Here is a 55,995-nt window from a genome sequence, read left to right as displayed (position 1 = left end):
CTGCTCCGAGGATGTGGGCGGAAGCGGACTGCGTCGACTCGATGGAGTGCGGATCTTCGAGCAGCTCGCCTACGCCGACCCTGCGGTCGCCGCATTCCTCTCCATCCACAACATGTGCACGTGGATGGTCGACAGCTACGGCACCGATGAGCAACGCGCGCACTGGGTTCCACGCCTGGCGAGCATGGAGACCATCACGAGCTACTGTCTGACAGAGCCGGGTGCAGGCTCCGACGCCGCGGCGCTGTCGACCCGCGCGGAGAAGGTCGGTGACCACTATGTGTTGTCCGGCGTCAAGCAGTTCATCTCCGGAGCCGGGTCGTCGGATCTGTATGTCGTCATGGCGCGCACGGGTGGCGACGGACCGAAGGGCATCTCGACGTTCCTCGTCGAAAAAGGCTCCGACGGGCTGAGTTTCGGCGCACAGGAACACAAGATGGGGTGGCACGCGCAGCCTACCGCGCAGGTCATCCTCGACGAGGTGCGTGTCCCCGCCACCAACCTGCTCGGTGAGCAGGAGGGCATCGGCTTCGGGATCGCGATGAACGGGCTCAATGGGGGAAGACTCAACATCGCGGCGTCGTCTCTCGGTGGTGCCCAGGCTGCCTTCGACAAAGCGGCGTCGTACGTCGCGTCGCGAAAGGCGTTCGGGAACAACCTGATCGACGAGCCGACGATCCGCTTCACCCTTGCCGACATGGCCACCTCGCTGCAGACCTCGCGCCTGATGCTGTGGCACGCGGCGTCGTCTCTCGACGCGAATGCGCTCGACAAGGTGGAGCAGTGCGCAATGGCGAAGCGATATGTCACCGACGCCTGTTACACCGTCGCCGACCAGGCGCTGCAGCTCCACGGCGGCTACGGCTACCTCACCGAGTACGGCATCGAGAAAATCGTCCGCGATCTGCGCGTGCACCGCATACTTGAGGGGACCAACGAGATCATGCGCGTCGTCGTGGGTCGGTCGGTGGCTGCACGGTTCCGCGAGTCCTGACCAACTCCACCTGACCACACACACTTCAACACAGGGAGAATCGACAATGACGACGATCGCCTTTCTCGGACTCGGCAACATGGGCGGCCCCATGGCCGCCAACCTCGTCAAGGCCGGACACACCGTGCACGGGTACGACCCCGTTCCCGAAGCGGTCAAAACCGCCGAAGCCGCAGGCGTGCAGACCTTTCCGACGGCGGTCGAAGCGGTCGCCATCGCCGAGGTCGTGATCACGATGCTCCCGAGCGGAGCCATCGTCAAGAAGCTCTACGACGAGATCCTGCCCGCCACGGCCACGGGCGCGCTACTCATCGACAGCTCGACGATCTCCGTCGCCGACGCACGCGAGATCAATTCGCGCGCAGCAGATCACGGTTTCGCACAGGTCGACGCCCCGGTCTCAGGCGGCGTGAAGGGCGCGGTCGCCGGCACGCTGGCGTTCATGGTCGGCGGCACCGAGGAAGCGTTCGTCGCCGCACGGCCGACGCTGGAACCGATGGCGGGCAAGATCATTCACTGCGGCGACTCCGGAGCGGGTCAGGCGGCCAAGGTGTGCAACAACATGCTGCTCGCCGTCCAGCAGATCGCGGTCGGCGAGGCGTTCGTGCTGGCCGAGAAGCTCGGCTTGTCCGACGACGCGCTCTACGACGTGGTCACCGGCGCGACCGGAAACTGCTGGGCCATCGAGACGAACTGTCCGGTCCCGGGCCCGCAGCCGACGTCGCCCGCGAACAACGACTTCAAGCCGGGATTCGCCACCGCGCTGATGAACAAGGACCTCGGCCTCGCGCTCGACGCCATCGCCGACACCGGGTCGCGCGCACCCCTGGGCGAGCACGCCGCCGCGCTGTACCGCACCTTCGCCGAACAGCACTCCGACCTGGACTTCTCGGCGATCATCACGACATTGCGCTGAATCTGTTCGGGCTTTGTGCCGGAATCCGGCACAAAGCCCGAACTGATGGCTGGACACGAGTTCATCGGAACCCACGACGGGCCCGAGACGTCAAAGGCCGCATGGACATCAACGAAGCCATCGTGCGCCACGACGGGGTCATCACGACGGAGCTGGCTCTGCAGTGCGGTGTGACGCGGTCCGCGATAGCGCGTCACGTCAAGGCAGCGCGGTGGACGCGGGTCGCCCGCGGCGTGTTCCTGGTCGCGGGACACTTCCGGTCAGACCGAGCGCAGGCGAGGATTGCGGTGCATTCTATTGGTCCCGACGCCGTCCTCGCCGGGGTGGCCGCGGCCTGGTGGCACGGAATCGAGGCATCGCCACCAACCAAGCAACTCGTCCTGACCGGCCATCGCGGAACACACACACGACGGTCGTCGACGGCCATGCCGCGGTTCCGACGACTCGACGACGTGGACGTCGTGAGTAAAGACGGCCTCCGGGCTACGTCGGTCGAGCTGTCACTGGTTGATGCTGCCATCGAGCGAGGTATCGACGTGCTCGATCGAGGGTTACTCACGAAACGGGTCACACTGCAGGGTTTGCGCGACGCGCATGGTCGCTACCCGAAACGGCATGGCGGCGCGGTCGTCAGCACCTACCTCGATCTGCTCGGAGACGGTACCCGGTCAGCGGCCGAGCGCATCCTCGCTCCGCTGCTCGAACAAGTCGGCGTTGCCTGGGTGGCGGGCCTGGCCGAGGGCGACTACGAGATCGACTTCGCCTTTCCTGCAGCGATGCTTGCCGTCGAGGTCGACGGCTTCGCTTTCCACCGGGACGCCAAGGCTTTCCAGCACGATCGGACTCGCCGCAACGCCCTGATCGCCAAGGGGTGGACGGTGCTGAACTTCACGTGGACCGACCTGATCGAGCGGCCCGAACACGTACTCGAGTCGATCATGGCCGAACTGCAAAAAGCTGCCGCGTGATCCGTACGGCTTTTGTGCCGGAATCCGGTCGATAACCCGAACGGATGGTCGGCCCGTCATTGCGCTCAGAAGTCACCCGCGTTGTGGCGCAGTTCGTGGATCGCGTCGACGAGTCCTGCGATGTGTTCGGGGGGCATGCCGACGTCGGCGAACACCTCGCGGTTGAGAGTCGACGTCGCGTCCTCGACCGTCGAGCGGCCCAGGTCGGTGATCTCGACGAGCGTGGTGCGACCGTCGGTGGGGTGGGGGAGACGTCGAACGAGTTGCGCCTCCTCGAGGCGTCGAATCGCATGGGTGACGCTGGTGACGTGCACCTGCAGGCGGTCGCTGGCTTTGGTGATGGGGAGCGCACCGTTGCGTGAAAAAGCAAGCAGCCGAAGCAATTCGTAGCGCGAGAAGGTGAGATCGTATGGGCGGAGCGCTGATTCGACGCGGGCCAGCAGAATCTGGTGGGCTCGCATCACCGACGTCACCGCGACCATCCCCTCGGCGACGTCGCCCCACCCGGCCGAGGTCCAATTGGCCTTCGCCTCGGCGATCGGGTCGAACTGCATGCTGTGGCCGGCCATGGACGTCAGCCTATCGGTCGTCCCCACCCTCTGGTGACGTCCCGGGCGTTGCTCGCCAACCGTCGAGTGTTGCAAGGGCAGCCCGGGCCGGGTCGGCGTCGGGTGGGACCAGGCCTGCCAGCAGCAGTTGGGCGAGTCCGTGCACACTCGACCACAGCGATACGACGATCGTCGACGGTTCGCCCGGTTTGTACCGGCCCGAGTCGACGGCACGCTGCACGGCGTCGGCCAGGGGAGTCATCGCGCGCGCGGCGCTCTGCTCGAACTCCGGTGTGGGTGTCAGTCCCGAGGCGGTGGGGGAGAACATGACCTCGAAGAGCCGCGGATTATCCAGTGCCCATTGCACATACATGATGCCGAGGCCTGCGATGTCGTGGTCGGGATCGGCCGACGATCCGACCGACTCCTGCGCCGACGCGAAGCTCTCGAACGCGCGAATGACTACGCCCAGTTGCAGGTCCGCCATGCTGCCGAACAGTGAGTAGACCGCGGTGGTCGACGTCCCGGCAGCCTGCGCGACGGTCCGGACGGTCAACGCGCCGAATCCGTCGGACGTGGTGATGGCCACGGCGACGTCGAGGAGTCGTCTGCGCAGATCTGCGGTGTGCACTTTGGGTCTTGCCATGCCGCTCATTGTTTCATAACATCGTTTCGTAACACCGTTACGAAACAGGGGACGACCATGCCGAAGACTCACAAGATCTCGCGAATGACCAACATGCCGCCGCCGGAGGGTACTTCGCTGTTCCTCATCGGCATGCGCGTGAACCATCCACTGAGGCTCAAGTCGTGGTTGTACGTCTTCTTCGCGATGCCCCGGATGTTGCTCTACCTGAGTAGACGCCGAGATTCTGGAATGCTGCTCTATCGGTTGTATCTCGGACCCTCGCCGATGGTGCTGTCCTACTGGCGGTCTCCCGAAGCGTTGCAGGCTTTCGCCGCCGATGCTGCTGCCCCGCATCTACCGGCGTGGCGGTGGTTCAATTCCACTGTCCGTGGACGAGACGACGTCGGAATCTGGCACGAGACCTACGTCATCGGTGATCACGAGACGATCAGCTACGCGATGCCGCCGTGGGGTCTGGCCAAGGCCATCGGCGGCAGACCGATTGATGGTCCGCACGCGAGTGCGCGGGGCCGGCTCGCCGAGAATGCGCGTCGACCCAACACATGCCCACGATCGTGAACTTCAGGCGCGGCTCCCGTGGGTGAGCAGCATCTCGATCGCGCCTACGATCGTGAACTTCAGGCGCGGCTCCTGTGCGTGAGCGGCATGTCGATCGCGCCCGCGATCGTGAACTTCAGGCGCCGCTTCGGTGCGTGAGCGGCATGTCGATCGCGCCCACGGTCGTGAACTTCAGGCGCCGCTTCGGTGCGTGAGCAGCATCTCGATCGCGCCTACGATCGTGTCGACGAGGTCGGCGGCGGTGCGGCCGTCGAGTTCGTCGCGCTGTTCGTCGGAGCGGAGCATGATCATCGATTCGACGAGGCGGAAGGGGAGCAGGCTGCGAGTGTCTGAGGGGTCGTCGAGCACGGCGGCGGCAAGTGTTTCGTAGGCGGAGGCGAGTTCGCTTCGCGCTGTGCGGAATTGGGCGTAGCGGTCGTCGCCCACCTCCGGAAGTAGGTACAGCGAACCGAGGTTCCAGCGCTCGTCGACGAGTTGTGCGGCGTCGAACCGGGCGAGGTCGAGGAGTCGGTCGAGGGGGGCGCGGTCGTCGTCGAGCAGTTCTCTCGCGCGCTCGAGCGATCCGACGACGGTGGCGTCGAGCAGCGCGGCGAGGATGTCGTCCTTGTTCTTGAAGTAGTGATACATCGATGCCTGGCGGATGCCGACGGCCTCGGCGATCATGCGCGTCGACGTCCCCGTGTAACCGTGGCGGCAGAAGAGTTCGGCTGCGGCGTCGAGGATTTCCTCACGCGCGGTGGCTCCCCGTCTGCGTTGTTCGACGAGGCGCGGTCGGCCGGGGCCTGCCGCCACTCGGCCCGACCGGGACGCAGTGCTCATTCGGAAGCTCTTCCATTCGTGCTGGGGCGTGGGTTGCGGCAAGTTCGTCATCGAGTCTAGTCCGCCCAAATCACGGGAATCTCGCGGTCAAACGCGGTCCGCTCTGCGCGGAAGTGAAGTGACCTGGGCCGCGTAACACGCTCGTAGCGTGAGTTTCCATCCCGGCAACATATCTGTCACTCGATAGAAAAAGCGCAGGCGTTATCTATCAACTGGCAGATAAACCCGCTCAATGTGGAGCCTCACCGCAAAGGACTGGATCGATGACCTCCACCGCACAACCGCCCGCGGATTCGACATTCACAGTGGCTCCCACCCCGACATCAGGCGCCGACGCCGACGATCTCTCAGAGTTCGGCTACGACCAACAACTGCACCGTTCGCTCGGCAAGTTCGCCTCGTTCGCGGCGGGGTTCTCCTTCGTCTCGATCCTGACGACGATCTTCCAGCTCTTCGGACTCGGTTTCGGCTTCGGCGGCCCCGCCTTCTTCTGGACCTGGCCGATCGTCTACGCGGGTCAGTTCCTCGTTGCGCTCTGCTTTGCTGAGATCGCTGCGCGGTATCCGATCTCCGGGGCGATCTATCAGTGGTCGCGCAGGATGGGCGGCGAGGTCATCGGCTGGTTCGGTGGCTGGTTCATGATGATCGCTCAGATTGTCACCGCCTCGGCTGCGGCCATTGCGCTGCAGGTGGTGCTGCCCAGTGTGTGGAGCGGCTTCCAGATCCTCGGCGACGACCCCACCCTCACCTCCACGTCGGGCGCGGCGAACGCCGTCCTGCTCGGCTCGGTCCTGTTGATCGCTGTGACCGCGATCAACTGCATCGGCGTCAGGTGGATGAGCCGGGTCAACAGCATCGGTGTCACCTGTGAACTGGTGGGTGTCGTCGCGGTGGTGCTCGCCTTGTTCACTCACGCCAAGCGTGGGCCGGGAGTCGTCTTCGACACCGGCGCGCCGGGACAGCAACCGGGTTACATCTGGGCGTTCATCGTTTCCGGTCTCATGGCTGCCTACGTGATGGTCGGATTCGGCTCGGCGGGCGAACTTGCCGAGGAAACCCGCAACCCGCGCCGCGTCGCGCCGCGCACCATCCGAATGGCACTGACCGTGTCGGCGATCGGCGGCGGACTCATGCTTCTCGGTGCGTTGATGGCCGCGCCGACACTCGACGACGAACTCGCGACGGGCGGTCTGCCGTACGTACTCGACTCGGTCCTCGGCGGTTTCTGGGGCAAGGTGCTGTTGTGCGACGTCGCGGTGGCCATCTTCATCTGCACCCTTGCCATCCAGACGGCGTGCTCGCGGCTGATGTTCTCGATGGCGCGTGACGGACGACTTCCGTTCTCGGCCAGACTCGCTTATGTCAACAGCCGAACCGGGACACCGATTCTGCCGTCGATCCTCATCGGTGTGCTGTGCATCGCTATCCTGGTCGTCAACGTCGGCAACTCGGCAATCTTCGCCACACTCGCGAGTGTCTGCATCATCCTGATCTACCTCGCGTACCTCGCGGTGACCGCCCCGATGCTCTACCGCCGCTTCAAGGGCTGGCCCTCCGGAGGCGTGCAGGTCGACGCCGAGGGCAAGAAGCTGTTCGGGCTCGGACCGTTTGGCATCGTGGTCAACCTGCTCGCCGTCGCCTATGGGTCGCTCATGGTGATCAATCTGGCGTGGCCGCGCGCCGAGGTCTTCGACCCGACCGGGGAGATGCCGATCCTGCGGTGGGCCGGCCCCATCTGCATCGTGGCCACGGTTCTGGTGGGCATCGCGTGCTACCCGCGCGGCAAAGCGCATCCCAAGCCGGTTACCGCACCCGTGTGATCGCTTCTTGCGACGGCACATTCATCGACACATTCCCGGAAGGGGTCATCATGACCAACTCGACAACTACCTCGACTGCCTCGACCGCAGGCGCCAAAGCCCACGCGCGCTCGCAGGCCGGCGCTATCACCGACTCCATGCCCGTGGTGCCCGCCACCGACTGGCCGACGACGATCACCGACGTTGATTCGTCGACGCTCACCTGGGCAGAGACGGTTCCCGGCGGCAGGTACACCACCAAGGTGCTCGCCCGCGGGACCCGAATCCGATTGCGCGACATCACCGGTGACGCGTGCGCACACCTGCTCCTGTGGCGCGTCGACGCCCCGTGGGAACGCCTCAACGTCGCCGACACCGTCAAGGTGCCCTGGCAGGCCTACCTCACCACCGGCCACCCCCTGCTGAGCGATCAGGGCAGGGTGCTCGCCACCATCGTCGACGACACCAGTGGGCACCACGACGCGCTCACGGGCACAACCACACTCGCCGACAATGCCGCCAAATACGGCCACGGAGAGGCATATTCGACGACTCCCGCGGGGCGTGAGCTTCTCAAGCTGGCCGCGGCCAAGAACGGCTTGACGCCCACCGATGTGGCGCCGTCGCTCTCGCTCTTCGAGGGAGTGAAGGTCGACGACGAGGGATCGTTCGAGTTCCAGGGGAGCGCGGGCGCTGACAAGAGCGTCGACCTGCTTCTGCACCTGCCGTGCATCGTGGCGATCGCCAACACCGCACACCCGCTCGACCCAAGCGCGGACTTCCGCTCGGGGCCCCTCGAGGTGCTCGCGTGGCGTGCCACCGACGACCTCGATGCTCTGCTCGCCGGCGTGGCCGACCGCGACCCCGAATACCAGCGCGCCGTGGCCAACAGCGAAGACGTCTACGGCGCAGCGCGCTTCTGACGGCGAGTGGTTTCGACTCGGGTGCTCGCTGCGCTCGCGCCCGGCTCAACCAGCGGATGCCAGTGGTTTCGACTCGGGTGCTCGCTGCGCTCGCGCCCGGCTCAACCAGCGGAAGGTGCTCGCGCCCGGCTCAACCAGCGGAACCGTTGAGCAGCCACGAGGAACGAGCCGTTTCTCGCTGGTTGAGCAGCCGCGAGGAACGAGCGGCGTGTCGAAACCACCACCCATCCCCGAACTACACACATCCGAACGCAAGGACCACTGATGACCACCACGATCAACCCCACCACCGCCCCGGCGGCCGACCTCGCGCTCGTGCCCGGCGACGTCATCTACGACGGCATCGTCGCTGAGCGCGCTCCCTGGTCGGAAGTCGTTGCCGCGGGCGATGTTGCGACCATCGTCGACCTCCACGGCAACCAGGCCGTCGACACGCTGTTCTTCGGCGGCCACGACCACTCGGTCCGCTACTCGGCGCAGACAACCATTGCCGCGCAGGGGAACATCTTCCTGACCACCGGCACGGTGATCCGCGACCAGGAGTCGCAGCCGATGATGACGATCGTCGCCGACGAGGTCGGCAATCACGACACCCTCGGCGGCGCGTGCTCGCAGGAGTCCAACACGCTGCGCTACGGCCATCACACCAAGCACCAGCACGCGTGCGTCGAGAACTTCCTCATCGGTGGCTCACGACACGGCCTCGGCAAGCGGGATCTCGTCGGCAACGTCAACTTCTTCATGAACGTGCCCGTCGACCCCGACGGCGCACTCGGGATCGTCGACGGCCTGTCCGCGCCCGGCAAGCGCCTCGCGCTGCGCGCCGAAGTCGACACTCTCGTGCTCGTGTCCAACTGCCCCCAGATCAACAACCCCTGCAACGGATTCGACCCGACTGCCGTCCGCGTGATCGTCACGCGGCCGCGGGGCTGACCGAGTACCGACCGCCAGGAGACGAGATGAACAGCCAGACAACACAGTTCGACGGCATCGAGGTGCTGCGCGCCGGACCCATGACCACCATCCAGGATTGGCCTGGCCGCGTCGGCTACTGGAAGGTCGGTGTCCCGCCGTCGGGTCCGATGGACGACCTGTCCTTCAGGTTGGCCAACATGGCCGTCGGAAATCCGGTCGATGCCGCGGGACTCGAGGTGACGATGCTCGGACCACGCCTGCGTTTCTCGACGTCGGCAACTGTTGCCGTGACCGGCGCCCCGGTCCAGTTGACTCTCGACGGAGTCGTTGTGCCCCAATGGGTCCCACTCACGGTGCCCGCGGGCGGCGTGCTCGACATCGGAGCCGTGGGTTCCCTCGGACTGCGCGTGTACATCGCGATCTCCGAGGGTGTCGAGGCGGAGGAGTATTTGGGCAGCCGTTCGACGTTCACGATGGGCAAGTTCGGCGGACTCGACGGTCGCGTCCTTTCCGACGGTGACATTCTGGCGCGGGCGGGTCTCCCGACCGTGAACTCGACGCGGATTCTCACCGAGGAGCAGCCGGCGTTCACGAACGCATGGCAGCTCGGGGTGACGGTCGGACCGCACTCGGCCCCGGAGTTCTTCACTCCTACCGACATCGCCGAGATCATGGGCACCGACTATCAGGTGCACTTCAACTCCGACCGCACGGGGATTCGCCTGGTCGGCCCCAAACCGCAGTGGGCACGGACCGACGGCGGCGAGGCGGGGCTGCATCCGTCGAATATCCACGACAACGCGTATTCGGTTGGAGCACTGGACTTCACCGGCGACACCCCGATCCTGCTCGGCCCCGACGGACCGAGTCTCGGCGGGTTCGTCTGTCCGGTGACGGTGACGGCGGCGGAGCGATGGAAGCTGGGGCAGCTCAAGCCCGGTGACACGGTGCGGTTCGTCGCGGTCAAGGCGGCAGAGGCGGCGTCGCCCGCAGAACTGGGTCTCGCACGCAGAGCGAGCTTCGTCGATGTCCTTTCTCGCGGAGGCGATCCCGACAGCGGAATTCTGGGAACCACGACGACGGCCGACGGCACCACATCGGTGACCTACCGCCGCAGCGGCGACGACAACATCCTCGTCGAGTACGGCGAGATGCGCCTCGACCTCGCGCTTCGTGCCCGCGTGCATGCGCTCGCCGAGCGGATTGAAGCGGAGAACCCCGCGGGCCTTGTCGACCTGACACCCGGAATCAGATCGCTTCAGGTGAAAGCAGATCCGACGAAGTGGTCGCAGCACGCCATGCGGGACTGGCTCATCGAGTGTGAGAGTCAGCTCCCGGCGGCGTCGGAACTCGTAGTACCCAGCCGCACAGTGCATCTGCCGCTGTCGTGGGATGATCCGGCCACGCGTGAGGCGATCGAACGGTACATGCTCGGCGTCCGCTCCGATGCTCCCTGGTGTCCGTGGAACATCGAGTTCATCCGACGGATGAATGGTCTCGACTCGGTCGACGACGTACACCGGATCGTGTTCGACGCCGACTACCTCGTTCTCGGTCTCGGAGACGTGTACCTCGGTGCGCCCGTGGCGGTTCCGCTCGATCCGCGGCATCGACTGGTCACGACGAAGTACAACCCGGCACGTACCTGGACCCCCGAGAACGCTGTCGGCATCGGGGGTGCCTACCTCTGCATCTACGGTATGGAGGGGCCCGGCGGCTACCAGTTCGTCGGCCGCACGACGCAGGTCTGGAACCATCGCTATCCGCAGCAGGCTCCGGGATTCGATCCCGAACATCCCTGGCTGCTGCGCTTCTTCGACCGCATCAAGTGGTACCCGGTCGGCGCTGACGAACTGCTGGACATGCGGGCCGACGTCGCGGCGGGCCGCGGCGACAGCGTGCGCATCACCGAAGGCACCTTCTCGCTGGCAGAGCACGAGCGTTTCCTCGCCGACAACGCCGACGCCATCGCCGCATCCCGCACGACGATGGAGTACGCGCGAGCCGAAGAGCGTGAACGATGGTCTCTGGCAGGAGAGTTCACGACGACCGAGCAGAACCAGACCGGCAACTCGGATCCCAAGGGGAAGGTCGCATGACGAAAATCGACGATATCTACGCCGCGATCCGCGACGCCGACCGGCCGGAAGTGTTCATCACCCTTCGTCCGCAGGCCGACGTCGCACGCGACTACCAGCAGTCTCTGGCGAGCGGTGGACCACTGGCCGGAGTGACTCTCGCCGTCAAGGACAACGTCGACGTCGCGGGATTGCCCACGACGGCAGCGTGTCCCGGCTACGCCTACGTGCCCGACGCGGATGCGCCCACGGTTGCCGCGCTGCGCAAGGCAGGCGCTGTCGTCATCGGAAAGACCAACCTCGACCAGTTCGCCACCGGCCTCGTCGGAACCCGCAGTCCCTATGGCGCCGTGCGTGATTCGCGGCGAGCTGATCGAATCTCCGGCGGGTCGAGTTCCGGGTCGGCGGTTGCCGTCGCGCTCGGTTTCGCCGACATCGCGATCGGTACCGACACCGCCGGGTCGGGTCGTGTCCCGGCGGGTCTGCAGGGGATCGTCGGCGTGAAGCCGACCGTGGGGGCGCTCTCCACCGTCGGAGTCGTGCCCGCGTGTGCCGACTACGACGTCCCGACTATCTTTGCCGCCGACCTCGACCTTGCGAACCTCGCCACCGGAGTGATGGCAGAGGAAACTGGTGAGCGACCATTCGACAGAGCGACCCGATTCGCGGCACCCGAGGCCCCGGTCATCGCGGTGCCCGCCGAACTCCCCGAACTCGACGATCGCTGGCGTGGCGCCTTCAGTGACGCGGTGGCCGCGGCCGAGGCTGCCGGCTTCACGATCAAGACCGTCGACCTCACGCCCTTCCTCGCCGCGGCACGACTGCTCTACGACGACGCTCTCGTCTCTGAACGATACGACGCTGTCGGTGAGTTCATCGACAGCGCAGCAGATTCCGACGACGTCGGTCTCGATCCCGTTGTGGCGCAGATCGTGTCGAAGGCATCCGGTTACACCGCGGTGGATCTGCTCCGTGCTCGACGTCGACTCGCAGAACTCAGGGCGCTGGCGATGGACCAGTGGGGTGATGCGACAGCACTGATGGTGCCGACGGCGCCGTTTCATCCACGAATCGACGAGGTCGTCGCAGACCCGATCGGCGTCAACAGTCGGATGGGTACCTACACCAACTTTTGCAATCTGTTCGATCTGTGCGGGTTGGCGGTCCCGGCAGGCGTCGTCGACGAGGCCGACGGAACCCGATCCCAGTTCGGCATCACGCTCCTCGCGGGTGCACACGAGGACGCCGTTCTCATCGATCTTGCTCGGCGACTGCGGGTTTCGCCGACCAACTCCCGTGATAGCGCATCCTTGACCATGCCGACGTGGCCCGAACGTGTCGCGCCATCGGTCGAGTTGGCCGTATTCGGTGCACATATGGCGGGTGGACCGCTGACGCACGAGCTCAGCGGTCGTGGCGCGCGCTGGGGTAGGGAAGTACGCACAGCGCCGTCGTATCGCCTTGTCGCACTGGACACGACGCCGCCCAAGCCGGGATTGATCCGCGACGTCGGTGCGGGTTGTGTCATCGAGGGGGAGAGCTGGGTGCTGTCGCCGGCCGCTCTCGGGGAGTTCCTCGCCGCACTGCCGCAGCCGATGATGCTCGGCAAGGTCGAGCTCGCCGACGGCGACTGGGTGGTCGGATTCGGATGTGACGCGCAGGCCGGGGAGTCGGGCCGCCCGCTCGAGCGCACGCGGTGGTGAGCCGCCGACGAGCAGACGTTTGCGGCGCTAAATTGTGAACGGTCGTGCGCTGAAAGATGTTCTCTCCCGGCGCATTCTGGCAAGTCGTTGAACGGACTCCTCAACGCAGTCAGCATTCGAGCGTTTTCCTGAAATCGTCCGCTCTGGGTGAACTGTGGTGATTCAATCCTCCTAGCTCGGGGACAGTACTCGGGCGGATGTCTCGGAGGGGTAAGCCACATGGCTCAATCGGCGGTGAACGGTGCGCGGCGCGGTGGAGTTCGTCGAGCGGAGAAACAGGATCGACGCCGCAAGCGCAAGGCCGGTCAGCGCGCCGCGGCAGGCGCCGTGGCGGTCGCAGCCGCAACCACGCTCGGCTTCGGGCAGACGGTCGGGGCGGGGCACGCGGAGGCGTCGATCCTCGACGACGTGAACGCCGTGAAGTCCATCAACAGCAGCCCGTCAACTGTCCTCGGCTCCGTGATCGGCTCCGTGGTCAACAACCCTGCGATCCAGACGACTTTGGACGAGTGGCGCATCAAAGGCTGCGCGACCGGCGGCACCAGCGGCGGAGCTGACTGCTCCGCATCGACGGGCACGGGGGTTGCCATAGTCGTACCGACATCCGTCGACCTCGTGCCACGAGTGATTTATGTGCCGATTCAGGGAGCAGTCAACAACGATGTCGTCAAGCAGCTGCTGCAACTCATCGGTGTGTCTGCCTCCATTCCCGATGCCCCCGAAGCGATCGGTTCGGCACGGGTGGTCGGCGACGGCTTCCAATTTGCCTACGCCTCCGGCGGAGGAGGGGCCACTGCGATCTCGTACCTCCCCGTGAGCCTGGCGACCGCGGGTGCGAGTGACGGTCGGAAGGCGTACGCGTTCGCTGTCGTCGGTATGGCCAACGCCTGGACGACCAGCGACGTCCCGATCACGATCCTCGGACTCGGCACCGGGCTGAAGATCCCAGGGATCAAATCCGTCAGCTGTTACGGCGGCGTGACTGCTGCTTATGCCGAGTCGGTCGGTGGCTGCGTGAACATCGCCGGTACGTTTGACACCAGACTTGATCTGCAACAATCGGTTCCGGAGTTCCAGTCGGCCTTGACCGACCCTTCCGCGGTCCTCTTCGATCCGGGGTCTGTGTTCGGGCAGGTGGTCGCCGCGTTGCTGAACGGTCAGCCGCTTTCCCTCAGCAAGGACTTCGCACGGCTGACGGTCGGGGGCGACCGGACGGATGCGTACGGTCTGCCCGTGTTGTTCACGCTCACAAGCGATTACGGCACGCAGGCGCCCATCGTGGTGCACTGGCTAGGCTCGTCGGTGACGTTCAATCCGAAGGTGACGGTCAACGGCAAGGTCAAGCCGAACCATCTGGGACTTCCCGTGGTCACCCTCGCCGACGTCGACACCGCGCAGTTGCTCCCGACCGTCGACATCCCCAAAATCACGTTCCCGTTCGGGGTGCCGTCGTTGGGTCCGTTCGACGGGTCTACCAGCGCCGTCAGCAGGTCGACGGCCTCATCGTCGGTGAGCGCTCTGCGTGCCAACGCCAGCGAGACCATCGCTCCCGCGGACACCGACACCGACACGACCGCGGCGTCGAGCACCGCTGACGCACCGACGGCAACGACCGAAACCGACACGGCGACAAAACAAGTCGACGCTCCTTCAGTACCGAAATCGACAGCCGTTGCCGCGCAGAGAGATTCGCGCGATTCCAGCGCATCAGGGTACCTGGGCAGGCACCGCTCGCTTGATGACTACGTCGGTAAGCATCGTTCGACGGATGGCACAGGGAGCCCAGCCGGCACGGCGTCGAACGGCGTCGCGAGTACCGAGGGCGCAACCGACACCACCGATACCCACACACACGACACCGGGACGTCGTCGGAGTCAGCGCACTCGACCGCTAACGCCGCGAGCAGTCAGTAGTACCGGCCCGCCTCCGCGCCACGAGATCGGTCTGTTCCTTCCGCACGAACTGCGGCGTTTGTTACAACGGAAGAGGCCGATCACTCGACGCGAGGAGACGACAATGAGCGAACCGATCTCAGGCGAAGACCTGCCCGACGGCGTCGTCGACCCCGAAGCGCCACTCGACGACGAGCCGGGCGAATCGCTTGCCGACGATGCGCCGCTCGACGAATTCGTCGACCCGCTCGCGGGCGTCGAACCACCACAATCCGACGACGTTCCGAGCGCGGACTACGTCGACCAGCACCTCGACGTCGACGAGGTGGAACCACCCAGGCGCGACGACTGAACCCAGAACCACCGCGGGCCCGAAGAGCCGGGGGCGGCCCGGAAATGCGGCGCCCAGAATTGCTGCGCGTTGACCCTGAAACGCCGATAGCCCCCAGAGCCCGATTGGCTACAGTGGAGCCACCGACGCAGGTTCGCCCCAATGGTGTCGCCGACCGCTCTCTCATCGGAGTCCAGCGGCCGACGGCGGCGCGCGCTAGGAGGAAGTCATGGCGATCGATCCCGCAAAGAGCAAGGCAGTCTCACAGGTGGTGCGCGAGCATCCGGGGATGAGCCTCGTGGCGATCTCGCCAGGCATCGTGGTCTTCCTCCTGGTGGGGTTCTTCGCCAATTGGTTTCTGGCGATCGTGCTCGGCGTCGTCATGGTGGCGGGCGGGTACTACATGCTGACGCGACAGAAGTGAGCAGGGCATAAACCGGTGCGAGAACGACTGCGGACGGGTGACGTTCACTCGTGGGCAACGAGGCCCCGACGTTGAGCGCACGCGTCGACGCCTATATCTGGGCCATCCGGCTCACAAAAACACGTTCGGCTGCGGGTGACGCATGCCGAGGTGGCCACGTTCGGGTCAACGGAGCGACCGCGAAGCCCGCACAGCACGTCAGCATCGGCGACGAGGTGCGGCTGAGGTTGGGTGGTCGAGAACGCATCGTCGAGGTGACCCAGGTGATCACCAAGCGAGTCTCGCCCGCCGCGGCGTCGGCCTGCTACATCGACAAGAGTCCACCGCCGCCGGCCAAGGAGATCCTGGCGAGTCAGCCACGACGCGATCGTGGTGCCGGTCGGCCGACGAAACGCGAGCGACGCGAGATCGACAAGCTGATGCGCGGGGGCTTCCTCGTGTCGTTGGCGGTGGTGATCGCGCTGATCGGTAGTGCGTGCTCATCGGATTCCGACGATTCGGGAGGCAACAGCAACGGCAACGCTGCGGCGCCGCCGGCCAAGGCGGGGTCGGGTCCGTTCTTCGGTGAATGCGGAGGCGTGACCACGGAGGAGGTCAACAGCCTCGCAAAGCTGGGAACGCTGACCAACACGGTGAACAATTCGTCGGTGTGTGAGTGGTCGTCGAGCGTCGATCGCACCGGGCCGGTGGCATCGTTCAACTGGTATCGCGGATCACCGATCGGACGTGAGCGCGCCACCGAGCAACTCTCCCGCGAGTCGACCAAAGACATAGAGATCAACGGCCACAAGGGATTCATCGCCTCCGACACGGGCATCTGCGAGATCGGCATCGCTTTCGGCGCCGACTTCTTCGAGTGGTCGGTGAGCGCCGGGACGTCGTCACTGAACGCGCAGGGTCCCGACACCGAACAGATCTGCGACGCCACGCGCCAACTGTCCACGATGTCGATCGAGCGTGCATCATGAGGCGCCTGCGACGCGTCGTCGTGCCACTGCTTGTCGCTCTGGCACTGCTTGTCGGAGCGCTGTCGGGCTGCACCATCGACGGTCAGGCGGTGTCGTCCGAGCAGGCCAACGCCGATCAACCAGGCAACGTCGACACCGACCGGTTCGACAAGCTGACCCTCGAATGCCAGGTGCTCTCAACCGCCCAGCTCGCCAAGGCGGTCGGCGGGACATCGGCACGGGGCACCTTCAACGGCGCAATCTGCCGGTGGATCGTCGACGGGTCGGTCACCGCGAATGTCACGTTCAACTGGTTCGAATGGGGCGACTTCAACGTCGAGAAGGACACCGCCAAGCGGCTCGGCTACACCACCGAGAACGTCCGGATCGTGAGTCAGGCGGCGTTCACACAACGCGACCCCAAGCGCCCGGCTGTGTGCGGTGTGACCACCCGCGCGCCGACCCGCGGCGTCTACACGTTCTGGGTCGAACCGATCGGCGGCGCCGCAGCGGCAGACCCGTGCACCGCTCCGACAAAGCTGATGGAGCTACTCCTCAACGGTGGCCAATAGTCGCTGCCGCGACGGTAGGGATTGGTCGCTGCCGCGACGGTGGCCAATAGTCGCTGCCGCGACGGTGGCCAATAGTCGCTGCCGGGCACTACAGCGCGCGCCGGGGCATGATCTATGCCCATGGGACACTCCGGGTTTCGAATCCTCCGTGCGGTATGCGTTCCAGCGCTGGCGGCGCTTGCGATCGTAGGGGTCGGGTCGGTTGCCGACGCGGCCCCGAGCAACCGATGCGCCGGCGCGACAGTCACCACCAGGACTGCCTCGCCGTCTCCGACGGGGTGGGCTGAGAACCTCACGTTCGATCACTCGGGCAACCTGTGGGTCTCGCGTCTCTACGGGAATTCGGTGGAGCGCTACGACCGGTCCGGCCGACGCACCGCGACCGTTCCGGTGCGGGCGCCGGGCGCGCTGCGCATGAGTCCTGGCGGCGACCTGTATGTGAACTCCGGCGACCAATCGTCGTTCGGCGCCGAACGCAACGGCGTAGTCGTGAAGTTTGATCCGCTTGCGCCGCAACCGAATCCGACGGTCTACGCACGAGGGTTCGCGATGCCCAACGGTCTGGCTTTCGATGCGCGCGGGTTCGGATATGTCGTCGACAGTGTGCGCGGCGTGGTTAGGATCGCGCCGGGTGGCGCCATCGACCAGCAATGGACGGATAGAGCCCGCGCCGCGCTCACCGCGTCGCCGGCTGTCAATGGGATCAGCCCCAATGGCGCGGTGGCCATCGGCAACGACCTCTACCTGACCTTCACGGCGAGCCGGACGGGCCGCGTCGTCGCACTACCGCTCGACGATCCCGGCTCGATTCGGGTCGTCGCCGACCTCACGGCTCCACTGCCCGGCTTGCTCGATGACCTCACCGCACTGGATCCGCACACGGTGGCCGTCACGTCGACGCTCGGCTCGCTCGCCCTCGTCGATGTGCGGACGGGCGCGCGGTGCACCATCGCACTCGGCGCGCCGGCGACGGCCGTCGCTGTGCAACCCTCGGATACGCGTGCGCTGGTGGTCGCGTCGGAGACCGGCGCCCTGCTTGACGTACACCTCGCCGGGTGAACACAAGGCAAACGTATGTTCGACTATCGCCCGAATCGTGGCTAGGGTGAGTCCATGACTCTCTCGGTAGCCATGATCACGGTCGACACGCTCGATCCAACCACGCTCGCCAATTGGTGGGCGACCAATCTCGGCGGCACGATCGTCGCGGAGAATGACGGATTCTTCGTCGTCGTCGCACTTCGCGACGGCGGGCCCGCGATCGGTTTTCAGAAAGTCGACGACCCGACGCCCGGCAAGAATCGCATCCACCTCGACCTCGCGTCGCCCGACTATCCGGCCATCGTCGACACTCTCGTCGCGAACGGAGCCACCAAGCTCGGCGACCGAGAGATCCCTGGTGGCGGGTTCGGGTGGACCACGCTGACCGATCCCGCGGGTAACGAGTTCTGCGTGTCAGGCGGTCACTGACTCATCCGCCACGGCCTGACCGCCGACTTCCTGATCGCCGGCCACCTGGTCTGCTGGGCGCTTCGTCACCGATACGGTTGCCGCGACCTGGTGCTCGCCGTCGTCGCCGGGAATGAGCATCCACAGCAGAAGTCGCTGCGGCTCCCGGACGCGCCGCAACGTGATCGGCGTGCCGGGGACGATCGGACGCAGGTACTCGATCACCAGCCGGTGCGGTCCGTCGATCAGGTCGAGGTGCTCGACGAGTTCGTCCTCGACGGCCTCGAGGTACGCGGCGTTGTTGAGGTGCTTGAACGGATCGAAGTCGGTGCTGCGCAACACGTGTTCGCGGTCGTCGGCCGACGCCCCCTCGGCGTCGGGAGCCTTCTCCGGGTTCATCGACTTCCAGCGGAGTCGGTGCTCGTCGGTCATCGACGACAACAGCTCGAACGCGTCGTCGGAGATTCGTGACGGCATCCCCTGGTCGTTGACGTTGATCCAGAACGCCTCGGTCTCGATCAATCCCGACTTGCGCGGTTCGGGGTTGAACCGGTTGGTCTCGTGCTCGGCGGTCAGCCGCACGCGCATGTTGGTCCACCGTGTCGAGAGCGACCCGCACCACCGCTGTGCTGTGACGGTCGCAGGCCACGAGATCGGCTCGATGACGTCGACGACGGTTCGCCGCACGATCCAGAACGGGTCTGAGTCGCCGAGATCGGTCGCTTCGATGTTGTCGTTGGCGATGTCCTGCAGGTACCGGGCGACGGCGTCAAGCCGCACGCGCATGTCCTGGTCGACGTCGCCGGTGCGTACGCGGTAGGTCGCCTCGAAGAAACGCGCACCCTCCTTGCGCTTGGGGAGGGCTGTGCCGGTGGCCTGGCTGTTGTCGCGGGTCAATAGATGTCCTCTGTTGGCGGTGTCGGCTGGCTCACACGCTGTGGTTACGATCGGGTAGCTCACGGACCGGTCGTTAAGATACAGTCACCACAAAACTAGAACACGTTCTACGTGTTGAACTTCGAGGACAGCGCCGATGGCCCATGTGATCACACGCCCCTGTTGTAACGATGCGAGCTGCGTCGCGGTGTGCCCGGTCAACTGTATCCACCCGACGCCCGACGAGCCCACCTTCTTCACCGCAGAGAGCCTCTACATCGACCCGGACACCTGCATCGACTGCGGGGCATGTATCGACGAATGCCCCGTCGAGGCGATCATCCCCGACGATCAGCTCGAGGAGCGCGACGAGCCTTACCTGCAGATCAACGCCGACTACTACAAGGACCACGACGTCGAAGGTGGTCTGGTTCCCCCGAAGAAGGCCCCCAAGCTGCCCGAAGGAGACGTCCGTGTCGCCATCGTCGGCGCCGGACCTGCCGCGTTCTATGCCGCGGAGGAACTGGTCCGCAAACCGCAGATCTCGGTCGACATGTTCGACCGTCTGCCGACGCCATACGGATTGGTGCGCGCGGGGGTCGCCCCCGACCACGCTGCAACCAAGGGTGTCGAGTCGACCTTCGCGGCGACCTCGGCCAAGCGCAATTTTCGCTACTTCCTCAACGTCGAGGTCGGCAAGCACATCAGCCACGACGAACTGACCGCCCGCTACAACGCGGTCATCTATGCCGTCGGGGCGCCGACCGACAAGCGGCTCGGCATCCCCGGCGAGGAGCTGTCCGGTTCGGTGTCGGCCACCGAATTCGTCGCCTGGTACAACGGCCACCCCGACTTCGCCGACCTCACCTTCGACCTGTCCGGGGAGCGCGCTGTCGTCGTCGGCAACGGCAACGTCGCGCTCGACGTCGCACGCATACTGGTGACCGATCCCGACGATCTCGCGAAGACCGACATCGCCGATCACGCCCTCGCCGCGTTGCGCGAGTCGAACATCCGCGAGGTTGTGCTCCTCGCGCGACGCGGAATCGCACAGGCCGCCTACACCAACAGCGAGTTCCTCGCGCTGGGTGAGGTCGACGGTGTGGACGTGATCATCGATCCGGCCGAGCTCACGCTCGACCCGGTGTCGGAGGCCGCACAATCCGACGATGAGTTGGATTCGACGATCGCGACCAAACTGCGGCTCGCGCAGGAATTCGCGGAACGCCCGACCACCGAAGGCAACAAGCGGATCGTCTTCCGCTTCATGACGTCACCGACCGAGCTGACCGGCGACGGAAAGGTCGAGGCACTGCACGCCGTGCGCAACGTCTATACCGAGGCCGGTGAGAACGTCGCGATCGTGCCAACCGACGACGGCTTCGACCTCGAGACCGGGCTCGTATTGCGTGCGATCGGCTATCGCGGAGTGCCCATCAACGACGTCCCGTTCGACGAGGTGCGCTGCGTGGTGCCCAACGTCGAGGGCAGGGTGCAGTCGAGCGTCGACGGCGAGATCGTCAGGGGTCTATACGTGACCGGATGGATCAAGCGCGGTGCGACCGGCGGCATTGGACGTAACCGACTGTGCGGGCAGGAGACCGCGGAATCGGTGATCGCCGACTTCGTCGCAGGCGTCCTGCCGCAGTCCTCTACCTCGGCCGATGACGTCGCCGACCTGGTGGCCGACCACGGCGCACATCGCATCGACCTCGCCGGATGGAAGAACATCGACGCCACCGAACGCAGCGCCGGCAAGTCGGCTGGGCGTCGTCGTGTGAAACTGGTGCATATCGGTGATCTCGAGTCGGCGTCCCGGGAGGCCGCAGAATCGCGATCGTGAGGGCGGTGTCGATTCGGCCTGTGTCGTCAGACCACTCGGTCGTCGATTGGCCGGCGAGTCGTGCAGCAGCATCGGGTCGTCGAAGGCCCGTGAATGGAGAGGTGGAACCACAAGGTGCGCGTGGCATTACTGTCGTATCGCAGCAAGCCGCATTGCGGTGGGCAAGGCGTCTATGTACGCCATCTCAGCAGGGAATTGGCGCTGTTGGGGCATCAGGTCGAGATTTTCTCGGGACAGCCGTATCCCGAGCTCGACCAGTCGGCGATAGACGCAGGCGTCACGCTCACCAAGGTTCCGAGCCTCGGTCTCTACGACGAACCCGACCCGTTCCGTACTCCGCGGCCCAGTGAGTTCCGCGACTGGATCGATGCCCTCGAAGTGGGCGCGATGTGGACGGCGAGCTTCGGCGAGCCGCTGACGTTCAGCCTTCGTGTCGCGCGGCTGCTCGCCGACCGTCGCGCCGACTTCGACATCGTGCACGACAACCAGTGCCTCGGCTACGGCCTGCTGCAGATCCAGAAGCAGGGCTATCCGTTGATCGCGACGATCCACCACCCGATCACGCGTGATCGTTCGTTGGCGGTCAAGGCGGCCAAGGGATGGCGCAAGGTCAGTGCGTGGCGGTGGCATTCGTTCCTGCGGATGCAGGGTCGAGTCTCGCGGCGCATTCCGGAGTTGTTGACGGTCTCGCGGAGCAGCGAGGTCGACATTCGGAAGGCCTTCGACATCGAGGCCGGTCGGATCACGACCATCCCGCTCGGTGTCGACACCGCGATCTTCCGTCCCGAGGCCGCGCAGGCGCGTGTGCCCGGGCGCGTGGTCTGCGTCGCCAGCGCCGACGCCCCTCTCAAGGGTGTGTCGTATCTGCTGGAGGCGATCGCGAAGCTGAGTGCTGAACGCGACGTCGAGCTCACGCTGGTGTCCAAGCTCGACCCCGACGGCCCGTCGGCGAAGATGATCGACGACCTCGCCATCTCGTCGCGAGTACGCCTGGTGTCCGGGCTCGCGGATTCGGAGATGGCGGAGCTGCTCGCGTCGGCTGAGGTTGCCTGCGTGCCGTCGCTGTACGAGGGATTCTCGCTGCCGGCCGTGGAGGCCATGAGCTGCGGCACGCCGCTCGTCGCCACGCACGCGGGCGCGATCCCCGAGGTCGTCGGCACCGACGGTCGGTCGGCTACGCTGGTGCCTCCACGCGATTCCGAGCGACTCGCGCAGGCCATCGGAGCTCTGCTCGACGACGAATCCGCCCGTGCCGCAATGGGTGTGGCCGCGCGTGAGCGGGTCGAAGATCGCTACAGCTGGGCTGCGGTCGCGGCGAAGACGGCGGCGCATTACGAGACGGTGCTCGCGCGGGTGGATCGTGAAGGCGTGAAAATGCTTGGGGTAACGATGGATTCGGAGAAGGGGAGTCATGCTCACAGTTGATTTCGACCGATTGGGTGTCGGGTCGCACACGAAGGTGATCGACATCGGTGCGGGGCAGGGCAGGCACTCGTTCGAGATGTTCCGTCGTGGTGCAGATGTCATCGCGTTCGACCAGTCCGAGAGCGACATGGCCGACGTGGCCGAGATGTTCGACGCGATGATGGCAGAGGGTCAGGTCCCCGCCGACGCCAAGGCGCGCGCGGAGGTCGGCGATGCTCTGCGTCTTCCCTACGCAGACAACAGCTTCGACGTCGTTCTGATGTCGGAGATTCTGGAGCACATCCCGTCCGACGAGGCCGCCATCGCCGAGATGGCACGCATTCTCAAGCCGGGCGGCATCGGTGCTGTGACGGTGCCGCGGTACTGGCCCGAGAAAGTGTGCTGGGCGCTTTCGGATGCCTACCACGAGGTCGAGGGTGGTCACGTCCGGATCTACAAGGCGTCGGAGCTGGCCGACAAACTGCGTTCGGCGGGCCTCGAGGTGACCGGAACCGACCACGCACACGCTCTACATGCCCCCTACTGGTGGCTCAAATGCGCTGTGGGCGTTGAGAACAACAAGAACCCGCTGGTACAGGCGTACCACAAGCTGTTGGTGTGGGACATGATGTCTGCGCCGGCTCTCACCCGCGTGGGTGAGCAGGTTCTCAACCCCGTGATCGGCAAGTCGGTCGCGTTGTACCTGCGAAAGCCGGAGAACGCAGCGTCGTGACCTCGACGTCGAGCGTCGTCGACCCATCCTCAGGTCGATGACCGCACAGGCGCACGTCGGTGCGCTCGCCATCGCCGGTGTGGTCACCGGTGAGCAGATGCGTGCCACCGGCGCCGCCATCGCCGCCATGCAGGAGGATTCCGGAGCGCTGCCGTGGTTCCCCGGCGGACGCACCGATCCCTGGGACCACATCGAATCGGCAATGGCATTGAGCGTCACCGGGTTTCATGCAGAAGCCGAGGCAGCGTACGCCTGGAGTCTGCACACGCAACGCGACGACGGATCGTGGCCGCTGCGCTTCGATTCGGGTGTTGTGACCGACCACGGCACCGACTCCAATTTCTGCGCCTACATCGCCGTCGGTGTGTGGCATCACTATCAGATCACCGGCGATGTCGTGTTCCTCGAACGCATGTGGCCGGTCGTCTGGTCGGCGATCAACCTCGTCCTGCGTTTCCAGCGTCCCGACGGCGCCTTCCGCTGGGCGGGCGACCACGCGACCGGCGCCATGTTCGACAAAGCGCTGATCACGGGGAATGCCAGCATCTTTCAGGCGCTCGACTGTGCCGTCCGCATCGCGACCGAGGTGGAGCAACCCGACGACGAGTGGGTGCGTGCACGTGCCGCGCTGCGCGACACATTTCGTTGTCGGCCAGAGGTTTTCGAGAAGCCGTCCGAGCATTCGATGGACTGGTACTACCCGGTGCTCGGCGGCGCGGTGCGCGGCCGTGCCGGTCAGGAGATGATCGCTCGACGCTGGGACGAGTTCGTCGTACCCGGTCTCGGCGCGCGGTGCGTCGACCACCGACCCTGGGTGACCGGTGCCGAAACCTGCGAATTGGCAATCGCACTCGACGCGCTGGGCGACACCGCGGACGCCGTGAAGCTCATCGCGTCGATCCAACACCTGCGCGACCCCGACGGCTCGTACTGGACCGGACTCGTCTTCGACGACGGCAAGCGCTGGCCGGTCGAGAAGAGTTGCTGGACGTCGGCGGCGGTTGTCCTCGCCGTCGACGCGGTCACGAGAAGCAGTGAGGCCAACGGGATCTTCCGCGAGGCCGGGGTGCTCTGAGCGCCGGTTCCCGGTGCCGGAGAAATTAGAACATGTTCTAGACAGGTGTCCAGTGGTCTGCCTATTCTTGCGGTATGGATTTCGGGATCGTTCAGTTCACCAGTGATCGTGGGCTCAAGCCGCAGGTGCTCGCGCCGCTCATCGAGGAGGCGGGGTTTGCCTCCTACTTCGTTCCCGAGCACGGTCACATCCCCACCCGACGCGACGCCGCGCACCCGCAGACCGGCGATTCGTCACTGCCCGACGACCGCTACATGCGCACCCTCGACCCGTGGACGACGCTGGCTGCCGCTGCCGCGGTCACCTCGCGTATCAAGCTCGCCACGGCCGTTGCATTGCCGGTGCAGTCCGATCCCATCACGCTCGCGAAAACGCTTGCCACACTTGACCACATCTCCGACGGCCGGCTGACGCTCGGCGTCGGTTTCGGATGGAACCTCGACGAGCTCGCCGATCACGGCGTTCCGTCGAAGCGTCGTCGAACGATGCTCCGGGAGTACCTCGAGGCGATGCGCGAGCTGTGGACGGCCGACGAGGCCGAATATCATGGCGAGTTCGTCGATTTCGGCACGAGCTGGGCGTGGCCCAAGCCTCCGCAGGGAGCGATCCCGACGCTCGTCGGCGCCGCAGGCAACGAGAAGAACTTCAAATGGATCGCGCGCAGCGCCGACGGATGGATCACGACGCCCGGCGAGGACGACATCGCCGGTTCCGTCGCACTGCTCCGACGGCTCTGGGCCGACGCCGGACGCTCCGGCGAACCGCAGATCGTCGTCCTGGACTTCAAGCCGATCCCCGAACGTCTCGAGGAGTTCCGCGACCTCGGCGTCACTACGGTGCTCTACGGACTGCCCGACGACAGCGTCGAACGTGCCACGGCCTACCTGGCCAAGCTGGCGGGCAAAGTAGGCCTCGCCCCCGCCGCGGCCCGCTGACCGGCCGCGCCGTCCGCTGATCGAGCCGCCCCGACCGCTGATCGAGCTTGTCGAGATCACTCGCCCCGCGGTGGGGTGGTCTCGACTCGGGTGCTCGCTGCGCTCGCGCCCGCTCGACCAGCGGTGAGACCCCGCTGATTGAGCTGCCTACCGCTGATCGAGCTTGTCGAGATCACCCGCTGATCGAGCCACCCACCGCTGATCGAGCTGCCCACCGCTGATCGAGCCGCCTACCGCTGATCGAGCTTGTCGAGATCACTCGCCCAACGGTGGGTGGTCTCGACTCGGGTGCTCGCTGCGCTCGCGCCCGCTCGACCAGCGGTGGGGGTTGCGCCCGCTCGCCCGGCGCTTGGTGGTCTCGACTTGGGTGCTCGCTGCGCTCGCGCCCGCTCGACCAGCGGTGGGTGTCGAGATCACTCTCAGCCGGCGGCGGGCCCGCGGTCGAGGGAGTGGTACTCGACGTTCGGCATGATGCCGAGGGCCGAGGAGATCCGGTTGGTGAAGTTGTACATCGCGGTCAACTCGACGACGTCCCAGATGTCGTCGGGACCCAAACCTGCGGCCGCGAGAGCGTCGACGTCGGAACGCTCGACGGTCGCGGGCTCGCTCGTCAGCTTCTCGACGAACACGCAGATGGCGCGCTGCCGTTCAGTGAGATCGGCGTGACGCCAGTTGAACGTGATCCGGTCGGCATTGGCTTCGTCGTGCAGCTCATGCCGTAACGCCTGACCATGCGACACCAGGCAGTACGTGCATCGGTTGATCCCCGACGCCACCACCGCGATCATCTCGCGATCTGCGCCCGAGAGCGTCTCCGACGGCTCGGTGACCTGACGAAAGTGGTTGAACCACGCGGAGAATCGCTCGGGGCGATGTGCATACGCCGTGAAGACGTTGGGCACGAAGCCGAGTTGCTCAGATGCCTTGCCGAAGAGTTTCTGTAGCTGCGGCGACAGCTCGTCGACCTCGGCGTCGGGGAAATATGATCCGCTGCTCACGGGACACGCTCCTGAAGGGGGTCATGACGGCCGGTCAGCGGCCGCGCGGTCACTCGATCACGCACGCGGCTGCGCGCGAAGCCCTGGCATCACGAAATTGAGGATGTACACCGCGACGGATCGCGGGTCGTCGGGGTCGATCGTGGTGCCGGGCACGGTGCCCAGGCTGATGAGGATGCGCGCGATCCACTCCGATGTCGTGTCGAGGTCGTGCCCCGCGTCGACCTCTCCGGTGCGGATCGCGGCCTCCACGTACGGCCTCCAGAAGTCTGCGAGGTCGGGGACGAGGCCCGCGACACCCGCACCCGCGCAGGCCGCGAACTCGTCGGGCTCGGCGGTGCGCAGGCGGAGAAGCAACGCGCCCGGGTCGTCGTAAGCTCCGCGGCCGATTCGCACGCCGGAGATGAGTTGTTCGGCGAAGCCGCTGATCGCGTCGAGCTCGCTGCGGGCGTTGGTCCAGAAGGCGTCGTTGAGTCGGACGATGGTTGCGCCGACCATGGTCTGCTTGTCGGGGAAGTGCCGGTACAGCCAGGCGCGGGAAACGCCCGCGACATCGGCGACCTGCTGCATGGTGGTGGCGCGGATTCCCTTGTCCGCCAACAAGCTTTCTGCGGCGTCGAGCATGCGGTCGGTGGCGGACGCCTCGACGGCGCGGGGCGATCCGGTGGTCTCTGCCTGCACGATGCCTCCCTGACTCATGTCAATTGGATGCGGCCGCTGCGTACGCCGGCGACGACACCGCCATCGACCAGGATATCGGTTCCGGTGATGAAGCCGGAGCGCACCGGGTCGAGGAGAAACTCGACGGCCGACGCGATGTCTTCGGCCGTGCCGAACCGGCCCGCGGCGCACTTGTCGATCATGGCCTGGTAACTCGAATGCGCGAACTCGGCGTTGAACTCACGCCATCCCATCTCCGTCGCGGTGACGCCGGGGCACACCGAGTTGATGCGCGCCCCGCGGTCACCCCAGATCGGCGCAGCGGACTGTACTCGAAAAACGTTGCCGCGCTTGCTGTATCCGTAGGCTAGACCGCAGGCGAACTCAGGTTGCACGTCGGGAAAGGCGAACATCGGTAACCCGGCCAACTCGCTGGCCGGAAGCGTCGAGAGTGCCGCGCCCTGTTCGGGGGTGACCGCGTCGGCGAAGATGTGTGCTGCGACGCTGGCGATGACGACGCCGGCGCCGCCGTCGGCGATGACCCGCCCGAACTCCTCTATGACGTATGCGGTGCCGACCAGATTGACCTCGACGATCCGCTCCGGAGTGGCCTGTGCCGGTGACACGCCCGCGGTGTGCACCAGGGAGGTGACCTCGCCGAGCGAGGCGGCTCGATCGGCGAGTGCGGCGACCTGATCGCGGTCGGCGACGTCGATCGCCTGCGCGGCGACGTCGAAGCCGCTGCGACGCAACGCGGACTCGACCTCCGTCAGGTGCTCGGCGTCGTAGTCGGCGATCAGGAGCGGCCGACCCGATCCGAGGCGACGCGCCACGGCCTCGCCCATTCCGCCAACGCCGATGACCGTCAGTACTGATGTCATGGTTTCTCCGCTCGATCGTCGGAATGCGCCGAGGCGCGGGCTCTGCGCCGAACTCTATCAACGAAAGTAGACATTTTTGCCAAAGTGTTCACCGAGTACGCAACTGAGGAGTAGACAGAATTATGAATCTGTCAACCAGACCACCTTGTCGACGCGATTTCCGTCGCTTCGTCATCACCGTCGCTTCGTCACCACTACCGAGAGGCAAATATGAGCGCACGTCCACCGCAGACGGCTGTGATCGGCGCGGGCATCAGCGGCCTGACCGCTAGCAAGATGCTGGCCGACTACGGCGTGCCGTTCGCCACGTTCGAGTCGTCGGATCGAGTAGGGGGCAACTGGGCCTTCGGCAACCCGAACGGCCACAGCAGCGCGTATCGGTCACTGCACATCGATACGTCCAAGCACCAGTTGTCTTTTCGTGATTTCCCGATGCCCGACGACTACCCCGACTTCCCGCACCACACCCTGATCAAGCAATACCTCGACGACTACACCGACGCCTTCGGCCTTCGCGAGAAGATCGAATTCGGCAACGGAATCACCCACGCGCAGCGCCTCGACGGCGGAGGCTGGGAACTCTCGACGCAGCGGGGCGAGACGCGCTACGCCGATCTTCTCGTCGTCGCCAACGGGCACCACTGGGATCCACGACTGCCCGACTTCCCCGGCGAATTCGCGGGTGTCGAGATGCACGCCCACTCCTACATCGATCCGCGTACGCCGCTCGACCTCTACGGCAAGCGCATCCTCGTCGTGGGGCTGGGTAACAGCGCTGCCGACATCGCGGTCGAACTATCCTCGCGCACACTTGAGAACACGGTCACCATCTCGACCCGCTCGAGTGCGTGGATCGTCCCGAAATACCTGGGCGGCAAGCCTGCCGACAAGTACTACCGCACCTCGCCACACATCCCGTTCGCCTGGCAACGCAAGATCGCCCAGGTCTTCCAGCCTCTCACCGCGGGCCGTCCCGAGAACTACGGACTCCCCGCGCCCAATCACAAGTTCTTCGAAGCGCATCCGACGCAATCGGTCGAGCTCCCGTTTCGTCTCGGCGCGGGCGACGTCACCGCGAAGGGCGACATTTCGCGTCTCGACGGCGACACCGTGCATTTCGTCGACGGGACGTCGGCCGACTTCGACGTGATCATCTATGCGACCGGCTACAACATCACGTTCCCGTTCTTCGATCCCGACTTCATCAGTGCCCCGGGCAATCAGATCGATCTCTACAAGCGAATGATCTACCCGGGTATCGACGACGCGTTGTTCGTCGGCTTCGCGCAGGCCACACCGACACTCTTCCCGTTCGTCGAATGCCAGGCGCGGCTCGTCGGCGCGTACGCCGTCGGCCAGTATCAGCCACCGCCCGTCGACGAGATGCGCAGGGTCATCGCTGAAGATCAGGAGTTCTACACCGGACACATGGTGCACAGCGCGCGGCACACCCAGCAGCTCGACTACTTCCTGTACGAACACGACATGCGCACCAAGGAATTACCCGCAGGTCGACGACGCGCCGCCGAACTCGGTGCACCGAGCTCGGCGGGTGTTGCAGAGCGTTCGACGCGCAGTGTCGAACCCGCGACGGAATCAGCCGAAACCGCAACAGAATTGGTGTCCACAAGCGACGGGGGAGCACGATGAGTCAGAACGTCAGAGAAGACGTCACCTTCGACAGCGACGGAACCGACTGCCACGCCTGGTTCTTCCCCGCCGCGGCACCCTCACCCTTCGCGACGGCCCACGGTGTTCCCGTCGTGGTGATGGCGCACGGTTTCGGCGGCACCAAGGATTCGGGACTCGAACCCTTCGCTCGACGCCTCGCCGATGCAGGGCTCGCGGTGTTCGCCTTCGACTACCGGGGTTTCGGTCTGTCGGGAGGCTCAGTCCGCCAACGGGTGTCGATGGCGGGTCAGATCGCCGACTACCATGCCGCAGCCGACGCCGCGGCACGTCAACCCGGTGTGGACGCAGGTCGCGTGGTGCTGTGGGGGCTGTCGCAGTCGGGTGGCCACGTCCTGTTGGCCGCCGCGGACCGCACCGACGTGGCCGCGGTGATCTCGGCGGTACCCATGGTCAGTGGCCTGGCCGCAGGGCGTCACCACCTCCCGCATGTCGGCGTGTTCTCGATGCTGCGACAGAGTATCGACGGTATCGCGAGCGCGGCGTCATCGAAAGTCGGTGGCGCGCCACATATGTTGCCGATCGTTGGTCGGCCGGGTCAGCAGGCGGCTCTCACCAGTTCCGGCTTCTACGAGAGCTACAAGGCTATCGCCGGACCGTCGTGGCTCAACGAGGTCGACGCGTCGGTGTCGCTCGAACTCGGCTCCTACCGGGCGGACAAGTACGTCGATCGGATCGACGCGCCGAAGCTCGTGCAGATCGCCGACTTCGATCGGGGGGCACCTCCGCACGCCGCCGCCAAAGCCGCGTTCAAGGCGCGTGCGGAGGTACGGCACTACCCGTGCGATCATTTCGGCATCTTCGCCGAGGTCGACCCGGTGACCTTCGAGCGCGTCGTCGAGCATCAGATTGCCTTCCTGACAAGGCATTTGGCTACTCCGGTCGATCTCCGCGAGCTCGACGCCGCGGTGAGCTAGGCCAGGCGGGCGCTGTTGGCGCCCTCGGTCGCCTCGATTGTCAGCTCGACGCCGAACGGATCACCCGTCTCGAGTAGCTCGAGCAGTGCGTCGTCGGAGGTGAGTGCGGCCACCCGGGCGTGGTCGTCGTGTGTTGTCGCGACGACCACGCCCACCGGCCCGCGCTTGCCATGATCGACGGTGTAGGTATCGAGAGTTGCTGAGCCCGTGAAGAACTCGGCGACGGGTAGCGGGGCCGTATCGTCGATGCGGGCCTGCAACGCGCGATCGGACCGAGGTGTCCAGGTGGTCGGCGTCGTCGAATAGACGCCGACGGACGTCTTGCTCATGATGCCGCCGTTGGCGACGACGAGGCCGAACGCGTCGGGTTGGCGTCGCAGTCGCTCGACGGTCTCGACGATCGCGTGGCTCGAGTAGTTGTGTCCCGGTCCGCCGAAGAAGGGCAGTCCACCGGTCACCGTAAGGCCGATCGGGGTGTCGACGTCGAATCCCAGTGCGTCGCAGACATTGAAGACAGGGATGGGAAAGCAACTGTAGAGGTCGATGGTGGCAAGATCGGCGACGCCGACCCCCGCCATCTCGAGCGCTCCGGACGTCGCAATGGCGGCCGCAGGGCTCGTGCCGATGTTGGGCCTGGCGAGCAGTGCGTGTTCACGAAGGTCGGTATGCCCGTGGAGGAACACCCATTTTTCGCGTGGTACTCCCATCTCCGTGGCGTTGGCTGCCGAGGTGAGAATGATGGCGGAGCCGACGTTCACCAGATCGCGTGCCACGACGAGGCGCGGATATGGCTGTGCGATAACGCGATTCGCGTCGGTGATCGTCGCCAACTCGTCCGCGCTGCGGATCACGGGCGATGCCGCAAAGGGATTGGCCGCCGCCACCTCGGTGAACGGAGCGAACAGGCGGCCCATCGCGCGTCGATGATCGTCGACGCTCACGCCGAGCCTGTTGCGTCGTGCATTCTCGGCGAGCGCATACGCGGCCGGCATCGACGTCAGCCGGTGTCGGACCATCGTCATGTCGATGAAGTCTTCGAAATGCGGTCCGCGATCGTCGAGTTGACTGTTGACCTCTTCACCGAAGTCGGGTTTGTCGTCGCGGTCGGCGAAGTGCCGAGCCGTCGATGTGGCCTCAGCGCCGACGACGAGCACGCAGTCGGCGCCGCCCTTCGCGATTTCCTCGGCATGCTCGATCACAAGGGACTGCGGCGACTGTCCGCCGACTACCTCGACGAGTACTCGCTCTGGCGTCAGGCCCACACGCCGCGCAACCGACCGCGGATAGTTGTTGGAGCGCCCCAGCGGACTGGGCACATGCGGCATGTTCTCCATCTCGCGAACAGCGGCGATCACGTCGATCGCTTCGGCCACGGCTGCGTCAACGCCGGTGTCGGCCAGGGCATTTCGAGTCGCGGCGGCACCGAGATCGATGCTCGACCACGCCTGGTAGTCGGGAGTGTCGATGCGGTCGCGCGACTGCCCGACGCCGATGATGACCGGCGTGGTGGGGTCGATGCGCATCAGCGCGGTAGCTTCTTCCCGACGACGCCGGTGTCGCGACGCAGCACGCGCAGCGAGCCCTCTACGCGCACCTCGGTGAACTGGCCCGTCGCGAGTGCCTGACAGTAGATCTCGTACGGCGGCCTTCCGCCGTCGGCGGGGTCGGGGAACACGTCGTGAATCAGCAGCGCGCCACCGATCCGAACCCACGGCGCCCAACCGTCGAGGTCGTTCTGCGCGGCCTCCATCGAATGACCGCCGTCGATGAACACGAAGTCGGCGGGCGAGCCCCAGATGCGTGAGGCGACGGTCGACGGTGCGAGCACTCCGATCACCGTCTGCTCCAGATCGGCGTCGAACATTGTGCGACGGAAGCGTGCCGAGGTGTCGAGGGTGCCGGTGTGCGGGTCGACGAGCGTCGTGTCGTGGTACTCCCAGCCGGGTTGGTGTTCTTCGGAACCGCGGTGGTGGTCGACGGTGACGATGGTTGCGCCGAGGGGTTCGGCTGCGGCGCCGAGGAACACCGTCGACTTTCCACAGTAGGTGCCGATCTCGATGCCGAGTTTCGTCGAATCCGGTTGGGAGAGATACTCTCCGGCGATCTCGAAGAGTGTCTGCGCCTCGTCGAGCGGCATGAAGCCGGGGGCGTCGTCTGCGACCTTGCGTCGGATGGCCGAGGGGGCTGACGTCGGCTGCGAGGCCGAGGGTGCACTCATGTCCCAGATCCTAACCGTGCGAGCGTTCGCTCCGCGTAGGGTTGGCTGCATGAAAGCACAGGTGCTCACCGCAGAGTCCGGACCAGACGGTTTGCAGTTGACCGAGGTCGACGATCCGACACCCGGCGCGGGCCAGGTCCTCGTCGACATCAAGTCGTGTGGCGTGTGTTTCCCCGACCTCCTGATGAGCCAGGGCAAATATCAGTTGAGGACGCCCGTGCCGTACACCCCGGGGACCGAGGTCGCAGGCGTGGTGCGCGAGGCGCCCGCGGACTCAGGATTCAGCGCGGGCGACCGCGTGCTGGTTGCGTCGATCGTCGGCGGGTTTGCCGAACAGGTCACCGCGGCGCCGGAACAGTTGCTGCGACTGCCCGACGAGCTCTCGTTCGACGAGGGCGCCGCGATGGGTATCAACTTCCAGACCGCGCTGTTCGCCTTGAAACTGCGCGCACAGACCGCGCCGGGCGAGATCGTCGGCGTTCTCGGCTCCGCCGGCGGCGTTGGCGTGGCGTCGATTCTGGTCGCCAAGGCGATGGGCGCGACGGTCGTCGCGATCGTGCATCGCACCGGGGCCGAGCAGATGCTGCGGGATCTGGGCGCCGACCACGTGGTGCAACTGTCCGACGGCTGGGGAGACCGGCTCAAGGAGTTCGCGCCCGAGGGTGTCGATGTCATGATCGATCCGGTCGGCGGCGACGTCTTCGACGAGGCGCTGCGCCAGGTGGCGCCCGACGGTCGGTATGTGGTGATCGGCTTCGCCGCGGGCGGCATCCCGACCGTCAAGCTCAACCGCGTGCTGTTCCGCAACATCGCCGTCGTCGGCGCCGCCTGGGGCGAGTACGTCCGCACCCATCCCGACGTGCCCGCGCTGCTGCACGACGAGCTGACCGAGATGATCGAGGCGGGACTCCGGCCGCCGGTGAACGTCCGCTACCCGCTTGCCGACCTCCCGCAGGCGTTGACGGATCTCGCCGAGGGGCGGATCCTGGGCAAAGCGGTCGTGCACGTCGCGGACTGAGGTTGCCCCGCTGGTCGAGCCTGGCCCGCGGGAGTGGTTTCGACTCGGGTGCTCGCTGCGCTCGCGCCCGCTCAACCAGCGGGAAGGCCAGGTCGAGTCTTGCCCACCGCTGGTCGAGCTGAACCCGCTGGTCGAGCTTGTCGAGACCACCGCTGGTCGAGTTTGTCCCGCGGGAGTGGTTTCGACTCGGGTGCTCGCTGCGCTCGCGCCCGCTCAACCAGCGGGAAGGCCTGGTCGGTCTTGCCCACCGCTGGTCGAGCTTGTCGAGACCACCAACCAGCGGGAGGCTGGTCGAGTCTTGCCCACCGCTGGTCGAGCTTGTCGAGACCACCAACCGAAGAGGAGTGCCCATGTGCCGCAACATCACCGAGCTGCGCGGGCTCGAGCCGCCCGCGACCGACGACGAGGTCGAGGCCGCCGCGCGGCAGTACGTCCGCAAAGTCAGCGGAATCCGGCACCCGTCGGCGGCGAACACCGAGGCGTTCGAGGCCGCGGTCGCGGCGGTGACGGCGGCGACCGAAACCCTGCTCGACTCGCTCCCGGAGCGTCGACAACCACCTAAAACAGTGCCGCCGCTACGGCGGCCCGAGGTGCAGGCCCGCATCGCGGCGTCGCAGTCGCGCTGAGCGCGCCGGTCATCTCACGCGCCGACGCCGAAGAGCGACGCCGCGTTGTCGTAGAACACCCGACGCAGCCAGTCGTCGCCGAGGTCGAGTCGCACCAGTGCGTCGAGCGCCTCGGTGTAGCGATAGGGGATATTCGGGTAGTCGCTGCCGAACAGGATCTTGTCGCCGAGATCGAGTAGGCGTGGCCGGAGCCCGACCGGGAACGGCGCACCTTCCTCGGAAAAGTCGGTGAACGACATCGTCGTGTCGAGCCGGACGTTCTCGTAGGTGTCGGCCAAATCGAGGAATGCCTCGTACTCCGGCGTGCCCATGTGCGCGACGATCAGCGGAAGCGACGGGAACTGTCGCAGCAGCGCAGCGATCGGTTCGGGTCCGGTGAAACGACCGGGCGTCGGCCCCGAACCGCAATGGATCACCACCGGCACCCCGACGTCGGCGATCTGCGCCCAGACGCTCGTGAGGCTCGGGTCGAGCGGGGAGTAGTCGCCGACCTGGATGTGCGACTTGAAGACTCGCGTTCCGCGCTCGATCGCCTTCGAGACGTACGACGCCGCGTCCGGCTCCGGATAGAACGTCGACGTGTGCAGGCAGTCGGGGTGGTGCGCGGCGAAATCGGCGCCCCAGCCGTTGAGCCACTCGGCCATGTCGGCTTTGTGTGGGTAGATCATCGACGTATAGACACGAACTCCGAAGGCCTGCAACGCCGAAACCCGCACGTCCTCGTCGGCGCGATAAGTGATCGGCCATTCCCGACCGATCATCGGCCCGACCGAATCGAAATACGCCCACACCTTGTCCATCACCCGACGCGGCATGAAGTGGGTGTGTACATCGATGATCCCGGGTAGTCCCAGGTCTCGCCAAAACTTTCGCACCTGCGCGGCTTCCGCAGCCGTGAACGGTGCCGGCGGCGTGTCGTGGTTGTGGGCGGCCGTGTCTGCTGTTCCGGTTTCTGGGTCGGTCACAAAATCACCGTACGCCGCGAGCGCCGTCGCGAACTACAGCTCGGGCACGTCCTTCGGAACGATGAAGAGTCCCTCGGCTTCGACGGTGATCCCGCGAGCGTCCGAAAGCGTGCCGCGCACTGTCTTCTTCCGGCCTGCTCGTTCGACGATCTCGGCCCGAGCGACCAACTGTCCCAACGGAGTCGGTCGCACGTAACGGAATTCGATCGTGCCGGTGTAACTCGCCTTGTTGTCGGCGGCAGCGGCTTCACCGAGGACCTGGTCGAGGACGAGTGCGCACACTCCGCCATGAACGTGCCCCGGTGGACCCTCGTAGGCGGCACCGAGGGTGAACTCGGCGCGTACGCCGCCTCCGTCGGGCGTCGAATGTACGGGCGGCGCGATCGCGTTGCGCATCCCCATCACTGCGTTGCCCCAGGCCATGCCGACCAGGTTGCTCGTGTAGCGCACGCCGTAGGCGCCGTCCATCTGTTGGGCACGCAGAGCGTCGACGACGCCCGAGACCGTGCGCTGGGCGTCGACGATCACCTCGTCGTCGACCTCGGTACGGATGACGGCGTCGACGAGGTCACGCACCGACGCGACCAGCGGCTCGAAAACCGCTCGGCGTCGGGCGATCTCGTCGTCGGAGATGTCTTCGAGCGTGAAGTCCACAGGCGGCTCTCTTCGGTCGGAAACGACACAGGATGGGGACGGTCGGGTCAGGGTGACAGTGGTCCGGGTCGGGCGTCGGCCAGCACTTCGTCCCGGTCGGCGGGGCTGATCACTCCGCGTGCGATCGCGTCGTCGGTCGATGCCTCATATGTGCGCAGATAGTCGGCGTGTGTCGGATAGCGCGTCGCGAGTTCGTCGTCGGGTAGCGGTGTGGTGGAGCCGAAGAGCACGCAGATGCGCGGTACATCGCCGGTGACGACGCCGCTGAGTACCTCGGTCGGCGCATCGACGCACGGTGTACGCACGCCCCCGAGGACGTTGCCGACGTCGTCGCGCGCATAACGGGGAGGAGTGGCGGTGACGTCGACGTCGAGCGGCGCGGAAGTCGGTGGCGGCGTTCCGTTCTCGATCCACTCGCGCAGATGCGCCACCGCTGCGCGCAGCACAAACACCTGCTGGCCACGGTTGACCGGCTGCGGGCATCCGAGGAGATCTTCGTACTCGCCGATCTGTACGAGATCCGCGTGCGACGTCCCGGCGACCTCCCACGCGCGGAAGACGTCCGTATCCGGTTGTCGCGCTTCAATATAGCGAAAATCGGTGAGTACATCGGTCTCCGTCTGCACGACGAACACAGGGGTTGTGGCGTCGGAGCGGATCGGATGCGGTGGGCCCGCGTAGGCGGGGGAGATGTCGATCGGCTTGCCCGGCTCGCCGAGCGGGAGTTGTCCGAGTGGGCGTGAGTGGATCAGTGCAGCATCGATCGCGCCGTGTTTCGGCGCGATCCGATTCACGTAGGTGGTCAACGCCATGGCCGATTGCGATTCGCCTGCCGCGATGACCCAGCGCACGTCGAGGCCGGCGAGGGGATGGCGTTCGGAGTCGTTGTCGCGCAGGGCTTGTGCGATCGACCCGAACATGTCGTAGCTGTACCCGTCGCCCGGATGATGCAGCCCCGCATAGCGTTCCGGGTCTTTTGCCTCCAGCGAATCACCCTGCACGCCGGCTGTTCCCGCGCCCGTCGTTTCGAGGTCGACGGAATCACGGCCACCCGCGATGCCCGTGTACTGCGCCGAGATGCCGACATACGCTGTTCCTGAGCGCACCAATTCCTGTGCGACGTAGGTGTATTCGGGTGCGGAGTCGGCGCCGCTGCTGACGTTGAACCATTCGACGACGACGTGACCGTTGAACCTGTCCTCGTCGGGGCGACGTACGAGAATACGTGTGGTGAACGGCGCAGGATCGACACCGTCGAGTTCACCGTCCGGCCTTTCGACGAAGCGTCGGGCAATCCCGCTGGCGGCGAACTCGAGTTCGGAATATCCATGCCCGGCGAGGTCGGGACCGGGGGACGCAGACATCACGCTGGTCTGTCCCGCCCCGCCGGTCAACTCACGGAAAGCGATCGTCGCAGTCATCCCTCGAGGCTAGCCCTGCTTACTCTGCGACTTGCGATACTTGCTGATCACCTGGCCGAACATCATGTTCATCTTGGTGCCCAGCGGCCAACCGACGTAGTAGCAGAGGAACAGCGCAATCTCTTCGAGCTGCTCGGGCGTCAGTTCCTCGTTGCCCAGCGCGGCGCCCGCCTGGATCTCGGCAACGTCGACCTGTCCGCTCGCGGCGAGAGCGCCAAGCAGGATGAGCCGTCGATCGCGGATACTCAGCGCCGGTCGTGACCAGACCTCGGCGAAGAGCTGATCGGCAGTGTGCGCGAAGTGCAGCCCGGGGCCGTCGGACATCTCCCACCCGTAGACCTGCGACATCAGATCCAGTCCGCGTTTGCGTTGCTCGGTCTGGGTGTCGGCGTCTGCGGTTGCGTCGTCGGTCATTTCTCTCCTTCGCTGTGTGGCACGCCGAGACCCGTGGCGAGATCGGCGAGTGCCTGTGTCCCCAAGGGCAATTCGACGTCGAGACTCTCGCCGAGGGTGAGTGCGAGCGAGAGATCCTTCTCTCCGAGCTCGCGGACGTGAGTGAAGACGCCGTACCAGAAGTCGTCGGGTTCGATCGGTGCCGTGGTGTCGCGCAGCATGATTGCACCCGCACCGCCGGTGATGGCGTCGGTGTGGCGGACCACCTTGCCCAGTTTGGCGACGTCGATGCCTGCCGCCTGTGCCAATCGTGACGCCTCTGCGGTCGCCGCGAACGAGATGAAGTGCAGCAGGTTGCGCGCGAGCTTCATCTTGGTGCCCGCACCCACGTCGTCTCCCGCGTGGACGAGCATGCCAGAGGTCAGCGCGAAGGGTTTCTTCAGGCGTACGTAGGCATCTCGCGGGCCGCCGACCATCACGGCGAGACGTCCTTGCTCAGCGCCGGGTGCACCACCGGAGATCGGGGCGTCGAGCAGCGTCACTTCACGTTCGGCGCAGACGGCGGCGAGGTCGACGGCCGTCTCGGGACCGATCGTCGAGTGGACCGTGAGGATGGTGCCGGGCGCCGCGCTTTCGAGCAGGCCCGTCACGACCGTGCGGACCTGCGCGTCGTCGCGCACACAGATGCCGATGATGTCCGACGACGCCGCGAGCTCCGACAACGACGCCGCCGCGCGTGCGCCCTGATCGACGACTTTGGCGACTGCGTCGGGAGCGAGATCGAAAACTGTCAGTCCGCCAGGCCATTTCGCCAACCGGCCAGCCATCGGGCCTCCGATGTTGCCGAGCCCGACATAGCCGAGACGGGACACCGTGTCGGGAGTCATGACCGGATGACCTGTCCGCCGTCGACGTTGAAGATCTGTCCGGTGACCCAACTGGCCTCGTCGGAGAGCAGGAACAAACACATGCCGACCAGATCTTCTGGTTGACCGAAACGCTTGAGCGGCAGACGGTTGACGATGTCGGCGACCATCTCCTTGGGCGTCGTCACGCGTGTTGCCTCGGTGTCGATCGGGCCGGGAGCGATCGCGTTGACGCGGATGTTCTGGCCACCGAGTTCGGTCGCCAACTGCTGCGTCAGACCGTTGATCCCGACCTTGGCGAGGCCGTAGAAGCCGCTGTAGAGCCATGCGGCGGTGGAGGATTGGTTGACGATGGCCCCGCCGTCGCGCATGTGTCCGTACACCGCGCGGGTGACGTTGAGCGCACCGTCGAGGTTGACGCTCATGAACTTCTTGTAGTAGTCCCACGGCACGGTGATGAGGAAGTCGAGCTTCATGCCGCCGTAGATTGCCGCGTTGTTGACCAGGCCGTCGATGGAGCCGTAGGCGTCGACGGTCGCGGCAGCGAGGGCCTGCGCGGAGTCGGGGTCGGAGACGTCGGTGTGGACGTACCGTCCGCCGATATCGGCGGCGACCTTCTCGCCTGCGTCGTCGTTGAGGTCGGCGATCACGACGTTTGCGCCCTCGGCGGCGAGGCCGCGGGCGTACGCCTCGCCGATGCCGCCCGCGGCTCCGGTGACGATGTAGGTGCGATCAGTGAATCGTGCGGAAGTCATTGTGCTGCTGTCTCCTTCGGGTTGGGGTGGGGGGTGGGTGGTCTCGACTCGGGTGCTCGCTGCGCTCGCGCCCGCTCGACCAGCGGTGGGACCCGCTGATCGAGCCAACTCCGCTGATCGAGCCAACTCCGCTGATCGAGCTGTTTCCCGCTGATCGAGCTTGTCGAGATCACGGTTGGGCCTGCGGTGGTGGTCTCGACTCGGGTGCTCGCTGCGCTCGCGCCCGCTCGACCAGCGGTGGGAGCCGCTGATCGAGTTGTTTCCGATGATCGAGCTTGTCGAGATCACGCTCGCGCTGGGGTGGGTGGTCTCGACTCGGGTGCTCGCTGCGCTCGCGCCCGCTCGACCAGCGTTCAGGGCCGAGATCACGTGGGCTCCGCGATGGCCTTGGTCTCGAGGTACTCCTCGAAGCCCGCGACGCCCATCTCGCGGCCGATGCCCGACTGTTTGTAGCCGCCGAACGGGACGTCGGCCGAGTACCAGATGCCGCCGTTGATCGACATCGTTCCGGTGCGGACGCCGTCGACGACCCTGTTGATGCGGCCGCGGTCGGTTCCCCAGACGGCCCCCGAGAGGCCATACGGGGAGTCGTTGGCGATGCGGATGGCGTCGTCGTCGCCGTCGTAGCCGAGGATGACGAGCACCGGGCCGAAGATCTCCTCCTGTGCCGTGCGTGACGAGTTGTCGAGGCCGGAGATCAGGGTCGGCGACACGAAGAAGCCCTTCTCCTTGTCGGCGGGCCGGGTGCCGCCGATCTCGATCGTGCCGCCTTCGGTCTTTGCGAGCTCGATGTACGACTCCACACGCTCGCGCTGCGTCGCCGAGATCACCGGGCCGCAGATCGTGCCGGGATCGGTGGGGTCGGCCGCTGCGAACCCGGCAAGCGAGTCGCGCGCCAATGCTGTTGCCTCCGCGAGCTTCTCACTTGGGACGACGAGTCGGGTGGTGATCGCGCAGCCCTGACCCGCATGCGTCACGACGGCAAACGCGGCCATTGAGACCGCGGACGCAAGGTCGGCGTCGTCGAGCACAATGAATGCCGACTTGCCGCCCAGCTCGAGGAAGACCTTCTTGAGTGTTTCGGCCGCCGAGGCCATCACCTTCTTGCCGGTGGCCGTCGAGCCGGTGAACGAGACGATGTCGACGCGCGGATCGGTCGACAACTGTGCCCCGAGTGCGTGATCACTCGACGTCACGATGTTGACGACGCCCGGCGGAAAGTCAGTCTCTTCGGCGATCACCTTGCCGACCAGAGCAGCGCACCAGGGTGTATCAGGTGCCGGCTTCAGCACGACGGTGCAGCCCGCTGCCAGCGCCGGTCCGATCTTGGCGAAGTTGATCTGATGCGGGAAGTTCCACGGTGTGATTGCTCCGACGACGCCGACCGCCTCTTTTCGGATCTCGCGGGTGTTCCTGATTCCCATGGGCTTTGCCTCGCCGAGGTCGTGGGTCCACTCGTAGCTCTCCGCCAGATCGGCGAAGTATCCGAGGTCGCGGATCGGCCCCTCCAGCTGCGGTCCGTGAGTGAGGAACACCGGGCAACCGACCTCGGCGACGGTGAGCTCGCGCAGTTCGTCTGTGTGGGCGAGCAGTGAGTCGCGCAGTTGTCGCAGGCAGTGTGCGCGGAATGTGGCGTCGCGCGACCAGTTGGTCGTGTCGAAGGCGTGGCGGGCGGCGGCGATGGCCGAGTCCATATCGTCGAGGGTTGCGTCGGCCGCCTGGCCGATGACCTCCTCGGTTGCCGGATTCACGACGTCGAAGACGCCGCCGCTGCCGGGAATGAGCTTGCCGTCGATCAGTAGATCCGACGCTGATGCTGGACGAAGTGACATGAACTGGGCTCCAACGCTGACTGGGAAGACTATCTGGACAGGTGTCTGGACTCGAGTTCAAACCTAGTGTAGCGTCGGTCACATGTCCAGCCCCGTGTCGCAGGAATCCACGCGCCGCCGACTGACCGCACAGCAAGCCGAGACGGTTGCGCGGCTGACAGATGCCGCGGTCGATGTACTCAATTCAGACGGTTTTGACGGCCTGACGGTGAGGGTGGTCGCCAAGCGTGCAGGGGTCGCGCCCGCGACGGCGTACACCTACTTCTCGTCGAAGAGTCACCTTGTGGCAGAGGTCTTTTGGCGTCGGCTGGCCGAGGGAGTGCCAGAGGCCGACGCCTCGCTCTCGCGCGAGGATCGGGTTGCCGAGATCCTGCGCAACGTGTCGCTTGTGGTCGCGGGTGAGGGGCAACTCGGCGGCGCCGTCACGGTCGCACTGCTCGGTACCGACCCCGACGTCGAGCACCTGAGGTTGCGTATCGGTGGCTTCATACGGGCGCGACTCGCGCAGGCGCTCGAGGTCGACGTCGAACATCCCGGTCCGGTTGTCGACGCACTCGAGATGCTCTACGCGGGCGGTCTCGTCCACGCCGGCATGGGACATCTGACCTACGAACAGACGTCCGAGCGGCTCGTCGCCGCAGCACGCCTGATCCTGTCGGCGCAGCCCTAGGTGGGTAGCGCCAGGTGCGCGACCCCGCCCGAAGGCACGCCTTCGACATGCACATACCGTCAATGGAGGTTCATCGATGACCGAGACCGCAATGGTCGCGGGGATGCAGCAACAGATTCCTTTCGACCCCTATGCCTACGACTTCCACGAGGATCCGTACCCGACGTACGCGCGACTGCGCGATCAGGCGCCGGTGTATTACAACTCGGATCTGGATTTCTGGGCGCTCGCCGGTCACGACGATGTGCGAAACGCGTTCCGCGACAGTGTGAATCTGTCGAATGCGTGGGGCGTGTCGATGGACCCGTCGTCGTACGGACCCGACGCACACAAGTCGATGTCGTTTCTCGCCATGGACGATCCCAAGCACATGAGAATCCGCAAGCTCGTCTCGAAGGGCTTCACTCCGCGTCGGGTCAACGACCTCGCCGGTCGGATCACCGCACTGACACACCATCATTGGAGTTCGTGCCTCGATAAAGGCGAGTTCGATTACGTCGCCGACTTCGCCGGCCTGCTCCCGATGGACGTCGTATCGGAAATGCTCGGTGTGCCCGAATCCGACCGCGCGTATCTGCGGAAGCAGTCGGACCTGTTGCTGCACCGCGAGGAGGGTGTTCTCGACATCCCCGAGGCAGCCGTCTACGCCTACCTCGAACTGCACAAGTACTACTCCGCACTCATCGCCGAACGCCGTAGCAACCTCGGCGACGACCTCGTATCCGCACTCATCACCGCGGAAATCGACGACGACGAGACGGGCGAGAAGACCACACTGACCGAGGACGAGATCGTCGGATTCATGGTCCTCATGGTGGTCGCCGGCAACGAGACGACCACCAAACTGCTTGCCAACGCGCTGTATTGGGGCTGGCGCAATCCCGATGAGCTCGCCAAGGTGCTCGCCGATCCCGAAGTGGTGCCGCAGTGGACCGAAGAGACACTGCGCTACGACAATTCGACACAGATGGTGCTGCGCAGAGTGGCCGGAGACGTCACCTACGGTGAGCAGGTCATTCCGGAAGGTCACCGGGTACTACTCCTCGTCGGCTCGGCGAACCGCGACGAGAATGTATTCGACGACGCGTCGTCGTATCGCATCGGTCGCGACTGCAGCCAGGCATTGATGAGTTTCGGTATGGGAGCACACTTCTGCCTCGGCGCGCATCTCGCGCGGCTCGAGGCGAACATCGGTCTCGCCGAGGTGGTTCGGTCGATTCGCTCAGTCGACATCGACATCGCCAACGCAGAACGGGTGCACTCGGTGAACGTGCGCGGATTCGCGTCACTCCCGGTGAAGGTGACGGTGCGCTGATGGCATACATACCTCATCCGGAGCGTCGGCCCGTACTGGTTGCGGGAGCGTCGTCGGGAATCGGGGCCGCGACGGCCGAATACCTCGCCGCCGCAGGCTATCCCGTCGCACTGGCCGCCCGACGTGTCGACAAGCTACAGGAGCTCGCCGACAAGATCGCGGGTGCTGGAGGCGAGGCGGTCGCCGTCCCACTCGATGTGACCGACGACGCGTCGGTGCGCGACTGCGTCGCGAAAGCCCAAGCCGCGCTGGGGCCAATCGAGATCGCGGTTGCCGGAGCCGGCGACCTCGACGTCGGGCTCTCCTATGAGATGAGCGAAACGGATTTCGCGTCTCAGGTCGACATCCACCTCGTGGGTGCACATCGGCTCTACCGCGACATCGTCCCCGGGATGATCGACCGCGGTCGTGGCGATTTCGTGTTCATCGGGTCCGACGTCGCGGTGCGTCCACGACCATGGTCGTCGGCCTATGTCGCGGCGAAGACGGGCGTCGACGGCTTGGTTGCCACGGCGCAACTCGAACTCGAGGGCACGGGCGTCCGCGCCAGCATCGTCCGTCCGGGCCAGACCATCACCGGCATGGGTTTCAACCTCGCACCCGAGGTGATGGAGAAGATGCTCAACTCGTGGATCACCCACGGACTTGCCAGACACGGCAATTTCCTTGCACCAGAACATATTGCCCAGGCGATCTCGGCGATCGTCGCCATGCCACGCGGTGCGCACATGCGCGTCGTCGAGGTCGAGGCCGAGGGCGCCATCCCACGCGACAAGAGCGGTGGGGGAGCAGACATGACCGGAGACGAGACGACCGGAGGCACGAAATGAGCACACTGACGACGCCGAAACGAGTGTCCGGTGGCGACGGAGAGCACGGACACCTCGACGAACTGGCAGCCGACCCGATCGGACTGTTCTGGCGCGTGCGCGACGAGTGTGGAGACGTCGGGCAGTTCCAGCTCGCCGACCGGGAGGTGGTGCTGGTGTCGGGTGCCGCGGCCAACGAGGACTTCTTCCGCGCACCGGAGGAGGATCTCGATCAAGCTGCGGCATATCCCTTCATGACACCGGTTTTCGGTGAGGGAGTCGTCTTCGACGCGAGTCCGGAGGAGCGATCCAAGGCGATCCACAACGCCGCGCTCAAGGGGCCGCACATGAAGCAGCACGCGGTGACGATTCCCAATGAGGTCGAACGCATCATCGCCCGGTGGGGTGACGAAGGCGAGATCGACCTCCTCGAATTCTTCGGTGAACTGACGCTCTACACCTCGTCGGCGTGTCTGATCGGCCGCAAGTTTCGTGAACAACTCGACAAGCGGGTCTCCGAGTTGTTCCACGACCTCGAGAAGGGCACCGACCCGATCGCCTACGTCGACATGCACGCCGACATCGAGAGCTTCCGCAAGCGCGACTCCGCGCGGGCGGAGCTCGTCGACTTCATCCAGGGCATCATGAACGAGCGCATTGCGCGCCGCGATGACGGTTCCGATGAGGACAAGGATGATCGCGACCTGATGGACGTGCTCATCCAGGTGGGCTTCGACGCCGACACCATCACCGGGATGTTCATTTCGATGATGTTCGCGGGTCACCACACCACACAGGGCACAGCCGCTTGGACCCTGATCGAACTGCTGCGCAACCCCGACTACATGCAGCGCGTCTACGACGAACTCGACGAGATCTACGGCGACACACCGGCGGGCGAGCGACCGGAGTACACCTTCGCTCACACCAGGCAGATGCCGCAGCTCGAGAACGCACTCAAGGAGTCGCTTCGCCTGCACCCGCCGCTGATCATTCTGATGCGCCTGGTGCAGCAGGACTTTCAGGTCGACGATTTCGAAGTTCGTGCGGGGCAGACGATTGCGGTATCGCCCGCGGTATCGAATCGGTTGCCCGACGATTTTCCCGAGCCCGACGCCTTCGACCCCGACCGTTATGTGAAGCCGCGCCAGGAAGATCTCGCCAACCGCTGGACGTGGATACCCTTCGGTGCCGGTCGACACCGTTGCGTGGGGGCACAATTCGCGATCATGCAACTCAAGGCGATCTTCTCGGTGCTGTTTCAGAACTACGAGTTCGAGATGTCCCAGCCGTCGGATTCCTACCGCAACGACCACTCGAAGATGGTGGTGCAACTCGCACAGCCGTGCCGGGTGCGCTACCGCAGACGGCGGAAGTAGGAGGGCGATATGCGAATCGAGGTCGATCTCGACATCTGCCAGGGGCACGGCATGTGTCAGATGGAGGCACCGGACGTGTTCGAGGCCCAGGTCGATCATGTCGACATCCTCGAACCGCAGCCCGACGAGAGCAAACGCGCCGAGGTGGAGGCCGCCGTGCAGTACTGCCCCACCCAGGCCCTGCGGATCGTCGAAGACAGCAGGGCGTGAGAAGCGCAGCAGAGCTTGAGAACGCAGCGCAACCTGACAACACACACCGACCCGAGAACACAGAAGTGCCTGAAGAACAGCGAACGAGAGGTGACGGCATGGCATTCGATCGTGCAGAACTAGAGGAGATGAAGGAGCGGTGGCTCGAGGCGAACATCGTCGCCGAGCAGGCCGGTGACTGGAAGCCGCTGGCCGACTTCTACACCGAGGACGCCACATACGGCTGGAACTACGGTCCGGACAAGGACTTCATGGCCGTCGGCCGCGATGAGATCCGCGAGATCGCGCTCGGTCAGGAGATGGAGGGTCTCGAGGGGTGGACCTATCCGTATCAGGAATGGGTGATCGACGACCGCACCGGTTCGATGATCGGCCTGTGGAAGCAGGTGTACGAGCGCAAGCGTGACGACGGGACCCCGTACGCTCTCGAAGGTATTCAGGGAAGCTGGTTCAAGTACGGTGGCAACTTCCAATTCCGTTGGCAGCGTGACTTCTTCGACTACGGCAACGTGTCGGCACTGTTCATCGAACTGCTGAAAGACAATGCGATGAGCGACGGGATGCTCAAGCGGATCGAAAAGGCCACCGGCGACCAGCCCGGCTGGTATCCGTTCGGCAAGGCGCCCGTCGAGTTCTGGTGATTCACGAGATGCCCAGAGCCCGGACGTACTCGGATCTCACCGGTCGTCAACTCGCGACGATCGTGCCTGAACTACTGCTGTCGGGTCAGTTGATCGATCGCAGCGGGATGGCCCACCTCATCAGCGCTTTCGGCCGGGAGACGATGGCGCAGATAGCCATCGAGGAGTGGATGGCCGCGAGCCCCGTCTACACCCACCGCATGCGCGACGCGCTCGGCGTCGACGGCGACGGTGTGGCCGACATGTTCAAATGCCTGCAACTCGATATCGGGGCACCACCGCAGTTCATGGACTTCCGCTACGGGATCGATGACGAGTACCACGGCTCCTTCGTGCTCAATCACTGTGGGGCACTGATGGATGTAGAGCCGCTGGGGGACGACTACGTGACCGCGATGTGCCACGACATCGAGGACCCGACCTTCGACGCCACCGCCATCGCGACGAATCGGCGAGCGCGCATCAGACCCATTCACCGGCCGCCCCGCAGACCAACCGACCAACACCCGCACTGCGCATGGACCGTGACGATCGAACCCGACCGCGACGAGCTACCACTGCCGCCCGACGCCGAGGAGATGTTCACCAGACACGCGGCATCGGTCCAGTTGAGCACGATCGACACGACCGCGACGGACGGGCGCGTCGACTATCGCGGAGACCTGTGTGACGACCTCCAGTTCCGCGAATGGTCGCACACCGCACTCGTCCGGATCGCGGAAGAGGTTGCGCTGCAGCATCAGTTGCTCGCCCTCGGCTTCCTCGTGTCACTGCGACGCCATGCCGACAGCCCCGAACAGGTTGACGAGATCTATCGCAAACAGTTGATCGGTATCGCGGGCCTTGCGGCAGATCGACTGCGCAGCGCGTTGGCGCTCGCCCCCGACGCGCAGGGATTGGCCACCGTGATATCGCTGATCCCCGTACTCGGGCCCGTGCAGTACACCGGCGTGACGGCGCGAGTCGTCGAGGATGGCGTCGTGCTGGCTATTCCGCACAGCTCCGATGCACGATCCGACGGTGGTTGGCTCACACTGTTCGACGCCGAGCACGTCGAACCGTTGCAGGCGATCGCCACAGGTGTCGACGCGCACTGGAACGTCGAGACGGTCACCGACACCGGCGAAGCCCTCGAGGTCACGTTCGCGCTCACCGACGTCGAGAGGTCGGAGTCCGGCGAGGTCGCTATCGCACGATTCAGTTCCGGTGCCGCATGGGAGTTCGTCGATCGTGGGCGATCGCTACCCATCACGCCGATCGGCAGTCCGGTCTGATGGTCGCGCACTGCGCTGTCGAGATCTGATGGCGGCCGACGTCCCGATCGACGCGCACCTGTCCGGGCGCGTCGCGATCATCGCGGGGTCGACGCGGGGGATCGGTCTGAACGTCGCGTATGCCCTCGCCGGACACGGGGTCTCGCTCGTGGTCAATGGCCGTGACGCGAGGGCCGTCGACGACACGGTCGCCGAGATCACAGGCGGCGGTGGCTACGCGGTGGGCGTCTGCGGGTCGGCGAGCGACGAGGGCGTCGCCGAGAAAATGGTCATGACTGCGCTCGACACGTTCGGCGCACTCGACGTCGCCGTGAACTGTGCCGGAATAGCCGAACCCCCTGGGTCGACGGTCCTGACAATCACGCCCGCCGAATTCCGCGAGCAACTCGACGCACATCTGATGAGCGCCTTCTTCCTCACCCAGTCCGCTGCGAGGGTTTTCGTCGGACAGCGGTCGGGCTCGATCGTGTTGACAGGGTCGGCCGCGTCGTTGGGAACGTTCGGTGGGAGTGGCTATCCCGCGGCGAAGGGCGGGGTGAACGCTCTCGCGCTCGCCGCGTCGGGCGATCTGAAGAGTTCCGGGGTGCGCGTCAATGTCGTGATGCCCGGCGCGAAGTCGAGGCTGTCGTCGGGGCCGGACTACGTCAGACACATCGAAAGCCTGCATGCGAGAGGGATACTGGACGACTTCACCCGCGACGCGGCGCTCGCTCCCGCACCGCCCGAATACGTTGCCCAGCTCTACACATTCCTTGCGAGCGATGCCGCCGCCAGGATCACCGGCCAGATCTTCACGGCGTCGGGGGGTTTCATCGGTCGATACGATCCGCACCAACCGACGTTCGTGGCCTACCGCGACCATAAAGACACGGAGCCATACAGTTTGGCGGAGTTGGCAGGGCTGCTCTCAGAGTGAGTTGTCGAGAAGATCGGTATGGGGTTTGCACGTGATTGCGGCACAAACCCCATACCAAATCGGCATCTATGAGATCAGTTCGCGGAGCCGCCCAGCGGCGGTTCGGTCGCGGTGGGACCGTGCGTGTGCGGATCGTCGTGTGTCCTGCGTGGGCGACGCAGATACACCACGGCCGCGAGGACGAGAAGAAGGAGACCGACGATCCCCAGTGCGATCGGCGTCCAGAAGAACGTCGCGCGCAGAGTCTGACGCGCGTCCCTGGCGTCGTTGGCGAGCGCCGTCAGTGTGGCGTCGTCGAATCGTAGGTCGGCGTTGATCGCGTCGACCTTGAACGAATCATCCGCTGACCGTGCGTAATACGCGTGCGGAGTGGTGTGTGTGTCGACGGTGGTGCCGCTCGTCGGCTCGACCCACATGTCGCGGGTGTTGCTGTAGAAGAGCTTCATGGTGACCGGCTCCATTGCTCCGCCGGGGATGCCCCACTTGAATGCGGGCATGGTGATCTGGGTCTGTTGGTTGACGCCTTGCGTCTTTGTGGTGTCGACTGCGTTGACCTCACCGTGGAAGTGATAGGTCTTGACGCCGTTGACCTCTCGGGTGTCGTCGACGTACTTCATGGTGATCGGAGTGTGTCCGCGCAGTTCGTAGAGCGTGTGGTCGGACTTGTCCGTTCCGATGGGAAAGGTGAACAGTGTTCCGGCATAACTGGACTCGTTCGACGGTGTTGTCGCAGGCGCGGTGATCAGCGTCGGCTCCGGGTTCGAGGCGACCTCGTATGTCGTGCGGTCGATGGTGCCCGCCAACGTGTCGAGTCCGAACACCCCCGCTTGGCCTGGGACGTCGGACCGGCGACTGGTCACCGTTGTCGTGGTGGCCGCCGTGTCGTCGGTTGCGCCGGGCGAAGATTGGTTGCGCGTGATGATCTCGATCGGCACATCGGCGGTGGTGGCGACCGGCGTTGCCGTGGTGAACGACGCCCTGTCGATGAGTGTGCCCCGACCGGCCAGTACCGCGGTGCGGTCGAGATCGGTGGGGAACAGCGCGGTGTTGCTGCGGATGACGGTCGGCAGAAGTGCTGCGACGACGAGACAGACGACGCCGAGCAGGCCGAGGATCGCGGTCAGGAGAGTCCGCTTCTTACTCATGTGATTTCCTCATCTCGAGGTGGGCTGAGCCGGCGGATCACCGCAGAAGGCCCATGTGACTAACGAAGTGCAATGTGGCCGAGGTCACATTGAGCGAATAGTGTCATACAGGGCTCTATGAGGTGTGGTGAATAGATAAAAGACATAGATAGTTCTATGCGGTTGTGATCTCGCGGACGAGGTGAGGCCGTCCAATTCGCTAGTATTCGAAAGATGGTTGTCAGTGCCAAAGGGACGCGGCTGAACAAGCGGGGTATCGAGACCCGCAGGCAGGTGATCGACGCCGCGATCGACACGCTCGCCGCGGCCCGCGGTGGCGACCCGGTGAGCGCGAATCTCGTTGCGAGACAAGCGGGTGTCACCTGGGGGACAATGCAGCACCAATTCGGGGACGTCGACGGACTGTGGGCCGCGGTGCTCGACCACATCGTCGACGTCTGGCAGCCCGCACCCGATTCGCTCGACGCCACGATGTCGGCGCCCGAGCGGATCGAGATCATGGTCGAGCGGTTCTGGCGCGCACTCGCGGCAAGGGAAGGCCGCGCGGTGGAAAATCTGAGACAGATGCTTCCTGGCGATCCGTCGGCGCTCGAAAGTTCCTACCCCGCAACGGCGGCGGCTATGGCGGCTTGGGAGCAGCGGTGGGCGGCGGCGTATGCGCGTTTCTTCGACGGACTCGACGTCGACGAGACCAAATCGCAACGGGTGCAGTCATTTCTGCCGGGTGCCTTGCGAGGATTGTGGTCGGAGTCGAATCTGTCGACCTACACCGACGTCGAGGCGGGGCGTCGCGGACTCGTCGAGGCGATCGTCGCGTACCTGTGCTGAGTGTCGACGACACCTGGCGCTCAGCCCGACCGCTGAGAGGGTGTGTCGGTGCGGCGTCGGCGCTGCTCTGCCCGCTCGACCCAGTACCGTGCGCCTTCGGCAATCGCCTCGGTGACCGGCCTTGGCTGCCATCCGAGTTCGCGAACAGCTTTGTCGTGACTCATCTCTGGAATGCAGTGCATCAGTCGCACCGTACCGATGCGTAGCTTGCCCGGTGTATGGGTAAGTGTCGACTTCGCTGAACCGACCGCGCCGGCGGCATAGAGCGCGGCACGGCCCAGCACGGGTCTGGGTGCTGCACGGCCAGCGGTTGCGGCGGCGGTGCGGATGACTTCGCCGAGATCGATGGACCGTTCCGAGATGATGTAGCGTTCACCATCGCGTCCGCGCCCCGCGGCTAGGACGAGCGCATCTGCGGCGTCGTCGATACCGACTGATTCGCAACGCATTCCGCGCACGCCGAAGGGCAGTTTGCCGAGCGCGGCCCCCGCGACGAAGGACCCGTGCGGAGTGGGTACCGCATCTCCGGCGCCGTAGGTATTCGAGACACACATCGCAACAAGCGGTACAGCGTGCTCGCGTGCGTAGCCGAGCGCGAGTCGTTCCGCTGCGACCCGCGATCGCACATAGTCTGTTGCCCGGCGGTCCCAGTTGAACTCGGTGTCTTCGTCTGCGAGACCCGACTTCGGTATGCCGATCGTCGCCATTGTGCTGGTGAAGACAAAGCGGCGCAGCGGAATACGTGCAGCAACCTCCAGTACGGAGCGTAGAATCTCGACGTTGGTCTCGTACAACGGTGCGGGGTCAAGGAGCCACGCCCGCGTGTCAACGGCACAGTGGTAGACATCGGTACAGCCCGACATCGCGTCGGCGAGTGTGTCCGCGTGATTCAACTCACCGACGTGCCGGTCGACGTCGAGGTCGTCGATCGTGCGCGTATCGCTGGTGGGGCGCACCAGGATTCGTACGTCTTCGCCCGAGTCGACAAGTCGACGAGTCAGCGTTGAACCGAGGAATCCGCTCGCCCCGATCACCAGGCTGGTCATCTCAGGCGCTCCGGGGCGAGATCGGCCACTGCCGCAGCCGTACGCTCGAGCATCACGCTGAACATCGCGTCACCTCTCTTGGTGGGTTGTGCAGCCGCGGCGCCGAAGACGATGATCAGCGGAGCCTGGATGAGGTTGTCGATGTAGTCGCGCCAGCAGTCGTCGAAGGTGTAATCGAGGACGCTCGACGGTGCGCCGGGTGTCGACAGCGCAGCGCCCCATGCGCGCACCGCGTGGTGGTAGTCGGTGACAATACTTTTCTCATGCATCCTGCGGGCGTCTGGGGTGAGACTCGTCGCGAGCAGAAACGCTATGTCACGCATGGGGTTCCCGGTGGTGATCGTCTGCCAGTCGAGTATGGACAGCGAGCCGTCGTCACGAAACACGACGTTGTCGGCGCGAAGGTCGCCGTGGATGAGGGCGAAGTGCTCGGCAGGTGTCCGTATCCACGGGCCTGCGTCGCGGATCAACCAGTCGACGACGACCGACTGCGCGTCGCTCAATGCGAGACGCGCACGAAACACCTCGGCCATCGGGTCGAGCAGTGACTCCAACACGTCGCAATCGCTCGGCGTCGGGAGAGGGAAATCGTCGAGGAGTGTGGTGTCGTCCCACCGTGGGCCGTGCAGTCCCGCGGCCGCAACCGCGACCGCACGCACCTCTGCAGGACTGCACGCGGCGATCTGATCGCCTTGGCGGCCGTCGGCGATGTCTTCGAGGAGCAGCACGAACTCGCCCCCCGAATCGGAACTGACGGCAGCGAACATCGCGGGTGTCGGTACCCGGAAGGTCACGGTGAGTTCCCGGTAGAAGCGGACCTCGTTTCGAAAAGCGCCTGAGCCGAACTCGCGCTGGGCGGCAGGGCCGGTTGCGAGCTTGGCCACCATCGTGTCGGGAAGACGGCACGGGGTTGCGTGGCGCAGCGCAAGCCGATAAGAACTCGCCATCTGGCCGGTCCCGACGGGCGTTGCGTCGACTTCGACGACGTGTGCGTCGTCGAAGCCGCTTGCGCGGAGGAGATCGGTGAGCCAGTCAGGTGTGACATCGCTGATCTTCGTGGGTATTTCGGCGCGTGGTTGAGTGGTCACAAGCTGGCTCCTCGCGGTGTCATGGGCTCGGCTCCTCGCGGTGTCATCAGCCCCGGATTCGCGGGCAGATCGCGTACGGCAGGGGAGCGCTTCGCGCGGTACGCGTCGATCACCGGCGCCAGCTCAGTCGGAGTCGCGCCGTGCAGGATGACAGAGTCGACGCCGAGATCGAATTGCCTCGCCACCGCGGTGGCGCAGTCGGATGCCGAACCGACGGCGCTGTCGGCGACCCAGTGTTGCGGAATCGCCTGTGCGAGTTCGTCGAGTTGTTCGGCCGTTGCGGTGGCGTCGATGGGGCCGGTGGCCTCGGAGAAGGCAGACGTTGCGCGAACACGATCGAGATCGGCTGTGCTCCAGCGGTTCGCACGCATGAGTGCATCTGGGTAGCCCTGCAGGTAGGTCGCGAGACGGCCGTAGAGTCTGCGTTGGCGATCCTGGTCCGCGAGCTCGTCGCCGACGGTTGCCAGCACCGACCAGATCCGAATCATTTCCGGATCACGGCCCGCGCGGAGGGCTGAATCCCGCACGGTGGCAACCTCCTTCGACGTCGCCGCGTCGTCGAGGAAGGTGTGGAGGACGACGCCGTCCGCGATTCGTCCCGCCAGTTCCAGGGTTCTTTCACTCATGGTCACCAGCAGAATGGGCACGGGTGCGACGGCCACACCGAGATTCAGCAGTGGATACGAGCCCGCGGGGCCGTCGTGGCCGCCGATCATCTCACCGCGCCACAGTCGACGCAGCACGTCGCTGATGTCGGCCAACTGTGCACTGGTCACATCGTCGATCCCGAGGATCTGCCACTGTGCGGAGATACCCCTGCCCAAGCCGAGCGCGAACCGGTCGTTCGTCAGCTCCGCGAGGGTTGCCGTCATCGTGGCGGTGACGATGGGATGCCTGGTGTTGTGATTGGTTGCGGCAGTAGCGATTCCCATGCGGCTCGTCGCAGCACCGAGTGCTCCGCTGAGCACGGCTGCGTCTTTGATGTTGAACCGTTCGGACACGAATGCTGTGCCGAGACCGATGCGCTCGGCCAACTTCGCCTCGTCGACGAGGTCGGCGGGGCTGACCGGATGCCGTGAGAGTGCGTAGTAGCCGAGCTCGGGGAGCATCGATTCTCCCGAGTGCGACGATTTCACTGTGTGCATCGATTCCACCGCGTTCATCGGTGTCACCGTCGAGATGTCACACGCTCGCGGGCGACGCCGCGCGGTACTCGGTGCCGCGCGGTTCGCGTACCCAGAGGGTATCGTCGCCCGCGCTCACGCCCTCGTGTTTGAGCTGACGTTTGACGATCTTGTTTGTCGCCGTCGTCGGCAGGTCGTCGGCGATGCGGACGTACCGTGGCCATGCTTTCGGTGACAGATCTGGCTGCGCCGCAAGGAATTGCGCGAACTCGCCTGGGGTCAAGGAACTGTCGTCGGTGAGGATGACGGCCGCCATGACCGCGTCGCCAACCTGATCGTCGGGAACCGCGTAGACGGCGACCTGACTGATGTCGCGTAGGCGCAACAGGATTCGCTCGATGGGGCCTGCTGTCATGTTCTCGCCGTCGACACGCATCCAGTCGCCGGTGCGGCCGGCGAGGTAGAGCCAACCGTCGGCGTCCTTGTAGGCGAGGTCACCCGACCAGTACATGCCGTCGCGCAGCCTTTCCGACGTGGTCGCGGGGTCGTTGTAGTAGCCGGTGAACATGCCCGCGCCGAAGGTGTTGACGATCTCACCGATCGCGTCGTCGGCGTTGAGGAGTGCGCCGGTGTCGTCGAATTGTGCTGGTGGACACTCGGTCCCGGTTGCCGGGTTGTAGACGGCGACGCCGGGAAACCCCTTCCCGACGGAGCCGCGTGGAGTTCCTGGTTCGCGGGTGATGATGATCGCCAACTCGGTGGAGCCGAAGCCGTCCCAGACCTGGCAGTCGAAACGTCGTGCGAAGTCGTCGATGTCGCGGTCGGTGGCTTCGTTGCCGAATGCGGCGCGCAGTGTGTTGTCTGCGTCGTCGGGTTGCTCGGGAGTCGCGAGGATGTAGGCGAGAGGCTTGCCGACGTAGTTCATGTAGGTGACGCCGTAGCGCCGAACGTCGTCGAGGAATCGGGAAGCAGAGAATCTGGCGGGCACCATTGCCGCGCCGGAAACGGCTGCGACGCAATACCCTCCGAGGAGCGCCGCGGAGTGGAAGAGCGGCATCGAGAGATAGCAGATGTCGTCGGAGGTGATGCCGAAGCGTTCGGCAAGGGGCGGCCCGGCGAACGGAACGAGCATGTGCGCCAACTGAACCGGCTTCGGGTTGCCGCTCGTGCCCGAGGTGAAGATCAGCATGAAGGGGTCGGTAGCGTTCGGTACCGAGTGCGGGGTCAGCTCCTCCGCGTCGGCGAGAAGCCGGGGCCACTCGGCGGACGATGTGTCGATGACCTCGACTCCGGGAAGCTCGAGGCCGTCGAGGAGTGGAAGGTGCTCGGCGTCGGTGAGCAGGATCTGGCAGTCGCCGCGCACGATGTCGTTGGCGAGAGCCTCGCCGCGTCGAGTGTTGTTGATCCCGACCGTCACGTACCCGCCGAGCGCGCCTGCGTCGAGCGCGATGAGCATCGCGGGACTGTTGTCGAGCAGGACGCCGATGTGCATCGGGCGCTTGGTGTCGGCGCGGCCGAGGACGGTGGCCGCGGTGCGCCGCGCGTCGTCGAGGTATTCGCGCCATGTCCAGCGACTGTCGTCGTACAGGATCGCGAGGGAGTCGTCGTTGTCACGGTCGATCAGGAGTTCAGTCACGGTCTGCGCCATGCGCCAAATCTAGAACCCGTTCTACGACGAGGTGTACAGATTCGAGAAATTGTCTACTAGTGCGTGGCGACGCCGCTCGACGTGGCGTTCAGCGAGAGATGGTGCCGCTTCCGGGACTCAGGGTGAACGTCGCGCCACCGCGTCCGACGACGCTCGTGGTGAACGAGATCGGTCCCGGCCCGGTCTGCAGTGCGGGGCTGAGCGCGGGCTTGCCCTCCTTGCATGCCGGGAACGTGGTGGTCCCGGACTTCTTGGTGGCGGTGTTGTGCCACTCGAACCCGACGACCGCCGAGCGCAGCGCCGCGGCGCAGGCGTTGCCCGGCATCGGCTCGAGCCACACGCGCAGTGTGTTCGGGTCGGGCGACGCCGCCGCGATCGGAGCGACGAACGCAGCAAAGGGGATATCGCCGCTGGTCGCGATGCCCGCATTCGGAGTCTGCGAGATCGACGACGCAGGGATCTGCGGGTCGGCGGCCGGCGCGGCGTGCGCGGACCCGGCCGTCGCCAGGAGCGTCGACGTGGCCGTCAGTCCGGTAGCAGCCGCGAGCGCAGCGCGCTGAAGTGTTCGTCCCATTGGTATCACCAGCCCCTTCTGTCACAGTTGGGGTTCACGGTACCAGCGTGGGCGTGGGCGCGCTCGGTCGCTGGGGTGGGGGT

Annotated in this window: 56 protein-coding genes (1 of these 56 only partly in view); 34 read left to right on the top strand and 22 right to left on the bottom strand. The window is 65.4% G+C overall.

Annotation, left to right across the window (positions count from 1 at the left end):
* The 3 genes from A5777_RS22970 to A5777_RS22960 all read left to right on the top strand — a co-directional run.
* Positions 1–994, top strand: the 3' portion of a protein-coding gene (locus tag A5777_RS22970) for an acyl-CoA dehydrogenase family protein (RefSeq protein WP_064864944.1). 185 nt of this gene lie to the left of the window's left edge; the window shows 994 of its 1,179 coding nt (coding positions 186–1,179); its start codon lies beyond the left edge, outside the window; its stop codon occupies positions 992–994.
* Positions 995–1,040: 46 nt separating this feature from the next.
* A complete protein-coding gene (gene mmsB, locus A5777_RS22965) occupies positions 1,041–1,910 on the top strand; it encodes a 3-hydroxyisobutyrate dehydrogenase (protein WP_064864941.1) in 870 nt (289 codons plus the stop codon).
* Between the two features lie 101 nt (positions 1,911–2,011).
* Positions 2,012–2,878 (top strand): type IV toxin-antitoxin system AbiEi family antitoxin domain-containing protein, encoded by an 867-nt coding sequence (locus tag A5777_RS22960; protein WP_064864938.1) that lies wholly within the window; start codon positions 2,012–2,014, stop codon positions 2,876–2,878.
* Between the two features lie 65 nt (positions 2,879–2,943).
* On the opposite strand, the gene A5777_RS22955 is transcribed toward A5777_RS22960, so the two are convergent.
* Both A5777_RS22955 and A5777_RS22950 read right to left on the bottom strand, forming a co-directional pair.
* Positions 2,944–3,447 carry a MarR family winged helix-turn-helix transcriptional regulator gene (locus A5777_RS22955; RefSeq protein ID WP_064864935.1) on the bottom strand — a complete coding sequence of 168 codons (504 nt, stop codon included), beginning with the start codon at positions 3,445–3,447 and terminating at the stop codon, positions 2,944–2,946.
* A gap of 10 nt (positions 3,448–3,457) precedes the next feature.
* A complete protein-coding gene (locus A5777_RS22950) occupies positions 3,458–4,072 on the bottom strand; it encodes a TetR/AcrR family transcriptional regulator (RefSeq protein ID WP_331710617.1) in 615 nt (204 codons plus the stop codon).
* Between the two features lie 84 nt (positions 4,073–4,156).
* On the opposite strand from A5777_RS22950, the gene A5777_RS22945 reads away from it, so the two are divergent.
* Positions 4,157–4,633 (top strand): DUF4188 domain-containing protein, encoded by a 477-nt coding sequence (locus tag A5777_RS22945; RefSeq protein ID WP_231895175.1) that lies wholly within the window; start codon positions 4,157–4,159, stop codon positions 4,631–4,633.
* Positions 4,634–4,804: 171 nt separating this feature from the next.
* Here the strand turns inward: A5777_RS22945 and A5777_RS22940 are convergent, their stop codons facing one another.
* Positions 4,805–5,452, bottom strand: coding sequence for a TetR/AcrR family transcriptional regulator (locus A5777_RS22940; protein WP_064864925.1), 648 nt, complete (start codon positions 5,450–5,452; stop codon positions 4,805–4,807).
* Positions 5,453–5,715: 263 nt separating this feature from the next.
* Between A5777_RS22940 and A5777_RS22935 the strand changes: the two genes are divergently transcribed.
* The 12 genes from A5777_RS22935 to A5777_RS22880 all read left to right on the top strand — a co-directional run bounded on the left by A5777_RS22935 (position 5,716) and on the right by A5777_RS22880 (position 18,507).
* Positions 5,716–7,272: an amino acid permease gene (locus tag A5777_RS22935; protein WP_064864922.1), complete on the top strand. Its 1,557-nt coding sequence runs from the start codon at positions 5,716–5,718 to the stop codon at positions 7,270–7,272.
* Positions 7,273–7,322: 50 nt separating this feature from the next.
* The gene (locus A5777_RS22930; protein WP_064864919.1) at positions 7,323–8,174 is read left to right on the top strand and encodes an urea amidolyase associated protein UAAP1; all 852 of its coding nucleotides are present in this window, start codon (positions 7,323–7,325) and stop codon (positions 8,172–8,174) included.
* 264 nt (positions 8,175–8,438) lie between these two features.
* Positions 8,439–9,107: an urea amidolyase associated protein UAAP2 gene (locus tag A5777_RS22925; protein WP_064864915.1), complete on the top strand. Its 669-nt coding sequence runs from the start codon at positions 8,439–8,441 to the stop codon at positions 9,105–9,107.
* A 26-nt stretch (positions 9,108–9,133) separates the two neighbouring features.
* Positions 9,134–11,188: a 5-oxoprolinase/urea amidolyase family protein gene (locus A5777_RS22920; protein WP_064864912.1), complete on the top strand. Its 2,055-nt coding sequence runs from the start codon at positions 9,134–9,136 to the stop codon at positions 11,186–11,188.
* Positions 11,185–12,870, top strand: coding sequence for an allophanate hydrolase (gene atzF, locus A5777_RS22915; RefSeq protein WP_064864908.1), 1,686 nt, complete (start codon positions 11,185–11,187; stop codon positions 12,868–12,870). Before A5777_RS22920 ends, atzF begins: the two co-directional genes overlap by 4 nt.
* 219 nt (positions 12,871–13,089) lie before the next feature.
* Positions 13,090–14,784 carry a hypothetical protein gene (locus A5777_RS22910; protein ID WP_064864905.1) on the top strand — a complete coding sequence of 565 codons (1,695 nt, stop codon included), beginning with the start codon at positions 13,090–13,092 and terminating at the stop codon, positions 14,782–14,784.
* Positions 14,785–14,887: 103 nt separating this feature from the next.
* Positions 14,888–15,115, top strand: a complete 228-nt coding sequence (locus tag A5777_RS22905; protein ID WP_064864902.1) for a hypothetical protein — start codon at positions 14,888–14,890, stop codon at positions 15,113–15,115.
* A 208-nt stretch (positions 15,116–15,323) separates the two neighbouring features.
* The gene (locus A5777_RS22900) at positions 15,324–15,518 is read left to right on the top strand and encodes a hypothetical protein (protein WP_005206552.1); all 195 of its coding nucleotides are present in this window, start codon (positions 15,324–15,326) and stop codon (positions 15,516–15,518) included.
* Positions 15,519–15,589: 71 nt separating this feature from the next.
* Positions 15,590–16,486: a DUF3558 family protein gene (locus A5777_RS22895; RefSeq protein ID WP_064865047.1), complete on the top strand. Its 897-nt coding sequence runs from the start codon at positions 15,590–15,592 to the stop codon at positions 16,484–16,486.
* A complete protein-coding gene (locus tag A5777_RS22890) occupies positions 16,483–17,037 on the top strand; it encodes a DUF3558 domain-containing protein (protein ID WP_064864899.1) in 555 nt (184 codons plus the stop codon). The genes A5777_RS22895 and A5777_RS22890 overlap by 4 nt, the downstream gene beginning before the upstream one ends.
* A 345-nt stretch (positions 17,038–17,382) precedes the next feature.
* Entirely contained in the window at positions 17,383–18,096 is a 714-nt protein-coding gene (locus tag A5777_RS22885) for a hypothetical protein (RefSeq protein ID WP_197502450.1), read from the top strand.
* A 54-nt stretch (positions 18,097–18,150) separates the two neighbouring features.
* The gene (locus A5777_RS22880; protein WP_064864892.1) at positions 18,151–18,507 is read left to right on the top strand and encodes a VOC family protein; all 357 of its coding nucleotides are present in this window, start codon (positions 18,151–18,153) and stop codon (positions 18,505–18,507) included.
* Here the strand turns inward: A5777_RS22880 and A5777_RS22875 are convergent.
* Positions 18,493–19,383: an acyl-[acyl-carrier-protein] thioesterase gene (locus A5777_RS22875; RefSeq protein WP_064864888.1), complete on the bottom strand. Its 891-nt coding sequence runs from the start codon at positions 19,381–19,383 to the stop codon at positions 18,493–18,495. The genes A5777_RS22880 and A5777_RS22875 overlap by 15 nt on opposite strands.
* Positions 19,384–19,519: 136 nt before the next feature.
* Here A5777_RS22875 and A5777_RS22870 point away from each other — a divergent pair, with 136 nt between their 5' ends.
* The 5 genes from A5777_RS22870 to A5777_RS22850 all read left to right on the top strand — a co-directional run bounded on the left by A5777_RS22870 (position 19,520) and on the right by A5777_RS22850 (position 25,352).
* Complete coding sequence (locus A5777_RS22870) at positions 19,520–21,205, top strand: FAD-dependent oxidoreductase (protein ID WP_064864883.1); 1,686 nt, start codon at positions 19,520–19,522, stop codon at positions 21,203–21,205.
* 114 nt (positions 21,206–21,319) lie between these two features.
* Positions 21,320–22,630: a glycosyltransferase family 4 protein gene (locus tag A5777_RS22865; RefSeq protein ID WP_064865043.1), complete on the top strand. Its 1,311-nt coding sequence runs from the start codon at positions 21,320–21,322 to the stop codon at positions 22,628–22,630.
* Positions 22,617–23,342 (top strand): class I SAM-dependent methyltransferase, encoded by a 726-nt coding sequence (locus A5777_RS22860; RefSeq protein ID WP_005206560.1) that lies wholly within the window; start codon positions 22,617–22,619, stop codon positions 23,340–23,342. The genes A5777_RS22865 and A5777_RS22860 overlap by 14 nt, the downstream gene beginning before the upstream one ends.
* 37 nt (positions 23,343–23,379) lie before the next feature.
* The gene (locus A5777_RS22855) at positions 23,380–24,417 is read left to right on the top strand and encodes a hypothetical protein (RefSeq protein ID WP_005206561.1); all 1,038 of its coding nucleotides are present in this window, start codon (positions 23,380–23,382) and stop codon (positions 24,415–24,417) included.
* Positions 24,418–24,491: 74 nt separating this feature from the next.
* Positions 24,492–25,352 carry an LLM class F420-dependent oxidoreductase gene (locus A5777_RS22850; RefSeq protein WP_064864880.1) on the top strand — a complete coding sequence of 287 codons (861 nt, stop codon included), beginning with the start codon at positions 24,492–24,494 and terminating at the stop codon, positions 25,350–25,352.
* Positions 25,353–25,771: 419 nt separating this feature from the next.
* On the opposite strand, the gene A5777_RS22845 is transcribed toward A5777_RS22850, so the two are convergent.
* From A5777_RS22845 to A5777_RS22835, 3 genes are read right to left on the bottom strand one after another with little or no spacing between them, the layout of a single operon-like run.
* Positions 25,772–26,350 (bottom strand): peroxidase-related enzyme, encoded by a 579-nt coding sequence (locus tag A5777_RS22845; RefSeq protein ID WP_064864877.1) that lies wholly within the window; start codon positions 26,348–26,350, stop codon positions 25,772–25,774.
* 57 nt (positions 26,351–26,407) lie between these two features.
* Positions 26,408–27,049: a TetR/AcrR family transcriptional regulator gene (locus A5777_RS22840; protein WP_064864875.1), complete on the bottom strand. Its 642-nt coding sequence runs from the start codon at positions 27,047–27,049 to the stop codon at positions 26,408–26,410.
* Entirely contained in the window at positions 27,046–27,891 is an 846-nt protein-coding gene (locus A5777_RS22835; RefSeq protein WP_064864872.1) for an SDR family oxidoreductase, read from the bottom strand. The genes A5777_RS22840 and A5777_RS22835 overlap by 4 nt, the downstream gene beginning before the upstream one ends.
* Positions 27,892–28,101: 210 nt before the next feature.
* Between A5777_RS22835 and A5777_RS22830 the strand changes: the two genes are divergently transcribed.
* The gene (locus A5777_RS22830; protein ID WP_064864868.1) at positions 28,102–29,541 is read left to right on the top strand and encodes a flavin-containing monooxygenase; all 1,440 of its coding nucleotides are present in this window, start codon (positions 28,102–28,104) and stop codon (positions 29,539–29,541) included.
* Complete coding sequence (locus tag A5777_RS22825; RefSeq protein ID WP_064864865.1) at positions 29,538–30,497, top strand: alpha/beta hydrolase; 960 nt, start codon at positions 29,538–29,540, stop codon at positions 30,495–30,497. The genes A5777_RS22830 and A5777_RS22825 overlap by 4 nt, the downstream gene beginning before the upstream one ends.
* On the opposite strand, the gene A5777_RS22820 is transcribed toward A5777_RS22825, so the two are convergent.
* Together A5777_RS22820 and A5777_RS22815 are read right to left on the bottom strand one after the other, a co-directional pair.
* Entirely contained in the window at positions 30,494–32,020 is a 1,527-nt protein-coding gene (locus tag A5777_RS22820; protein WP_064864862.1) for an acetyl-CoA acetyltransferase, read from the bottom strand. The two genes, A5777_RS22825 and A5777_RS22820, sit on opposite strands and share 4 nt — an antisense overlap.
* Entirely contained in the window at positions 32,020–32,715 is a 696-nt protein-coding gene (locus A5777_RS22815) for a class I SAM-dependent methyltransferase (RefSeq protein ID WP_064864859.1), read from the bottom strand. The genes A5777_RS22820 and A5777_RS22815 overlap by 1 nt, the downstream gene beginning before the upstream one ends.
* 49 nt (positions 32,716–32,764) lie before the next feature.
* Between A5777_RS22815 and A5777_RS22810 the strand changes: the two genes are divergently transcribed.
* Positions 32,765–33,733 carry an NADPH:quinone oxidoreductase family protein gene (locus tag A5777_RS22810; protein WP_064865040.1) on the top strand — a complete coding sequence of 323 codons (969 nt, stop codon included), beginning with the start codon at positions 32,765–32,767 and terminating at the stop codon, positions 33,731–33,733.
* Positions 33,734–34,083: 350 nt separating this feature from the next.
* Positions 34,084–34,359 (top strand): DUF2277 domain-containing protein, encoded by a 276-nt coding sequence (locus A5777_RS22805; protein WP_005206571.1) that lies wholly within the window; start codon positions 34,084–34,086, stop codon positions 34,357–34,359.
* A 14-nt stretch (positions 34,360–34,373) separates the two neighbouring features.
* On the opposite strand, the gene A5777_RS22800 is transcribed toward A5777_RS22805, so the two are convergent.
* The 7 genes from A5777_RS22800 to A5777_RS22770 all read right to left on the bottom strand — a co-directional run bounded on the left by A5777_RS22800 (position 34,374) and on the right by A5777_RS22770 (position 41,245).
* Positions 34,374–35,324, bottom strand: a complete 951-nt coding sequence (locus A5777_RS22800; RefSeq protein ID WP_005206572.1) for an amidohydrolase family protein — start codon at positions 35,322–35,324, stop codon at positions 34,374–34,376.
* A gap of 33 nt (positions 35,325–35,357) precedes the next feature.
* Positions 35,358–35,978, bottom strand: a complete 621-nt coding sequence (locus tag A5777_RS22795) for a PaaI family thioesterase (RefSeq protein WP_005206573.1) — start codon at positions 35,976–35,978, stop codon at positions 35,358–35,360.
* Between the two features lie 47 nt (positions 35,979–36,025).
* Positions 36,026–37,399 (bottom strand): alpha/beta hydrolase domain-containing protein, encoded by a 1,374-nt coding sequence (locus tag A5777_RS22790; protein ID WP_005206574.1) that lies wholly within the window; start codon positions 37,397–37,399, stop codon positions 36,026–36,028.
* A 9-nt stretch (positions 37,400–37,408) separates the two neighbouring features.
* Positions 37,409–37,813, bottom strand: coding sequence for a carboxymuconolactone decarboxylase family protein (locus A5777_RS22785; protein ID WP_005206575.1), 405 nt, complete (start codon positions 37,811–37,813; stop codon positions 37,409–37,411).
* Positions 37,810–38,679: an NAD(P)-dependent oxidoreductase gene (locus A5777_RS22780; protein WP_064864856.1), complete on the bottom strand. Its 870-nt coding sequence runs from the start codon at positions 38,677–38,679 to the stop codon at positions 37,810–37,812. Before A5777_RS22780 ends, A5777_RS22785 begins: the two co-directional genes overlap by 4 nt.
* Positions 38,676–39,413, bottom strand: a complete 738-nt coding sequence (locus A5777_RS22775; RefSeq protein WP_005206577.1) for an SDR family oxidoreductase — start codon at positions 39,411–39,413, stop codon at positions 38,676–38,678. Before A5777_RS22775 ends, A5777_RS22780 begins: the two co-directional genes overlap by 4 nt.
* A 365-nt stretch (positions 39,414–39,778) precedes the next feature.
* A complete protein-coding gene (locus A5777_RS22770; protein ID WP_064864853.1) occupies positions 39,779–41,245 on the bottom strand; it encodes an aldehyde dehydrogenase in 1,467 nt (488 codons plus the stop codon).
* An 82-nt stretch (positions 41,246–41,327) separates the two neighbouring features.
* On the opposite strand from A5777_RS22770, the gene A5777_RS22765 reads away from it, so the two are divergent.
* The 8 genes from A5777_RS22765 (at position 41,328) to A5777_RS22730 (ending at position 48,459) form a co-directional block, all read left to right on the top strand.
* On the top strand, positions 41,328–41,915 hold the full coding sequence (locus tag A5777_RS22765) for a TetR/AcrR family transcriptional regulator (protein ID WP_064864850.1): 588 nt from the start codon (positions 41,328–41,330) through the stop codon (positions 41,913–41,915).
* A gap of 76 nt (positions 41,916–41,991) precedes the next feature.
* Positions 41,992–43,230, top strand: a complete 1,239-nt coding sequence (locus tag A5777_RS22760) for a cytochrome P450 (protein ID WP_064864847.1) — start codon at positions 41,992–41,994, stop codon at positions 43,228–43,230.
* The gene (locus tag A5777_RS22755) at positions 43,230–44,060 is read left to right on the top strand and encodes an SDR family oxidoreductase (RefSeq protein ID WP_064864844.1); all 831 of its coding nucleotides are present in this window, start codon (positions 43,230–43,232) and stop codon (positions 44,058–44,060) included. Before A5777_RS22760 ends, A5777_RS22755 begins: the two co-directional genes overlap by 1 nt.
* Entirely contained in the window at positions 44,057–45,418 is a 1,362-nt protein-coding gene (locus tag A5777_RS22750) for a cytochrome P450 (protein WP_064864841.1), read from the top strand. The genes A5777_RS22755 and A5777_RS22750 overlap by 4 nt, the downstream gene beginning before the upstream one ends.
* A 9-nt stretch (positions 45,419–45,427) precedes the next feature.
* Entirely contained in the window at positions 45,428–45,628 is a 201-nt protein-coding gene (locus A5777_RS22745) for a ferredoxin (RefSeq protein WP_064864838.1), read from the top strand.
* Positions 45,629–45,726: 98 nt separating this feature from the next.
* Positions 45,727–46,269 (top strand): nuclear transport factor 2 family protein, encoded by a 543-nt coding sequence (locus A5777_RS22740; RefSeq protein WP_064864834.1) that lies wholly within the window; start codon positions 45,727–45,729, stop codon positions 46,267–46,269.
* Between the two features lie 8 nt (positions 46,270–46,277).
* Positions 46,278–47,543 (top strand): hypothetical protein, encoded by a 1,266-nt coding sequence (locus A5777_RS22735; protein WP_064865037.1) that lies wholly within the window; start codon positions 46,278–46,280, stop codon positions 47,541–47,543.
* 28 nt (positions 47,544–47,571) lie between these two features.
* Positions 47,572–48,459: an SDR family NAD(P)-dependent oxidoreductase gene (locus A5777_RS22730; RefSeq protein WP_064864830.1), complete on the top strand. Its 888-nt coding sequence runs from the start codon at positions 47,572–47,574 to the stop codon at positions 48,457–48,459.
* A 74-nt stretch (positions 48,460–48,533) separates the two neighbouring features.
* On the opposite strand, the gene A5777_RS22725 is transcribed toward A5777_RS22730, so the two are convergent.
* The gene (locus A5777_RS22725) at positions 48,534–49,604 is read right to left on the bottom strand and encodes a porin PorA family protein (RefSeq protein WP_005206587.1); all 1,071 of its coding nucleotides are present in this window, start codon (positions 49,602–49,604) and stop codon (positions 48,534–48,536) included.
* Positions 49,605–49,817: 213 nt separating this feature from the next.
* On the opposite strand from A5777_RS22725, the gene A5777_RS22720 reads away from it, so the two are divergent.
* Entirely contained in the window at positions 49,818–50,432 is a 615-nt protein-coding gene (locus A5777_RS22720; RefSeq protein WP_005206588.1) for a TetR/AcrR family transcriptional regulator, read from the top strand.
* A 20-nt stretch (positions 50,433–50,452) separates the two neighbouring features.
* Here the strand turns inward: A5777_RS22720 and A5777_RS22715 are convergent, their stop codons facing one another.
* The 5 genes from A5777_RS22715 to A5777_RS22695 all read right to left on the bottom strand — a co-directional run bounded on the left by A5777_RS22715 (position 50,453) and on the right by A5777_RS22695 (position 55,912).
* Positions 50,453–51,478, bottom strand: coding sequence for an NAD-dependent epimerase/dehydratase family protein (locus A5777_RS22715; RefSeq protein ID WP_064864826.1), 1,026 nt, complete (start codon positions 51,476–51,478; stop codon positions 50,453–50,455).
* Positions 51,475–52,566, bottom strand: coding sequence for a phosphotransferase family protein (locus A5777_RS22710; protein WP_064864824.1), 1,092 nt, complete (start codon positions 52,564–52,566; stop codon positions 51,475–51,477). Before A5777_RS22710 ends, A5777_RS22715 begins: the two co-directional genes overlap by 4 nt.
* Entirely contained in the window at positions 52,563–53,711 is a 1,149-nt protein-coding gene (locus A5777_RS22705; protein ID WP_231895174.1) for a TIGR03857 family LLM class F420-dependent oxidoreductase, read from the bottom strand. Before A5777_RS22705 ends, A5777_RS22710 begins: the two co-directional genes overlap by 4 nt.
* 37 nt (positions 53,712–53,748) lie before the next feature.
* The gene (gene fadD1 / locus A5777_RS22700) at positions 53,749–55,338 is read right to left on the bottom strand and encodes a fatty-acid--CoA ligase FadD1 (protein WP_064864820.1); all 1,590 of its coding nucleotides are present in this window, start codon (positions 55,336–55,338) and stop codon (positions 53,749–53,751) included.
* Positions 55,339–55,426: 88 nt separating this feature from the next.
* Entirely contained in the window at positions 55,427–55,912 is a 486-nt protein-coding gene (locus A5777_RS22695) for a hypothetical protein (RefSeq protein ID WP_231895173.1), read from the bottom strand.
* Positions 55,913–55,995 lie beyond the last annotated feature (83 nt).

The organism is Gordonia sp. 852002-10350_SCH5691597 (assembly GCF_001665715.1).
GTDB lineage: Bacteria > Actinomycetota > Actinomycetes > Mycobacteriales > Mycobacteriaceae > Gordonia > Gordonia sputi.
Note: the sequence above shows the minus strand (reverse complement) of the source record. Positions and strands in the feature narration are given on the sequence as shown.

Excerpts from the sequence above, each read along its gene's own strand:
- mmsB (WP_064864941.1), top strand. The coding sequence starts at position 1,041 with ATGACGACGATCGCCTTTCTCGGACTCGGCAACATGGGCGGCCCCATG.
- A5777_RS22960 (WP_064864938.1), top strand. The coding sequence starts at position 2,012 with ATGGACATCAACGAAGCCATCGTGCGCCACGACGGGGTCATCACGACG.
- A5777_RS22955 (WP_064864935.1), bottom strand. The coding sequence starts at position 3,447 with ATGGCCGGCCACAGCATGCAGTTCGACCCGATCGCCGAGGCGAAGGCC.
- A5777_RS22950 (WP_331710617.1), bottom strand. The coding sequence starts at position 4,072 with ATGGCAAGACCCAAAGTGCACACCGCAGATCTGCGCAGACGACTCCTC.
- A5777_RS22945 (WP_231895175.1), top strand. The coding sequence starts at position 4,157 with ATGACCAACATGCCGCCGCCGGAGGGTACTTCGCTGTTCCTCATCGGC.
- A5777_RS22940 (WP_064864925.1), bottom strand. The coding sequence starts at position 5,452 with ATGAGCACTGCGTCCCGGTCGGGCCGAGTGGCGGCAGGCCCCGGCCGA.
- A5777_RS22935 (WP_064864922.1), top strand. The coding sequence starts at position 5,716 with ATGACCTCCACCGCACAACCGCCCGCGGATTCGACATTCACAGTGGCT.
- A5777_RS22930 (WP_064864919.1), top strand. The coding sequence starts at position 7,323 with ATGACCAACTCGACAACTACCTCGACTGCCTCGACCGCAGGCGCCAAA.
- A5777_RS22925 (WP_064864915.1), top strand. The coding sequence starts at position 8,439 with ATGACCACCACGATCAACCCCACCACCGCCCCGGCGGCCGACCTCGCG.
- A5777_RS22920 (WP_064864912.1), top strand. The coding sequence starts at position 9,134 with ATGAACAGCCAGACAACACAGTTCGACGGCATCGAGGTGCTGCGCGCC.
- atzF (WP_064864908.1), top strand. The coding sequence starts at position 11,185 with ATGACGAAAATCGACGATATCTACGCCGCGATCCGCGACGCCGACCGG.
- A5777_RS22910 (WP_064864905.1), top strand. The coding sequence starts at position 13,090 with ATGGCTCAATCGGCGGTGAACGGTGCGCGGCGCGGTGGAGTTCGTCGA.
- A5777_RS22905 (WP_064864902.1), top strand. The coding sequence starts at position 14,888 with ATGAGCGAACCGATCTCAGGCGAAGACCTGCCCGACGGCGTCGTCGAC.
- A5777_RS22900 (WP_005206552.1), top strand. The coding sequence starts at position 15,324 with ATGGCGATCGATCCCGCAAAGAGCAAGGCAGTCTCACAGGTGGTGCGC.
- A5777_RS22890 (WP_064864899.1), top strand. The coding sequence starts at position 16,483 with ATGAGGCGCCTGCGACGCGTCGTCGTGCCACTGCTTGTCGCTCTGGCA.
- A5777_RS22880 (WP_064864892.1), top strand. The coding sequence starts at position 18,151 with ATGACTCTCTCGGTAGCCATGATCACGGTCGACACGCTCGATCCAACC.
- A5777_RS22870 (WP_064864883.1), top strand. The coding sequence starts at position 19,520 with ATGGCCCATGTGATCACACGCCCCTGTTGTAACGATGCGAGCTGCGTC.
- A5777_RS22860 (WP_005206560.1), top strand. The coding sequence starts at position 22,617 with ATGCTCACAGTTGATTTCGACCGATTGGGTGTCGGGTCGCACACGAAG.
- A5777_RS22855 (WP_005206561.1), top strand. The coding sequence starts at position 23,380 with ATGACCGCACAGGCGCACGTCGGTGCGCTCGCCATCGCCGGTGTGGTC.
- A5777_RS22850 (WP_064864880.1), top strand. The coding sequence starts at position 24,492 with ATGGATTTCGGGATCGTTCAGTTCACCAGTGATCGTGGGCTCAAGCCG.
- A5777_RS22840 (WP_064864875.1), bottom strand. The coding sequence starts at position 27,049 with ATGAGTCAGGGAGGCATCGTGCAGGCAGAGACCACCGGATCGCCCCGC.
- A5777_RS22835 (WP_064864872.1), bottom strand. The coding sequence starts at position 27,891 with ATGACATCAGTACTGACGGTCATCGGCGTTGGCGGAATGGGCGAGGCC.
- A5777_RS22830 (WP_064864868.1), top strand. The coding sequence starts at position 28,102 with ATGAGCGCACGTCCACCGCAGACGGCTGTGATCGGCGCGGGCATCAGC.
- A5777_RS22825 (WP_064864865.1), top strand. The coding sequence starts at position 29,538 with ATGAGTCAGAACGTCAGAGAAGACGTCACCTTCGACAGCGACGGAACC.
- A5777_RS22820 (WP_064864862.1), bottom strand. The coding sequence starts at position 32,020 with ATGCGCATCGACCCCACCACGCCGGTCATCATCGGCGTCGGGCAGTCG.
- A5777_RS22815 (WP_064864859.1), bottom strand. The coding sequence starts at position 32,715 with ATGAGTGCACCCTCGGCCTCGCAGCCGACGTCAGCCCCCTCGGCCATC.
- A5777_RS22810 (WP_064865040.1), top strand. The coding sequence starts at position 32,765 with ATGAAAGCACAGGTGCTCACCGCAGAGTCCGGACCAGACGGTTTGCAG.
- A5777_RS22805 (WP_005206571.1), top strand. The coding sequence starts at position 34,084 with ATGTGCCGCAACATCACCGAGCTGCGCGGGCTCGAGCCGCCCGCGACC.
- A5777_RS22790 (WP_005206574.1), bottom strand. The coding sequence starts at position 37,399 with ATGACTGCGACGATCGCTTTCCGTGAGTTGACCGGCGGGGCGGGACAG.
- A5777_RS22785 (WP_005206575.1), bottom strand. The coding sequence starts at position 37,813 with ATGACCGACGACGCAACCGCAGACGCCGACACCCAGACCGAGCAACGC.
- A5777_RS22780 (WP_064864856.1), bottom strand. The coding sequence starts at position 38,679 with ATGACTCCCGACACGGTGTCCCGTCTCGGCTATGTCGGGCTCGGCAAC.
- A5777_RS22775 (WP_005206577.1), bottom strand. The coding sequence starts at position 39,413 with ATGACTTCCGCACGATTCACTGATCGCACCTACATCGTCACCGGAGCC.
- A5777_RS22770 (WP_064864853.1), bottom strand. The coding sequence starts at position 41,245 with ATGTCACTTCGTCCAGCATCAGCGTCGGATCTACTGATCGACGGCAAG.
- A5777_RS22765 (WP_064864850.1), top strand. The coding sequence starts at position 41,328 with ATGTCCAGCCCCGTGTCGCAGGAATCCACGCGCCGCCGACTGACCGCA.
- A5777_RS22760 (WP_064864847.1), top strand. The coding sequence starts at position 41,992 with ATGACCGAGACCGCAATGGTCGCGGGGATGCAGCAACAGATTCCTTTC.
- A5777_RS22755 (WP_064864844.1), top strand. The coding sequence starts at position 43,230 with ATGGCATACATACCTCATCCGGAGCGTCGGCCCGTACTGGTTGCGGGA.
- A5777_RS22750 (WP_064864841.1), top strand. The coding sequence starts at position 44,057 with ATGAGCACACTGACGACGCCGAAACGAGTGTCCGGTGGCGACGGAGAG.
- A5777_RS22745 (WP_064864838.1), top strand. The coding sequence starts at position 45,428 with ATGCGAATCGAGGTCGATCTCGACATCTGCCAGGGGCACGGCATGTGT.
- A5777_RS22740 (WP_064864834.1), top strand. The coding sequence starts at position 45,727 with ATGGCATTCGATCGTGCAGAACTAGAGGAGATGAAGGAGCGGTGGCTC.
- A5777_RS22735 (WP_064865037.1), top strand. The coding sequence starts at position 46,278 with ATGCCCAGAGCCCGGACGTACTCGGATCTCACCGGTCGTCAACTCGCG.
- A5777_RS22730 (WP_064864830.1), top strand. The coding sequence starts at position 47,572 with ATGGCGGCCGACGTCCCGATCGACGCGCACCTGTCCGGGCGCGTCGCG.
- A5777_RS22725 (WP_005206587.1), bottom strand. The coding sequence starts at position 49,604 with ATGAGTAAGAAGCGGACTCTCCTGACCGCGATCCTCGGCCTGCTCGGC.
- A5777_RS22720 (WP_005206588.1), top strand. The coding sequence starts at position 49,818 with ATGGTTGTCAGTGCCAAAGGGACGCGGCTGAACAAGCGGGGTATCGAG.
- A5777_RS22715 (WP_064864826.1), bottom strand. The coding sequence starts at position 51,478 with ATGACCAGCCTGGTGATCGGGGCGAGCGGATTCCTCGGTTCAACGCTG.
- A5777_RS22705 (WP_231895174.1), bottom strand. The coding sequence starts at position 53,711 with ATGCACACAGTGAAATCGTCGCACTCGGGAGAATCGATGCTCCCCGAG.
- fadD1 (WP_064864820.1), bottom strand. The coding sequence starts at position 55,338 with ATGGCGCAGACCGTGACTGAACTCCTGATCGACCGTGACAACGACGAC.
- A5777_RS22695 (WP_231895173.1), bottom strand. The coding sequence starts at position 55,912 with ATGGGACGAACACTTCAGCGCGCTGCGCTCGCGGCTGCTACCGGACTG.